Genomic DNA, 57,671 nt, shown 5'->3' on the forward strand with positions numbered 1-57,671 from the left:
TCTCACGGGTCGGGCGTTGCCGTGGGACCGGCGGTGGGGGGCAGGGCGCCGGGGTTGAGATGGGCGACCAGACGGTGGAGGAGGTGATGCACCGAGGCCTGCTCCTGGGGCTCCAAAACCGCCAGTGCCTCTTCATTGACCCGGCGGACCACATCTCGTGCCTGCTCCAGGAGGCGGGAGCCGTCGGGAGTGCTGTGCAGGCACAGGATGCGGCGGTTGGTGGGGTGGGGCGAGCGCGTGAGCAGTCCGCGGTCGGTGAGGCTGGCCACGGCAGAGCCCATGGACTGGGCGGTGATGCCGGCGTGACGGGCGGCGTCGGCGCTGGAGATCCCCGGCTGGCGCTCGGCCCGCTGGAGGGCGTTGTACTGCGCGAGGTTCAGCTCGACAGCGCGCAGTTCTCTCTCCAGGCGGGTGGCCATGGCCTGGGCGAAGTGCCAGGCCAGATAGCCGGTGTGGATGGGCTGCTCGTTCACATGGACCCCACTTGTAAGGCAACTTATGTTTTACTGCTTCGGTTATCAGGCACCTTACAAGTTGTGGACGGTCCTTCCTCATGCCAGCCCCCACCTACCTCCCGATCGCCGACGTCCTGCCGACCGCCCACGGGGACATACCCGACCCCGCCCCTGAACCGCATCCTCGCTCCGGCTGAAGGGCGTTCTGCTGCCCGTCGCCGTGGTGCTCGCCATCGGGACGATCTTCGTGAGCGTCTACCTCGCGGCCTTCCACGCTCCCCGCCCGCATGACCTCCCCGTCGCGGCCGTAGGCAGCGCCGCCGAGGCGCACCGCCTGGAAGCCGACCTGGAGCGGGTCCTGCCCGGCGGCTTCGAGGTCAGGCCCTACGGCGACGAAGCCGCAGCCCGCGAGGCGGTCGCGCACCGCGAGGCCTACGCCGCCTACGTCCCCGACCACGGCCAGGGCAGCGGCAAGCTGCTCTACGCGGGCGCCAATGGCCCCTCCGTGACCGGCACCCTGTCCGCTGCCTTCGCCCAAGCCGCAGCGCAGGACGGCCCGCCCCCGGCCGGCGCGGACATTCTTCCGGTGTCCGCCGGCGACACCCGCGGCCTGTCGGTCTTCTACGCCGCCTTCGGCCTGGTCCTGGCCGGCTACCTCTTCGGCATGATGACCTACCAGGCCGCGCCCGTTCTGCGCTTTCGCCAGCGCATCGCCAGCCTGACCCTCTTCGGCGCCCTCGGCGGCATCATCGTCGCCCTCCTCGCCGGCGACACCGGTTTCGGCGCCCTCCCCGGCTCCTTCGCCGGCACCGCTGCGGTCACCGCTCTGATGGCCATGGCGGCGGGCGGCGCGACCATGGCGATCGTGAAATGGACCGGATCCGCGGGCGCCGCCATCGCCTCGGTGATCCTGCTGATCTTCGGCAACGCCACCAGCGGCGGTGTCATGCCCCCCTTCTACCTGCCCGACTGGCTGCATCCGCTGTCCGGCGCGCTGCCCGTCGGCGCAGGGGTACGCGCTCTCCAGGGGATGTCCTACTTCCACGCTGACGGCCTGTGGTCCGGCCTCGCCGTGCTGGCCGCGTGGATCATCGCCTGCGTGGCCCGGCTCTACCTGCGCGATACCCGCAGCGCCCGCAAGGCCCGGCTGCGCACCGCCTGAGGGATCCCTGCCGCCTGACCTCGCCGGCCTCGCGCGCCTGCTCGACAACGGCTGGTCGCGAGGCTGGGGCCTGGGACGCCACACCGTCGGCTGCAACCACTTCCACTACATCCCCGACCCCTGGGGCAGCTGGCTGGAGTGGTACAGCGACATCGACCAGATCCGCGACTGCTGGAACCCCAAGGAATGGACGTCCCGCCGCAGGTGTGGGGCGGGCACCGTCCCACACGTCCGCACACCGAACCTGCCGGCCTCCGTCATCCGTGTGCAACGGAACCCCATCGCGGTCCAGGACGGCAACTTCGTCCTGGAGGAGGGCAAGTGCAACCAAAGCGGCGCGCTCACTCGGTGCCCGGAGAAGCCCTACGACCCGGAGAACCCCACCGACGCCGGGTACTGCGGGGGCTGGCACCGCGTCCTCGTGCCAGGCCATCAGTCGAGCACCTACACAGGGGAAGGCGCCCTGACCCTCACCCGGTTCATCGTGGAAGCTGCGGCCGGTGAACGGCTCCCGTTCCCACGGGGCGGCCACCACGGTTGGCTCCCCGCACAGCAGTGGCAGCAGTACCTCGAGGCGAACGGGACCGCCCTGGACGAAAGGAGCGCCAGCCACCCGTACGACAGGGGGACCGGCGCGACCAATGCACCGAGGACCGTCCGTCTTCGGATGTGCGGGCTGAACCGAAGCAGAGACGCGGCAGCCGCGCGATGATTCTTGAGACCCGCCCCAAGGAAACCGAGGCCGCCAGGGTTCCGCTCGACGCGTCGGGTCAAGCGATACCGCTCTGCCGCTTCGGCTGCGGTCAGCCCGCAAGCCTTCCAGGCCCCGAAGGGCTGCCCGAGCACTTTTCGTGCCGCAGGAAAAACGAGGCGTGATCTATCGGCCACCGCCAACCGGCCTTGGCATACGACGTGATCGTCGCGGTATGCCAGAGGTGTGAGGTATCCGCAGGATGGGGTCTGACCGCGGAGAGGCAAGCGTTCCGTGAGCGGGTCCGGATGGAAGCGGTCGGGATGTTCGCCGCTGGGCGGGGCAGTACGGAGATCGCGAAGGAGTTACGGGTCAGCGTCCGATCGGTTCAGCGGTGGCGGCGGGCCTGGCTGGAGGCCGGCCAGGACGGGGTTCGTTCTCAGGGCCCGGCGTCCCGTCCGAAGCTGAACGAGTGACTGTTCGCCGTGCTTGAGGAGGAGTTGGCCAAGGGCCCGGTTGCTCATGGCTGGCCCGATCAGCGCTGGACGCCGGCCAGGAGCACACTGATCGGCCGGCGGTTCCACAAGTCCGTGACGTTGTCGGGGATCTCCCAGATGCTGCGAAGGCACGGCTGGAGCCATCAGGTTCCGGCCCGTCGTGCCGTCGAGCGGGACGAGGCGGCGGTGGCCGGCGGGGTGAAAGAGGTGTGGCCGCGCCTGGAACCACCGCGGCGGCGCTCGGAGCCTGGATCGTCTACGAAGACGAAGGCCGGATTCTCGATGACGCCGCCGACCTCACGCACCTGGGCCCGACGTGGAACAACACCGGTCATCCGGGTCCGCGGACGCTCCCAGCGCCGCTTCTCCATCGCAGCCCTGTGCTGCTACAAAGCTGGCGAACGCTCCCGCCTGATCTACCGACCCAAACGCCATACAGATCACAAGAGCGGAGGCCGCAAGAGCTTCGCCTGGACCGAGTACCGCGACCTCCTCATCGCAGCCCACCAGCAACTCGGCGCTCCCATCGTCCTCATCTGGGACAGCTTGAACGTCCACAAGGACCGTCGGATGCGGGGCCTTCATCGACGCACACGACTGGCTCACCGTCTACCATCTGCCGCCCTATGCACCCGACCTCAACCCGGTGGAAGGCATCTGGTCAATCCTCCGCCGCACCAGCCAGGCCAACACCGCCTTCACCGACCCGGACCACCTCATCCGCCGGCTACGACACAGCCTCCGCCAGATCCAGTACCGCAGCGACGTCCTCGACGGATGCCTCAGCGGAACCGGCCTCACACTGACGACACCACGCCTACCAGGTCAGTAGCGGCTTGCCCATCCCGATCCGGACCTCGTCGAAGAACTCCGGGTCCGGCATCGTCCACGTGCCGCTGATCCTGAGGCCGACCGTCCCGGCCAGCAGCCGCTCGGCGTCGGCGTGCCCGTGCCGGGCCGCCTCCGCGACCGGGACCGCGCATCGTCCACCGGCCCGCGCGGTCAGCGCGGCCATGCCGAAGAGCGCACCGGGGTGGCCGGGCGGACCGCTCTCACCCGTCAGCTGCAGGCCCTCGGCCTGGGCCCGAGCATCATGCGCAGCGCCGCCTTGGCCGGGGCGGGGTCGATGTGGGCGACCGCGTCGACCAGGACGACGACCGGATGTGGGGACGTGCTCGCAGTCCAGTGCGGCGGCTCGGCGAGCCAAGACCTGCCCCTGCTCGGCTACGTCGATCCATGCGACGACACAGTGTTCAACCGGTCGCAGCTCAGAGGCCTCAAGAAGCCGAGGCAGTGCACAAGATCCTTGCTCTGACTGCTCAAGTCGAGCGCAAGGCTCACCGGTATCTCGTCTTCAACGGCGGCTGACGACGCCACTTTCACAACAGGCCTTATGCGAAGGAGAACCAGTTGACGTTGACGAAGTCGGAGGACTGGCCGCTGTCGAAGGTCAGATAGACGTCGTGGGTTCCGGTGGTGCGGCGGATGTCGGCGGGGACGGTGCGCCAGGCCTGCCAGCCGCCGGTGTTGGCGACGGCGAAGCCGCCGACCGGGGTGGCTGTGGGGCTGTCGAGGCGGACCTGGACCAGGCCGCTGACTCCACCGGCGGCCCCGGAAGCGACTCGGGCGTCGAAGCGGGTGGCGCCGGTGGAGCCGAAGGCCACGGCCGAGAACTTGAGCCAGTCGCCGTCGGACAGATGGCCGACGGCGGATCCGCCGCCACCGTCGGAGCAGGCCTCGACCTGTGCTCCGGACTGGGCGTTGAATGCCTCGGCCTGGATGGTCGTGAAGGCGCTGACCCCGCCGCCCGAGGCGGTGGCGGTCGGCGTGGGGGCTGGTGTGCCGCCGCCGGCCAGACCGCCGACCGTGATGGTCCAGCGGCCGGGGGTGCCGGACTGCACCTTGCCCTCGAAGTCGACTCCGGCCGGGTGAACGTCGTCGTACGGGAAGGCGTACCCGAGATGGTCGGGGGTGGTGTTGTGCAGGATGCGGGCGTAGTGGTTGGTGCGCGGCCGGGTGTAGAAGGCAGTGGGGTTCTCGGCGGTCGGCTGGTGGGGGTTGTCCAGCAGGGTGGTGCGGTTGAAGGCGGCGGCGAGCCGTGCGCTGAGATTGCCCATCAGGTCGTTGCCCGTGGTGAAGGGCGCGTCGCTGCAGGAGAAGATCGAAAGGGTGGACGGCTTGGCGAAGCTGCCGACTCCGGGGAAGACGAGGGCGTCGCCGTTCACCCGGCCGGTGACGGTTCCCCAGGTGAACTGGGTGTCGATGCGCAGGTCGGTGGAACGGTACCTGTTCCACACCTCGTCCACGTAGCCGTCGAAGTATCCACGGAACAAGGCACTGTTGCCGCGGATTGCCAGGTTGGGGCTGAGTACGCGCACGTCGCGGCCGCCCGCGGTGACGATCAGCCGGTTCCAGTCGCTGCCGTCGGCGGCGGACTGGGCCCGCAGCGCGGCGGCGACCCGGGACAGTCCGTCGGCGGGCAGCCCGCGCACCGTCTGGGTGCCCTGCCCGGTCTCCAGTTGGAAGGCGATTGGCAGCGAGACCATGTCGACGAAGGTGATGTTGGCGTACAACTGGTCGCTGTTGAAAGTGAATTCGCAGAAGTCGTGAGCGACGTTCGCGTTCGGGTCGGAAGGGTTGCTCACCGATGGCAGGGCCAGACCGCCGCCGCGGTTCACCAGGAAGGTGAGCTTCGTGCCGACGGAGAAGTAGATACGGCCGCTGTCCAGGCGCGGCAGCGTCACCCTCCGCGCTCCGGCGCCGGACGCGTTGAGCGGGATGGCACAGTCGACCCCGAGCGGGGTCTGATCGTTGGCCGGAGCCGGCGGGTGGTACAGGCTGGAGCCGTCGGCCCGGATGAAGGCCCAGGTGCCGCCGGCCGCGGGGTCACGGCCGAGCACATAGGCGTACACCGTGTTGTTGCCGGTGGTGTTCACCAGGTCCAAGGGGAGCGTGGCGGTGGTGGAGGCGTTGGCGCCCATCTCGAGCCAGGCTGCCGCGGCGGGCACGGCCAGGGCCAGGCCCGCCGTCACGGCGAGGAGTTTTCTGCGGGGCATGGTTCGTTGGTGGCGAGCCGTCACGGTGGGGGTCCGTTCTTCGTGAGGTGGGGCGGGGGAGCGGTCGGATGCGGGGACGGGGGGAGAGGGGAGGGCGGCGGGGCTGGTGGGTCAGCCGACCGTCCACTTCTGGTTGGCGGCGCCGGTGCAGGTCCAGGTCTGCAACCGGGTACCGTCGGCGGAGGAGTTGCCCTTGGCATCCAGGCACTTGCCCGCACCGGTGTTGGTGAGGTCACGAGCGGCGGTGTACGTCCACTTCTGGGCGTTGGTGCCGTTGCAGGTGTAGAGCTGGACGACGGCGCCGTCGGCGGTGGAGCCGCCCGCGACGTCCAGGCACTTGCCGAGGGCGCGGACGGTGCCGTCGCCCCCGATGGTCCACTGCTGGGCCGCGCTGCCGGTGCAGTCGTGCAGCTGGATGGGGGTGCGGTCGGCGTCGGAGCCGCCGGCGACGTCGACGCACATGCCGCCGATGCCACGGATCGGGCGTGCGGCGGGGGCGCCGGCGGAGGAGGCGCGGACATAGTCGACGGTCATCGTCTGCGGGAAGGACGTGGAGGCGTCCGGGCTGCCGGGCCAGTCCCCACCGACCGCCAGGTTGAGGATGACGAAGAACGGGTGGTCGAAGACCCACTTGTTGCCGCCGGTGTCGGCCGGCGTGAGGGTCTTGTACGCGGTGCCGTCCACCGACCAGACGAGGGAGTTCGGGCTCCAGTCGACGGCGAACACGTGGAAGTCGTCGGCGAAGGCGCGGCCGCCGGGCAGGCTGTACGGGGCGCCGAGGCCGCCCGCTCCGGAGTAGCCGGGGCCGTGCACCGTACCGTGCACGGTGTTGGGTTCGCGGCCGATGTTCTCCATGATGTCGATCTCACCGCTGTTGGGCCAGCCCACGCTGCCGAGGTCGTTGCCGAGCATCCAGAAGGCGGGCCAGATGCCCTGGCCGCGCGGGATTTTGATGCGGGCCTCGAAGCGGCCGTACGCCTGGGTGAAGGTTTTGGCGGTGTTCAGCCGGGCCGAGGTGTATTGGCACTGCCCGTACCAGCAGCCGAGGCCGGCGTCGGTGTTCTTCCGCGCGGTGATGACGAGGTTGCCCTGGCCGTCGAGCGCGGCGTTCGAGGTGCTGTTGGTGTAGTACTGCAGCTCGTGGTTGCCGAAGCCCGAACCGCCGCTCTCAAGCGTCCACTTGGCGGCGTCAGGAGCGCGGCCGGCCGCACCGTCGAACTCGTCGGACCAGGTCTGCGCGACAACTGCGGCACCGGCGTGCGGGGCGACCGAACGGGTGAAGGACATGAGCACCGCCGCGACCAGGGCGGTGGTCACGAGGAGCACCACTCCGCCGAGAGAGCGGCGACGTGCGCGATGAGCAGCAGCCATGGGCGTGGTTCCTTGTCTGGGTGGGGGAGGAGGGGGGCCGGCCTGGGCGAGTCGTGAAGAGCGGCAGGAGGGGTATGAGAGCGCTCCCACACGTGACGCAATGTCACCCGAGACAGCGAGTATTACGGAGCGGTAACCGTCATGGCAACGTCAGACGTCACTCTTCGCACGCCCCTCACCTGCGGTTTTCTTTCGTGGCCTTCGGCTTAACGATCTCTTAAGCCTGGCTTGATGCAGAGAGGTGTGAATCGGAGCCTCACGTGATCGTCGGCCGGACGGCCGCCGCGGGTACTCCGCGCGGCATCCGGACCGCGTGCTCCCGGCCACGAACCCAGCCCCGGCCGACGGTTCCTCGTTCATGCGTTGGTGTCCGGCACCGCGCAGCCCGTCGATGGGTGCACCGGCGTTGGTCCGCGACGCCACAGACGCGTCGACGAGCAGCGCCGCCAGCCCGTACGGGAAGTCGGGCGACAGGTCCTTCCGGGTGCTCGCGCCCGGAAGGACCTGCCGTTGTGCCGACCTCAGGCGTGTGCAGGGTCAGGCGGTGTGCAGCGTCAGGCCGTAGCGGCCGAGGATTTCGTTGATCGGCTGGAACCAGGTCTGGCCGCCGGACGAGCAGTTGCCCCAGCCGCCGGAGGTGACGCCCTGGGCCTGGTCCCCGCTGAGGAACGAGCCGCCGGAGTCGCCTCCCTCGGCGCAGACGCTGGTCTTCGTCATCTGGTAGACGGCGCCCTGGCTGTAGTTGACGGTCTCGTTCTTGGCGAGGACGGTGCCGCAGTGCCAGTGCGTCGTGGACCCCGACCGGCAGATCGAGGCGCCCACGGGTGCCTCGGCGGAGCCGCGTACCAGCTGGTCCGGGATGGTGCCCCAGCCGAGCACAACCGGTACGGTCCACCAGCCGCTGTGGATGCCGACGTACGCGTAGTCGTTGCCGGGGAACGAGGATCCCTGGAAGGTGCCCATCGCGGACCCGTCCCAGCCGCGCACGGCGGCCCCCGCCTGCCCGCAGTGCCCAGCCGTCACGAAGCCGCCGTACACGGAGAAGCCGATCGAACAGCGGACGTTGCCGGTGTAGTACGGGTCGCCGCCGACGGTGCCCGCGGCGTACGTACGGGGCGCCTGCGCCGTCTCGGTGACGGTGACGGAGCCGCCGGCCCTGGCCCGGTCGACGAACGCCCGTACGGCGGGGGCTTCCCGCTCGGTACGTACGACCGTGACGACGACGCTGTTGGTCCGCGGGTCGACGTGCCAGCCGGCCACCCCGGTGGGGGCGCGCAGCGTGTCCAGGCGCGCTTTGGCACGGTCCAGCGCGGCTGCGCTGTGCCGGACGATGCGCGTGTCGGCGCCCAGTGCCCGCACCGCGGACTCCTTCGCGCGGTCGGTCATCGCGACGACGAGCCGGCCGGTGGAAGGCTCGTACCACGAGCCGCCGTACGCACCACCCGCGGCCTGCCGTGCGGTCTTCTCCACGGCCGCGGCGGCCTTTTCTGCGCTCAGCCGTTCCTCGGCCTGGGAAGCGGTGAGCCCGAGGTCCCGGCGCATCGCGTCGAGCAGTCCGGACGAGGCGGACGGCGCTGCGGCGGGCTCCGGAAGCGGGACGGCGCTCGCCACGCCGGCATGGGCGGCGCCCAGGCCGACGGTCAAGAGCAGGGCGGCGACGGCCGCGCGTAAGGGGGTGTGTTTCACGAGACCTCCTGGTGTGGGGGAAGTGAACGCTTGAGAGCGCTCTCACAGAGTGTCGGGCGCTACGCTAGCCGACCACTATTTGTCAGGTCCATACCAAGTCGAGCCGGTGACTACGTTCCTTACCTGCCAGTGCGAGAGGAGCTTCCGGCAGAATCCGCAGACTTCTTCCTCCGCTTTCTCGCTGGTGCCACTGAGGAGGAGCGGGAGCACGGACCTGCGCTGGCCCGGCAGGCGCTGGACATGTTCACGGGGCCGGTGGACGGTGAAAAGGACCGGTGCGAACTGGTCGTCACCCACAACTTCCTGGTCGCCTGGCTGGTCCGGGACGCCATGCATGCGCCGCAGTGGCGCTGGCTTGGTCTCAACCATGGCAGCGCCGCTCTCACGGTCATCCGATACGCGCCCGGTCGGCCGGCCTCCGTCCTCGTCGCCAACGACATGCGGCATCTGCCCCCGAGCTGTGCTGGACCGGTTTTCCCCCGAGGTGCACATCTAGCGCGTGCCTCTTTGATGTGTTCGTCAGTTGATCAGTTGTGTCCGTCCGATTGGTGATCACTGATGCGATGGGGGACCGGATCGAGCCGCTGATGCCGGCGGATCCGGTCCGCGGGCGGCGGTGGGCCGACCACCGCCGCACTCTGGAGGCCATCGCTTGGTTGTACTCGATCGTCGCCCCGCTGGAGACCGGCCGGACCGCATGGACCGCGCTGCTGGACGCGATCCGGCTGGAGCCCGGCGCCGACTTGGCCGCGGTCACCGCCGACCAAGTCCGTGACGTCGTCCAACGTCTCGTGGACGCCTGCCAGTGGCGCGACGGGGACCCGAAGGTCTTGGTCGTGCTGGACGCGGGTTACGACGCGCCCCGCATCGCCCACCTCCTGGCCGACCTGCCCGTGGAGGTTCTGGGCCGGCTCCGCTCGGACCGGGTGATGCGTAAGCCCGTTCCGGTGCCGTGGATCTGCCCGCCGCAGGGCGGCCGCCCGCCCAAGCATGGCGGCGAGTTCGTCTTCGGCCGACCCGGGACCTGGGGTGATCCAGACGTGGTCACCCTCAGGGACACCGACAGGTATGGGACGGCGACGGCGCAAGCGTGGGACCGGCTGCATCCCCGGCTGACCCGCCGGGCGGCATGGGGCGATCATGAAGGGCCGCTGCCGATCATCGAGGGCACCGTGATCCGCCTGTCGGTCGAGAAGCTGCCCAGCGGCGGTGTGAACAAGCCCGTCTGGCTGTGGTGGTCGGGCACCGGCGCCGATCCTCAGGACGTCGACCGCTGCTGGCAGGCGCTCCTTCGCCGGTTCGACGTGGAGCACACCTTCCGACTGCTCAAGCAGACTCTCGGCTGGACCCGGCCCAAAGTGCGGGACTCGCAGGCCGCCGACCGCTGGGCATGGCTCGTCCTGGCCGCACTCGCCCAGCTCCGCCTGGCCCGCCCCCTCGCGCGCGATCTCCGCCGGCCGTGGGAGCGGCCGGCGGAACCGAACAGACTCACCCCTGTCCGAGTCCGTCGCGGGTTCAGGAACCTGCGGGCGAAGACAGGCACGCCAGCCCGTGCACCGAAACCCAGCCGGCCCGGCCCCGGCAGGCCACGCAGATCGAAGAACCGGCGGACCGCCAACCGCTACGACGTCGGACGAGTCCTCGCCACCGGCGAGCCGTACAACGGCCCCGCACACCACAAGAAGGGGACGAAGCCGCGACGAACGGACTGAGCTGCAAGTCAGGTGCCACGGCGCAACCGTCTCTGGCAGGATCACCCCATGACGTTCCACAGAAAGGCCCATGCCGCGTAGACGGCCCGGGCGTGTCCGCGCCGAGCAGTGGCCGCGGCACCGGCTTACCTATCAACCCGCTATCGCTGGCCTATCCCCGCCCGCTCTTGCCGAAGTTGCCAGGGTCGAGAGGAGCCGGAACTACCTGCGGCCTGGCGTCACGGCCGAGTCCGTGAGGATTTGGCGAGGGTTCGTGCGGGACCCGTACCGCAACCTCTGGAGTGAGTACGAGGACGGCGGCTGCGGTGTGTGGGAATGCTGCGGCAGCCCCTTCGAAGCACGGGAGTTCCTGGATGCCGTGATACACGGCATGTCTCGGCGCCGAGCTCGCGAGCTTCGATTCCTCGTAGACCAACTCGACAACTCGTACTGAGCGAGTTCAGGCAGGACGTTAAACGGCAAGCTAAAGGCTGTCCCGTAATCCCCGGTGGATCAGCGCGCGGTGTCAGACGCGGTGCATCGCAAGGCGGAGGAGCGTGCTGATACTGGGCGTGTCCGGGCGTTCCGACAACGCGGCGAGGTGTCGTGGCTGTCGTCGTGCGCCCGCCGGGGATTACGGGACAGCCCTTAGTCGTGGCCGACCAGTGCGGTGATGAGCTTGCGGGCTCTGGCTTTGGTCAGTCGCTTCGCGGCTGTCGCGCAACGCTGCCGGGGAGGAGCTCCACGAACTGGCCCCCTTCTACGGAGGAGAGACCCCGGAGGCGGCTCTGAGGGCCGATGAGTATGTCTCGGCCCTCAACATCCCCGTGCGCCGCCGCGACGGCCGTGCGGTCCCGACGCCGATGCTCCACGAGGTGACGCCGGCCGGGGCCCTTGCCATCGACCCGGCGGTGTTCGGCGTTGTCCTCCTCCTGCCCGCGCAGGAGAGGCCGTCCGGCCCGTCTGCGGTGCGGGACGATCAGCCCGGTGCCGAGGTATGCGCCGTCCGCGACCACGGTCGTCGACAAAGCGGCTGTCCGCGTCGATGATGACCTGCACGTTGCCCAGAACCGGTTGGCTTTGTGCACGAGTACAAACCCCATTCTCCGGCAGCCAGCTGCGGAACGTCGTCCCGGTGAACGCGGCGGCGGTCAAGGAGCAGCGGCTACTACTTCGTCAACCAGTGGTCCGGCAGGTGCCTGACCCTGGACCCCTTGACGACGACTGCGAAGGCCGGCAATTTGACGCAGGCCTCCGGCTCCTCGCAGTGACGACGGACACGTACGCGCGCGGCCGGCCCGGTCCGGCACCGCCACCGTGCGGTGCCGTACCCGGCCCTGCCCGTTTCGCAGGTGGTACCCGAACGACTGGACAGTCCACAGAGGCGCAGGCTTTGGGAATGCCGTTGTCGAGCCGCGTCGGGTGCCGTTCGGATGAACATCACGCGGGAGATGAGGGAGGCAGTCGATTCTCAGTCCGCGCTGCACGGGCTCGTGGGTGAAGTACCCGCGGGATGCGCCTGTGCACGCAGGAACCGGCGCAGGATGAGGCGCAGGGTGGACAGCTGCTCGGCGGGGTCGAAGTCCGGGGTCGTGGCCGCGCTGGTGTAGAGCGAGGCGATCAAGGTCAGGACCCATGTCGAGGTGGGCCCCGGCTCCAGGCCCGGATCGATCCGGCCGGCAGCGGCCGCCTTCGCCAGCAGCGCCTCGATCGTCGCGCGCTCTTCGGCGTTGCCGCGGCTCAGCAGTGCTTCGATGTCGGCGTCGCGGTACGCCTGGACCATCGCCTCCATCACCAGCGCGGGAGCGAGCGGTTCCGCGGCCGGGGCGGCGAGGAAGTCCACGAGCTCCAGCAGCGCTTCCAACGGGTCGTCGGCGGACCGCGCCCGCGCCAGGCGCTCTGCCTTGCCGTCGCCGTCGTCCTCGACCACCGCCAGGAAAATGGCCCGCTTGTTGGGGAAGTAGTGGAACAGGGCGCCCGCGCTCACCCCCGCGGCCTTGCAGATCTCGGCGGTCGTGGTGCGCTCGTAGCCCTTCTTTGCGAACAGGGTGGCCGCGGCGCCCAGAATGTGCTGTCGCCGTGCCTGGTGCTTGGCCGGATCGACCGTCCTCATCGCGTCCTTCCTGGCTGGGTCCTGACGACAGCTTAGCCGACCGCTATTAATAGATCGAGCACTCGGTTTATGATTTCGATCGACTGATCCGCCGCTCGGTACGGAAGGAACACCCATGGCCCCTGCCCTGACCGCCCCGGCCTCCGACCCGACTTCGAGGCGCTCGCCGACACGCGGGCTCCCGTCGGCAACAGGCCTGCTGGTCCTGTCCCCGGTCTGCGCCGAGTACCTCATCGGATACGACCAGATCGTCGGCCGTCCGCTGGAACTGCTGTCCGGACTGCTCCTGCTCGCACCGCTCTACGGCGCGGCCGCGGTGCTGATCCGCGAGATCGCCCGCCGGGCCGGGCGCGGATGGCCGACGATCCTGCTGCTGAGCGCGGCATGCGGCCTGGTGCAAGCCGGCCTGGTCGACCAGAGCCTGTTCAACCCCGGCTTCGTCGATGACCCGTCCTGGGACCGGGAGAGGCTGCCCACCCTCCTCCCCGCCCTGGGGATCAGTGTCAGTCATGTACTGAACTTCGTCGCCGGCCATGTGATCTGGAGCTTCGCCGCGCCCATCGCTGTGGTCGAGGCCTGCGTTCCGCGGCTCGCCGACCGGCCTTGGCTGGGCAGGGGAGGCGTGGGCGTCATGGTCGTGCTGTACGGCCTGGCGATCCTGGTCTTCTTCCATGAGCACACCCGCCACTTCATGGCCACCCCTGGGCAGTTGAGTGCCACAGCCGCGATGGTGCTCGCCTTGGCGTCGGCCGCCTTCGTGCTGCCGCGTCGCCGCGCGGCCCGGCCCGGGCGGGCGCCGTCGCCGTGGCCGGTCGCGGGCACCGCCGTGATCCTGCTGGCGGCTCACCAGTTGATTCCACCGACCTGGACGGGGGCCGTCGCGGACGTGCTGGTGCTGGCCTCCCTCGGGGGCATGCTGTGGTGGTGGTCGGCCCGGGAGGGATGGGCACGTGTCCACACGCTGGCCGTGGGCGGGAGCGCTCTGCTGGTCAATGCGGGTCTCTCCTTCGCGGTCGAACCCCTGGGCCATGTCTCGTACGCCGCCAAGTACGCCGCCAACGCCGCTCTGCTGCTGGCGGTGCTGGCCCTGCTCGCCGTGGCCCGGCGCCGGCTGCGTGGCGCCTGAACCGCGCAGGGCCCCGCTCAGGGTCGAACCGCTCGTTGTGGAGGGCCCGGGCCCGGTCGATGGCGTTGAACGGGCTGCCGGTAGTGCTCGGCATCGGCCCGCCGTGGGCGGTGGCCGCGATGGCCTCCAGCGACGCCGCGCGCCGACGAGATGTCGTGCGCTCCTGGACGGCGTCCCTCCGCAAAGAGGCGACCGCCTCGGTCCCCGAGTCCGCCGACGGCGTGATGGTGTGTGACTGCTCCGGTGAGCCTGGTCCAGCCCGGCGGGCGCTGTGGACCGGGTACCTGCCGGGCTCGGGCGGCTCCAGCACCTCCCCGTACTCGCCCTCCTGGAGCACCGCGCCGGCCTGAACCCGCTTCGCACCCAGGTTCACCACCAGGTCCGCCTCGACCGACGCCCGGGCCTCGCAAGGCCGGTCGGGGCGCGGTCCGACGGAGCAGTGGCGCGGCGGCACAACAGGCCCTCCCGCTTGCTCCGCGTGCCTGATCGGCATCCGGGCGGTGGAGAGTGTGGGCTGGACCGAATCAGGGGGACCGGCCTCGGAATCGCCAGGCCGTCGGCCGTGCCTTCGGCAAAGGCCCGGGGAGGCGAGGTGGCCGCCCTGATCATCGGGTGTTTCCGGCTTTGAGCCAGGGTGGGCCGCCGTCCGCCAGAGACGGGAGGGTGAACGGACGGACAGCCGGCACCGCTTCTCAGTCGGTGGGGACGGGGTCTTCGCGGCGGAGGGCGCGGGAAGCCAGGGCGTGGAGGAAGCGGACGTAGGACGACCAGCGGGCGGGGCGGAAGACAGCGCCTGTGCAGGCGAGTTCGGCGCGGTCCAAGGCGTCCTCCATGCAGGCGTCGTGCATGGGGCGAAAGACCAGTGGCCAGGTGATCCGAGCCGGGCCGCGGGTGGACATGGTCAGGGTGTGGTGCAGGCGCGTGTGGTCCGGGCCCGCGGGCAGGACGGCCAGTTCGTGGAAACCGTCGAAACCGCTGGGGCCGGTGAACACGAAGCGGATCCACTGCCCCGGCACGTAGCCGGCCACGGTGTACCGGACCGGTCCGTGACCACCCGCTGCGCCTGGTCCCAGCGGGCGGTCGAACTCCATGGGGGACCAGTGGCGGCCGGGCCAGAGCCGATCGCCGTCCCCGCTGGCAAGCGTGTCGATGAGTGCGCCCACCTCGCTGGCTGTTGCGGCCAGCAGGCGCTCGTGGACGTTGTAGACGCCCATGTTCTCCCCCTCATACTATTGGAGACATCCCTCTAATAAATTGGAGGATACTCTCTGTTTCGTGGCGCGACCATCCCGCTTCGACCAGGACAGCTCTTCGCCGCCGCCGTCCGCCTCGTCGCCGCCGGCGGACCGGCCTGTGGGGCCATGTCGGCGGTCGCCCGGGCCGTCGGGGGTGGCCCGAACGACGCGGCGTCACCGCCACCGATCAGCTCCCCGACGGCCTCACTTTCCTCTCCGCCGACGGCCCCGGTAGCCACGCCCCGGCCACCACCGGGCAGTGGACCGTGGGACGGCGCGCACGGGTTGGACGCGGCCCGGGCAGCTGCTGAATCGCCTATCCATGTCGTTGCGTCAGATGCACAACCGCTCCTCCCCTTGCGGTGTCGCGACCGGCCCCGGGACGCCCCCTGTCCCGGGGCCCATCCGGTCTGACGGGCAAGTGCGAGCTCGCTATTGCCCGGGTTGCAGCGCCGCCCAGATCGCCCGCCTCATCGCCCGGCGCGCCGACGGCGATGTCCTGCACTTCCACCATGTCCATCACGATGCCCGCGGGGCCGACTCCGGACGGCCGCAGGGTGAAGGAGCTCCTGCCCGATGACACATCTGACCGCCGACAGCGTCGCCGAGCTCTTCGTCGGCGCGGTCGCCCTGGCCAGGAGCGGCGAGAAGGTCAGCCCGCGGGACATGGCGACCCGCGAGGTCCTCGACGTCCACATGCGGCTGACCCAGCCGCGGGCCCGTCTGCTGTACGCGCCGCCGGCGCGTGTCATCAACCCGGCATTCGCGGTAGCGAAGAACGTCTGGCACCTATCCGGCTCGGACGCCCCGTGGATCTTCGAATACAAGGCGCGTCTCCGGCAGTACGCGGACGACGGTGTGCTGCGTGGTGCGTACGGGCCGCGGATGCGGAAGTGGGCAGGCAACGTGGATCAGCTGCACCACGTCGTTGAGATTCTCAAGGAGGACCCGGACTCGCGTCGGGCCCTGATCCAGCTCTACGACCCGGCTCTGGACGCCGCCGGGCACAAGGACGGGCCATGCACGCTGGGCTTTCGCTTCTACTTGCGCGCCGGCCGCCTGCACATGTCGACCACCATGCGCGGTCAGGACGTGTGGATCGGCATGCCGTACGACCCGTTCTTCTACGCCCTGTCATAGACGACGGTCTCGCGGTCGACACACCGGACGACCTCGCGAGGGCCAGCATGCTCCTACACTCCCAACCGGTCCGATGACTGGCCGGTCCCCGCTGCTCCTTGAGCCCGCAGAAAGGCGTTGCCGGTCCGTCACGGCAGCCCTGGGCGCGGGGGCCCGAAAACCCACGCGTCACACGCGTACCCAACATCGGCGTGTCGGCCACCGCTCGATCGGTGGGCGTCCGGGCCGAACAAGGATCCGTGGACCCTACATGCGAGGTCGAGCGCTCCATCTCGGGGTTCCGGCAACGGCTCAAACCCGCGTGTTCGATATCGGAGTCCCCCTCGTTGACCTCGATGTCGTCGTACAAGGCCCACAGATCAGGGATGGGGGACCACAGTTGAGCACAGCAGGCACACGCGAGTTTGACCAGGACGGCAAAGTTTCTCCTCCGCTGCCAGCGAGGATCCAGTGCACGGGGCACTACTCCGCTAACTCCCTCGCTCAAGCCTCCTTCCGCAAGCGCTGCGCCCAAGTGCCAAAGGTGCCGCACCGCATCATCGGGATGTCTTGGCGTATCGACAGCCAGGCGCTGCTACTCCGCCCGCAGGGGCTTGACGTTCGTACGCGCCGCTCGGCACGACCGGGCACGAGGTGGGCGGCATGAGCGAGCCCACCGATGCAGCGCCCATCAGCGTTCCCGGGCCGCGGTCCGCCCCCCCCTGCCTCTGCCGCCGACGGCTGTGCCCACCGGGCCGGAGGACGGCGACATGACCGAGGGGATGGAAGAGGCGTACTGGTCCGTCCACGATGGCGCCGCCGCCAGTGCCACGGTGCGCCAAGTCCTCGCCCGTTTGACCCGCTCTTGGAGAAAGGCGACAGCCATGCACACTGATCCCGCCACGGCCACCAGCACCGCCGTGATCCTCACCAACAGCCGCGGGCAGTACCTGCTGCACCTGCGGGATGCCAACAAGCCGATCTGCGATCCGGGCACATGGTCGCTGATCGGAGGAGGCCCCGAAGGGCAGGAGACGCCGGACGAGGCGATCGTCCGCGAACTCCGCGAGGAGGCCGACCTCGCCATCCCCGACCTAACGCTCTTTACCACGGTGGATGCCTCGGGCCCCCACGTCACCGAGGGCCGGATCCAGGTCTACGAAGGCAGGTGGGACGGCGACGCCGACCGGCTGCCGGTCACCGAAGGCATCATGTTCCGCTGGTTCGACGTGGACACCATGGCCCACCTCTCCATGTGCCCCTGGGCGTACGAGGCGATCCTCGCCCACCACGCCAAGAATCCCTCCTGCGCGATCGCGCCGGTACCCGAGCAGCGAGCCGGGGCATCACAGGGCGGTGCGGGGGCCGTGAAGAACGTGATCGGTGCCCACCTCTACCTGGAGCGCGACGGACGCACCCTGCTCGGACTACGCCATCCCGACGTCGCGTACGCCGCCGAACACTGGCACGCGCTCGCCGGACACGTCGAGCAGGAATCGGTCCGGTCGTGCCTGGTCAGGGAAGCGGTCGAGGAGGCCGGCCTCGTCATCAGGCCGGAGGACTTGGACCTGGTGCACACCGTCCACCTTCTCGACCACGCCGATGCCGAGCCCCGCATCCAGCTCTTCTTCCGAGCCACGACGTGGTGCGGAGAGCCGGAAGTACGGGAACCGGACCTGTGCGTCGGCTGGGAGTGGTGGCCGCTCGACGACCTGCCGGAGCCGATGGTGCCCTACACCCGTGCGGCCATCCACGGCATCCGCTCCGGCCGCTCCTACTCCGAGATGGGATGGGCGTGAACGTCGAACCACCAGTGCCCGATCGCCCCGACAAACGGTCCGTCGGCCCTGAAGACGCCTTGTTCACCGTCCTGCTGGCCCGTCGGCCAGGAGCGGCGTCGTGAGCGGCGAGCGGCGGCACCGAGAGCCGGTCGACGTCCACCTGATCCTGCGCCGTGACGGCGCCGCCGGCCCGGAGGTCCTGCTGTCCCGCCGGGCTGGGAACGTCTACGCCTCGGGCCTGTGGCATCTGCCCTCTGGACACCTCGATGGCCCGCACGAGGATGTCGTCGGCGCACTGATCCGCGAGGCGTACGAGGAGACCGGCGTCGTCATCGAACCGGCCGAGGTCCGCTTCGCGGTCACCGTCCACCACCGCAGCCCTGGTGGCATGTCCCGGACCGGGATGTTCTTCGAAGTACGCACCTGGCAGGGCACCCCCGCCGTTCGGGAGACGACCGTCTGCGACGCGATGGACTGGTTCGGGCTCGACGCGCTGCCGGAACCGATAGTCGCGTACTGCCGTGCAGGGCTGGACACCTACCGGGCCGGCCAAGCGATGGCCGTGCACTTCCAGCAGCCCGGCGATCCGATCGCCTACGACCCCGACCTCGACCGGCGCCGGCCCGTCCCCGCAGCCGGTACGGCCGGGCCGGGTGCCCGGCTGCGGGAGTTCACCGAGCGGGCCGTCGGTCGCATCGCCGACTGGAGGGACGTGTCCTGGGCGCGGGAGGGCAGCCAGGTGTGGCGTGCCGTCGGCGCCGAGGATGGGGTGTGGTTCGTCAAGGTCCACCAGAACGATCGCTTCCACCAGCGGGAGGTGTCCGCGTACCGCACCTGGGTCCCCGGCCTGGGCGTGGCCGCGCCCCGCCTGGTGGCCGCCGACGAGGCGCTGAGGGCCGTCGTCATCACCTCGGTACCGGGCCGCTCCCCGCACGGCGCCGTCCACCCACCGGCAGAACAGCGGCGGATCTTCCACCGCATCGGCCGGCTCGCGGCAGCCATCCACCACAGCGCACCTGCCCGGCCGGCAACCGGCGACACCTTGCCCCTGGGGAAGTGGGAGCGTCACCTCGACGCCGCTCGCCCTCACCTCGCCCCCGGAGACGAGGAGTTCATCCGGGCGATGGTGGTGAAAGCCGCGGGGCTGCCTCCCCTGGAGGCGGGGCCCACACATGGCGACTTCCAACTGCGCAATCTGCGCTGGGACGAGGCCAGCGGAAGCCTTTACGTCATCGACTTCGAGCGCAGCGAAGACGGCCCGGCCGTACGGGACTTCGTGCGCCTGTCCGACGCCTGGGCGGGCCGGCCGGACCTTTACGAGGCCGTCATGGACGGCTACGGCCGCCCGCTCACCCCGGCCGAGGGGGAGCACCTGGCCGTCCTGGACGCCCTGGACGCCCTCTCCGGCATCCAGTACGGCGCCGCCCACGGCGATCCGGAGCTCGTCGAACGCGGCCACCGCACCCTGGCGCGCCTCCGCGCAACAAGCCACCCGTGAACACCGCCTTATCCACCGCACCCGACCAGTTGAGGAGCAGCACCGTGGGGTACACCGCTCGCGAGGAGTGGCAGCAGCACTACGCCGACGGGAAGAACTTCCGGCAGCTCGGTGACGCCGAGCGGGCTGTGTTCGCCGAGCACACGCCCGTCCCCGAAGGCGGCGGGCGGGCGCTCGACGTCGGATGCGGCACCGGCGAACTGGCCGCCTACCTCGCGTCTCTCGGCTACGCGGTGGACGCCGTCGACTTCGCCGGCAGCGCGATCGCCCGGGCCCGCGAGGAACACCCGGAAGTGGAGGGAGCGCGCTGGCTACAGCTGGACATCGAGAACGACGACCCGGCAGAGCTGCACCAGGAGGGATATGACCTGATCAGCCTGCGCCTGATGTATCCCTTCCTGCGCGACCGCAGCCGCGTCCTGCACGCCCTCGGCGAGCGGCTGCGGCCGGGCGGCGCGCTCGTGGTCATCACTCCGGTGGCCGAGCACACCCCCGAGGAGCGGCGTGACATCGCCCTCGACGAGGACGAGATCGGCCTGCTCACCGCCGGATGGAAGCAGGTCGTACGGCTGGAAGCGGACGAGCTCGCCGTCCTTGTTCTGCGCGGCTCCTGCCACAAGGACACCGCCGCGGTCGAGAGGCGGCAACCACCCACTGGTCACGCCGTGACCGGAGCCCTCGCGATCGTCACCGACGCGGCTGGGCGGGTCCTACTCGGCCGCTCGCGTCGGGGCATGTGGGAGCTGCCCGGCGGCAAGACCTCCGGACCGGAGGACTTCGCCGCGGCTGCGGTCCGCGAACTCGGCGAGGAGACCGGCCTGACGGCTTTGGCCTCGGACGCGTATGTGGTCACGATGCTCGTCGACGACAGCCACGGCGTGCCCCGGCTCACGGCCGTTGTCCGTATCACCGCATGGTCGGGAACCCTCACCAACCAAGAGCCGAAGTTGTTCGACCGGTGGGAGTGGCATGACCTGCACGCCCTGTCTTGCGTCGGCGATGTCTTCACCCCTGCCGCGCAGGCGCTGGACGCCATCTGGCCCGGGGTCATCCCCGACCTGCCGGCCGTCCACGCCTACCCCCTCGCCGTCGACCAGCCGCCCGTGCCCGGCGAGCCAGCCGAAGCCGCCCGGCTCCGCCACGAGATGGCCGAGACGGTCATCGACGGCGGCTGGGCCCCATCCGAACAGGTCCAAGAGGCCCTGCGGACCGTGCCCCGCCACCGCTGCGCCCCGGAAGTGAACCTCGCGACCGCGTACGACGGCGGCGACCGGGCCGTGATCACCCGGCGCGACGAGACCGGAGCGGCGATCAGCTCGGTATCCGCGGCCTGGCTCCAGGCCGACATGATCGAAAGCCTGCATCTTCAGCCGGGCGCGATCGTGTTCGAGGCCGGGTCCGGCGGCTACAACGCCGAACTGATCGCCCACGTCGCCGGAACCGAGGGGCGCGTGGTCACCGTCGACATCGACCCGTGGGTCGTGCGCCGCTCCCGCCGGTTCACCACGGAGGCCGGCAGCGGACGCGTCACCGTCGTCGAGGCTGACGCGGCCCTCGGAGCACCTGCACACCTCGTGCCGCGCGGCGGCTTCGACGGCAGCGTGATCACCTACAACTGCTGGGACATCGCCCCCGCCTGGCGGGAGCAGCTGACCGAGGGCGGACGCCTGGTCCTGCCGCTGGAGATCGGCGGCTACACCCGGGCGATCGCCTTCGAGCGGCGCGGCCAGGTGCTGCACGCCCGCCACTTCACGTACTGCGGCTTCGTCCGTGACCAAGGGCAGCATGCCCCCACCGTCCCGGTCGCCGGCTTCCTCGACGGTGAGCTGACGCTCCGCTTCGAAAACGGCATCGCCGCCCCGACGGCGGGCCTGGAGGAGGCGCTGCGTGGGCCTCGACACGAACTCGCCACCGGCGTGACCATGGGGGCGGGCGCCTATTTCGGCTCCCTGCAGCTGTATGCGGCCACCACCCTGCCCACTTTTTGCCGGCTGGTCGCGCACCAGGACACGGACACGGGCGTCACCGGCGTTGCGAAGGACCGTGACACGCCGGCGATCCTCGGCGACGGCTCGCTTGCCTACCTGATGCACGTCCAGACCCGGTACGGCGAGCGCCCCGAGGACAAGAAGTGGGAGTGGTTCGTCCATGCCTTCGGTGAGCAGGGCCCGCGGCTCGCCGAGCAGTTGGCGGCCACACTGCGGGCCTGGGACCGCCACGTACGCACCGATGACAACAGCAAGCACGCTGATCCGATCCTGACCGCCCACCCTGCCGGCACGCCCGACGATGTGCTGCCCGACGGGGACGTCCTGGACAAGGAGCACTGCCGCCTGGTGTTCCGGTGGCCGGGCCACCGCAACGGGCAGCTTCCGGGCCCCACTCGGCAAACCGACGCCATCGCCGCGGCTACGGGAGAGGCGTGATCATCTGGCTGAACAGCGCGCCGGCGGCGGGCAAGCGGGCGAGGACGGCCTGACCGGCGCCTATGACCGAACAGCAGGACCCCGTCCATCCTCTGCCCCTGTCCGGGCGGACAAGACCACCGTCCCGGGAGATGCCCGTGTTGCCCAGTCTGCTCGCCGTCTTCGCTCACCCGGATGACGAGTCCCTTCTCGCTGGCGGGGTGCTCGCCCAGCACGCCGCCGCCGGGGCCCAAACGGCGGTGGTCACCGCCACCTGGGCCCCGGACAGCCGTCGGGCCGCCGAACTCGCGGCAGCGCTGGATGTCCTCGGCGCGGGTGCGCCACGGATGCTCGGATACGGTGACGCCCGCAACGGATCGTCGGCGCCCGGCCGACTCCGCTGGTGCGACGTGCCCCTGGACGACGCCGTCGCCCAGTTGGTCGCGCACATTCGGCAGGTCCGCCCCGACATCGTCGTCACTCATGACGCGCTCGGCCAGCTGACCGGGCACCCGGATCACTGGCGCACCCACCAGGTGACTCTGCTCGCTGTGGAGGCGGCCGGAATCGCACGCCTTCATCCGGAGGCCGGCGAGCCGTGGCAGCCCCGCGCGCTCTACGCGGCCACCCATCCTCAGTCCGGTATCGGCGACCTCGGGCCGCTGCTGCGCGGGGTCGGCAAGACCCTGCTGGCCGTGCCGGACGAGTACGTGACCGCCGCCGTGAACGTGACGGAATGGCTCGACCGCAAGTGGGCTGCGATCTGCTCCCACAGCAGCCAGCTTGAAGGCGAGCGACCGCTGCCGGCGCTGCTGTCCCGCGTCGATACGGAGAGGCGGAACCGCATTCTGGCCACCGAGTACTTCACCCGCTTCAGCCTCCCGACCGGCGGCCCCGTCGCTTCCGCGCTCACCGGCGGTCTGACCGGCCACGGTGAAGTCCCGTCGCGTCTGACCAGTCCCAACCAGTGACCTCGCCCACCCGATGACATGGACAAGGAAATCCATGCCCAGTTCGTCCCACCCATCCGGCCAGACGACCGATCCGACCTCGACCGGCGCCTCAGCCGGACGCGACCCCGGCCGCCAACGGTCCAGCCGTTGCGCTGAGGACCGGGCGCTGCCAGTGCGGGAACATCGTGTACAAGGTGGAAGGGCATCCCGGACGATCCGCATCTGTGCTCATGTCGGCACGAGACACGCATCTCTGGAGGTCCCGCTGTCCGTCTGATGCGGGCCCGCCACCCCGGCACGGCCGCGTACGTCAGTGCATGGGCCCTGGAGGCATAGATGGATATCGTCGTGATGTCCGACCGCCGCGTCGCCGCCATCCCCGTCGCGGAGTGCGGCGAGCCGCTCGTCGACGTCCGCGGAACCTTGTTGGTCGACGACCGCAGGGCCGACCCGGCGGGCACCTTCGCCCATCTCCGGCAAGGAGTCCTCGACCGGCTCCTGTACGCCCAGTCGCTTCTGCCCGAGGGCCTTCGCCTTCTGTTCATCCAGGGGTACCGCCCGCCCAAGCTGCGGACCGTGGCCCTTGGCGGGCGCCTGTTTCTTTGGCTGAGGCCGGGGCGGGCCTGCTGGTGAGAAGGGGTCAGGAGCAGAGGGGTGTTTACGGCGTAAGCACCCCAGCTGGTTGTCGCGGGTCAGTTCTCGGGGTGTTGTTGTGCGCTGCGGATGATGTGGGACCAGGTGCCTGCGGTGCCGCCGTGTTCTTGGGCGAGTTGGCCGGCCAGGTGTGTTGCGGGGGTTTCGGGGTTGGCCTTGAGCACGGTGCGGGCCTGGTCGAGGCGGGGGTCGCCGTCGTAGGGGTAGCGGCGGTCCGTTTTGGGCCCGGCGGGGCGGCCGCCTCCGCGTTCGCGGCGTTCGGCGTAGGTCCAGATGTCGCCGCGCCGGTACTTTCGTTTGATGAAGCCCTTGGGGGTGGTCGTTTCCTCGGCCGGTGCCGGCCAGTATTTGGGCGGTCTCACGGGGTATTTCGTGATGTTGGTGGGTTCCATGCCGAGGACCCGGGCGGCTTCGGCCAGCGAGATGAGGTCGTTGGCGTTTCCGCTGTGATCGACGGTGGTGCGCCATTGCTGGTTGGCTTTGTAGCTCTGGTACCAGGTGTCCCAGGTTGCGGGGTTCCAGTACATGGTGTTGCCGATGGTCTTCTCGGGCTCGGGGTGCTGGTTGGTTTCCCGTTCTTTCCACAGGAGTGCGAGGGTGCTCAGGCCCAGGCCCGTGCGGTCCTGCAGGTCCGTGCGGCTCTCCAGCCCGATGGTGTCGGCGGGTCCTGCCGCTGATCGCCCCGAACGGCGACCCTGCCCGCACCGACCCCGGCGGCCCGGGCCTACGGCCCCACCGGCTGGCTGGACGGCATGCCCTACCTCGCCCAGGTCCTCGCCGGCATCCCGGCCCCGATGAACGCTGCCCGCCTCATGGCCCTCGGGCCGAACGCGGTCGGCGAGCGGCACTGCGACCCCAAGTACAGCCTCGTCCGCGGCTGCGCCCGCCTCCACATCCCCCTGGCCACGAATCCCGACGCCGTCCTCTACCTCGACGGCACCAAGCACACCTGGCAGCCCGGAGAGTTCTGGTACGGGGACTTCTCCCGCGAGCACGCCGTCCGCAACCTCGGCACCACCACCCGCGTACACGCCGTCATCGACATCCTGTTCACCAGCGAGCTCGCCGCGCTGTTTCCGCCGGCCTGGCAGGAGCAGCTGGCCGCCGCCGACGCCCTGATCAACCACCCCACCCCGCTGGACCGGACCACCCCCGCCGGGATGCCGCGCACCCTCCACCTCCCCGCCGGCTTCAATGACTTCAGCCACGACCGCCCCCTCGACGGTGACCTGGCAGCCGCCTGCCTCGACCACGCCGACGACCACGTCACGCTCACCACCGCCGAACGGACCTTCACGCTGCTGCCCGCCGGCCCGGGGGAGTGGCGGTTCAACGCCTGGAGCGAGGCCCGCACCCTCGCCCCCACCCCGGATGGCGGAGCCGTCCTGCACGCCCGACACGGCCGCACCTTCACCCACCGCACCCTCACCGCCGCCACGGCCTGACCTACGAGACGAAGGAACCTCACCCATGCCCCTGCACAGCCACGACGACTTCACCTGCCTGCGCGAGATCATCGTCGGATCCGCCGTCAACTACACCGGCCACGACCGCGACGTGTCCTTCGAGCTGTTCCACCACGAGAACCTCACCGGCTTCCGCTCCGACTGGGCCTACCCCCGCCTCACCGCCCGCACCGAGACCGGGACCGGCACGACGCCCGAGCAGTGGGCGACCAACCGCCGCTACTCCACCGGCCACGCGTATCAGGTGGCGTAACTGGGACTCGATCAGGTCGAAGTCGATTGAGTTCTTGCCCGCCTCGCCGAACAGGGCGTCGATGTGCACGTACTCCGTCTGCTTCGACGGCCGGTAGTAAGGTCTTGCCCTTCCAGTTCCTGATCCTGGGCATCAGGTTGAAGCCCAGCAGGCGGGCGAGCGCGAACACCCGGCTGGGACTGGCCCTGGGTGTCGGCGTGCACGGTGGTCGGCTTCACCTCGGATGTGTTCTTCAGCAGGCCCTCGATGATGTGGACGGCCTCCCACACACGGTCCACACCGACGGCACCGCGTCCGGCCCGTTCGTCACCGCGGTGGAGTTCATGCAGGCCCGCTCGCACCGCATGGTGTGGCCGGACGCCGAGAAGTACGTCAAGGTGTGGCCGGGCTCAACCGGGACGGCAGTGCAGCCCGACCAACTCGCCGACGCCCACCACGCCATCAGCCTCGCCGTCCCCCACGTCGCGCACACCACCCACACCGAACCCCTACCCGTCGTGGTCGGGGGCTTTCGGTGCCTCCACTCCCGTGGTGTCGGCTCCCCCCCCTTTTCGCGCGGATGTGGGAGCCGTCCACGCACGCCCTCGACCAGTTGAGCTGGCCAGCCGCTTTCAGCTCGGCGAGCAGGATCCGGTGCAGCTGGTCAAAGATCCCGGCCTGTTGCCACCGCTCGAGTCTTCGCCAGCAGGTCTGCCCGGAGCCGAAGCCCAGCTCCAGCGGCAGGGGTTGCCATGCCTTGTCGTTGTGCAGGACGTACAAGATGCCCTGCAGACACAGCCGGTCGGGCACCGGACGCGGCCCTGGCGACCTCTCCGGCCACGGCGGGAGCGGCGGCTCGATCAGCGCCCACAAGTCATCGTCCACGATCCAAGGCCGAGTACTCGCACCTTCCCGAACGGCCGAATCATCACACCGGTCACGGGCGACCAGGGCACTTCACGTGTCACGAGCTCTAACACCTTTGCTCATGTGTTTTGAGCGCCATGGCGGACTGACCTGCCGCGATGGCTCGGCGTCGCCGCTGGATCCAGGCAATTGGCGAGCATCGAAGGCCATGGCGTTGCTGGGTGCAACCGTCTGAACCTCCGTCTGTCCTTGACGGTCCATGGCCCAGCTTGTTCCCCTCCGACAGCTTCTGCCGGCAGGATCAGCTCAATGTGGCGCATTCCGCGACGGCGTGGAAGGTGAAACTCTCCTCGAAATCCCCTGCGAGCTCGATGGTGACTTGCCATGAGTTGCCCGGGCCCCTCTGATCCTCTCGCACATCGAAGTCGATACCACCCTCCGCTGATGTAACAACGTACCCGCCGCCTGTGATGACACTTCCTGCGGGGCACGTCGCGGTGGCTGTGAACTCGGCGCCGGACGTAACTGTTACCGGTGTTCCCTCGACCTGGACGGTGGTGAGAACCCCACCCGCACCAGTTGCACCAGTTGCACCAGTTGCGCCCGTGGCACCTGTTGCACCCGTTGCTCCGGGAGGCCCGACCGGTCCGGGAGGTCCGGGCGGTCCGGGCTTGCCCTTGCACTTGTCTCCGCCGCTCTCTCCGGTGAGGATCGAGCTGTCGCCCTTCGGGTACCGGTCGCACCGGTCGGCCGTGGACGACAGGCTCGCCTCCCCTGCCATCCGGTGGGTGGGCCCAGCAGCCAGGGCCGGGCTGGCGAGGCCCAGCATCACCAGAGCCAGTGATGCCATCGCGCCGCCGGTGGCCATTCTGCTCTTCGGAAGCGGGCCAAGACCGGCCCTCGTTCTGCTCTCGAGCATGAAATGCCTTCCTTCCTGGTGGTACAACGTTCGTTCGCCGGTGGAGTCGGGGAGGCCTGCGCGCCTCCTTCCGGCATCATGGGCTGGCATATTGCGCCGGTATGAAAGGCGCGCGCGCTAAGCAAGTAATCCCATCGGTCGAGCGTGAGTGGTCCATTGAGGGGTGTTTGCACAGGAGAGGCCTTACTGATCGTTTCAGAATGACTTGAGTCGCGGGTCTTGTGCTCGGCGATCTTGGTCGGCAAGGTGTCCGAGGTGCGTGCTGATCTTGTTGCTGACGACCTGTGGGAGCGGGTGGCCCCGCTGTTGCGGCCCGCTCCCGAACGGCGCCGCCGTTATCCCGGGCGGCTGCGTATTCCCGACCGGGCAGCACTCGCCGGCGTCATGTACGTGTTGCGGACCGGTGTCGCGTGGCGCGATGTTCCCGCCGAGACCATGGGCTGCTCCGGAGTATCGGCCTGGCGCCGGCTGCAGGACTGGACCAAGGCCGGTGTCTGGCCGCGCCCGCAGGCCACCCTGCTGTCCGAGCTTCGCCGCGTCGACCTGCTGAACCTGGACGACTGCTCCGTGGACGGGTCGCACGTCCGGGCCCTCAAAGGGGGATCACGTCGGCCCCTCGCCCGTCGACCGCCCCGGCCCCGGCCCCAAGCACCATCTGATCGTCGACCGCCACGGAACGCCGCTCGCCGTGACGCTGACCGGCGGGAACCGGCATGACGTCACCCAGCTCCTGCCGCGGTGGTCTGCAACCTGCCGGGACTGGATGGCCCTTCGTCACTCGCTGACAGACCTGTTTGGGATCATGCCCCCATGGACTTCCACCTCGCCCCACCAAAAGGCGTTGGCCCGTTGCGGATCGGTATGACTCGACACGCGGCCAATACCGCGTTGGACTCGCTCCGCGATCCTTCTGCGATCTCGGAGTCCGACCGGCCGGGACAACACGTGTTCCGTCCCAGCGGGCTGATAATCAGCGTCCATTGCATGCGCGACATGCTCGAAGCTATCGAGCTGGGAAGGCCCTCGTCCCAGACGGATCGAGTGTTGTTCCAGGGTGTGGACGTGTTCGCGCTTCCGGCCCGCGAGGTTGTCCAGCGCGTCGGTGAGCTCACCTCGATCGAGGAAGATCCTGACGACGATGCTTCATTCATCGCCCCGGACTTGCTGCTGAGCTTCTGGCGTCCGTTCGCAGCCGACGATGAGCCGGAAGAAGAACAGGGCTACTACTTCAGCTCGGTCCTGCTGGCAGGGCCTGGCTACTACGACACCCCCGCCCAGGCTGCGGAGCGACTCCAGCAGAGCTCGTCGGGACAGCTCCACCGGACACAACTCGATCGCCAGCCACGCGGCCAGCCGGTCCTGGTCCTCCTCGGTGTTCGCCCAGAACCCGTACGCCGCCAGAATCTCCTTGCGGTGCCGCTTGATCCTGTCACCCTGCCAGTCGTAGGCACCCCACGCCTCGGCCAGCACCTTCACCTGCTGAGCGACGTATTCCACCGCGGCGGCTGGCACCTCCTTGGCCGACTCCGGGAAGCGAGCCTCCACCTCGAAGAGCTTCAGCAACAACGCGAACTCGAGCCGGGTTGCCCCGGACTTGTTCCGCACCCGCTTCATGTCGTCTTCGAGCAGCGTCCAGACCTCGATGAAGTCCTCCGGCTCCCAGTCCTGCCGCACCCGCGCTCCTCCACCCCACCGCGATCACTCGTTCAGCTCAACGAGACGATCGGAGGCGGGAAACGACAGCCCCGGGCCGTCACTGGTGGTGGGCAGTCGCCGTGGAGGCCCCGATCGGCCGCGGGGGACCGTGGTGCTACTTTTGCCGAAATTGGCGGAGGGGTGGACAAGCTGGTGAACAGTGCCCTGCGGCGTGCTGCTGTCGTGGCGCTCGGCGAGCTTGGGCGAAGCAGCGACTCTGGGGACCGGGCGGACGCCGGTCGCGGTCTGGCGAGCTTTGCAGAGATGGAGGAGACTCTCGATCTGCTGCTGGAGCTGGTGCTCGACCGCGAAGACAGCTTTGTCACACGGGTGACCACAGAAGCCCTGCTTCGAAGGCAGGACAGGGCCGGACTGCTGATTGTCGCGTCCGCGCTGGCAGTCGCCAGCCCGAACCATGGCGATTGGATCCACACCGCGGTCCGCGATGCATTTGCCATCTACGCCAGCGACCGCGACGACGCGGTGCGGCTCTGCGAGGAGCTGGCGCAGGATCCTGACGAACGCGTCGCCCTGGGAGCTCGCGAGCTGAGCGTAAGCCTGACCGGGATCCACTGCGTTCTTCACCCCGAATAGTGCAGGGGCACATGGCGCCGTAGGCGCTCGACGACCGCGACTTGGTGACCACGTTGCAGTCAAGTACCCGTTTCCCATCGAACGACACTGTCACGGTCTGTGACCACACCCCAAGATCTGTGCCAGAACCTCGTTCTCATGAACAGCCAGACTGGCTGCGTAGGTCAGAAGCAGGAACGCCTGTCGATAGGGTCTGAGAACGACCGCAGGCCGGCCGCCGCGAAATCTCGGTGAGAAGTAGGAACAGGTTGACGCCCTTGTCCGAAGCTGTCTCCCTGGAGGCGTGCCTGAAGGTCTGCCTTCCGCAGCTGTGTGAGCTTGGTGTGGTGATCCCCGATTGACGGCGCGGTTCAGGGCGGGCAACGCGGCCTGATCGAGCTTCCCGAAGGGTCCTGGTGGGATTGGGACATTGTCGCCTGGGACCCTGGGCGGTTGCGTCTGGGCGCCGGGCACGACATCTCGTATGCCCATAACCTGGAGCTTGTGTTCAGCGATCCGGTCTTCGTCACGTGCCCGGCCGCCTTCCAGGACCCGGTGTTCCGTGCGCCGACGCCTGACGAGGTCCGGCTCGTTGCCGGGCAGGTCGGTGAGACGCCTCCCGTGTTGATTGCCTTCGAGGCCGATGCGGGCGGGCCGAATCTCGCCTCTGGCCTGGTCGCGGCCGGGCAGCTCGACATCGTCCAGGGAACCGTCTTCCGATACTGGCGCGAGAAGCTGGGAGTCGGGGAACGTCTGGCTCCCTGGGTGACACCTCCGGCTTGATCGGTCCCGTCCTATGCGGCCGCCGTACCAAGTGGTTCACCCGAAGGCGGGAAAGCGGCGAATTCCTCGAACAGTCGGCGGTTCTTGAGGCAGTGGTAGAGCTGGCCGAGCAACCGGTTGAAGAGATTGCGCTGGGCGGCGGCGTGCCAGTCGGAGTGTTCGTCGCGTCGGCGCCGGTAGTGGGCTTTGGCTCCCATGGAGGCCGTCAGGGACGCGAAAGCCCAGAGATATTCGTGAGCCCTTCTGGCCGCGCGGCAGACTCACGCACTGCGGGAACTCAGTACCGGGCCACAGCCGGAAGAGGCCGCCGGGCTCCGGGCCCGAGCAGAGTGCGCCTGGCAGTCGGGAGCAGCGGTGGTCCTGCCGCAGCCCGCTTCGCCGCACTCGGCCGGCGCAGGCGCGGCGAGCCCCGTCACTGAGTGCGCGTGACGGCTGAGTTCAGCCCCGTGTCGGCGGGGAGGGCCTCAGCTCCGTGAGCGCTGCGGTGACGGTGTCCGGTTCACCCCCGCGTCGGCGCGGAGAACGGAGCAGGGCATGCCCCACGAACGCCGCCGGGGCTTCGGGGACCATCCGCGCGGATGAGGGGATCAGCGGACCCCCGCGTCGACGGGATGGGTGAACGCTTCAGACAGCTACTGAGGTTGAACTCGTGGTGTCGTTGGTCCTGTCTCAGCGAAGGAGGACCGCTCTCGCCGAAGATTGACTGCTGCGATGTTGTCGCAACGAAGCTTGATCGAGATATCCGGCTGGGAGCCTGGTGCCGTGGAAGACTTCACAGAGCAAGGACTTCGCCACTTGATCGCTGAAGCCGACTCTCCGGCCTGGTGCGTCAGGGCAGCTGCAGGGCGACGGCTGGCGGCGGCGCCTCGGATTGAGAGTGTCGCCGGTGTGCTGCACCGTCTCCTTCTAGACGCTCAGGACACCGGAGTGACCTCCGATACTGCTGCGGCTCTGTTGGCTCGGAGGGATCTGGCCGGCCTACGTGCCGTGCTCGCGGCCCGTGCAATGGCGTCTGACGAGGGGACGGCTGACCAGCTCGCTGCGGAACTCGACTGTGACCCACGCTGGGCGACCGGAGAGGGCAACGTCGAGCTGATCACGCAACTCCGAACGCTGACGTCGGATGCAGACCCAGAGGTCCGCAACGAGGCCCTGTTGCGACTTGCGCGCCTGCGCTGATCGGAAGGGCGGGCAGCGGCCAATCTTGGGTGAGATTGGGCAACCTGCAACCTTCAATGAGCTTCTTCGAGTTGGCCACCGATCCGGTGATGGTCGCGAAGCGCAACGAACGAGGCCCCCGAGCTGTTGATCGAGATGTCTGACGTCTCAATCGCGTTGCTCGGGGGGCCTCGTTGGTCATCCATCCTGCCGCACTTGACCTGCCGCATGCGCTCGTGGCGTGGGTCGCCATGCTGGTTGTCACTCGTGAGGGCGACCGGCGCTGCAAGCTCCGTCCGTCCCAGCGGGCGATGGTGGCACTGATGTACCTGCGAGAGCACACCACTCTGGCGAAGATCGCCGCCGGGTTCGGGCTCAGCGAATCCACCGCCCCCGCATACACCCGCGCGGTCGTCGACCTGCTCGCCGAACGAGCACCGGGTCTACTCAAGACGCTGCGCGAGCACGATCCCGACTTCACCCTGCTCGACGGAACCCTCGCCGAGTGCGACCGGGTCGGCGACGGCCGGACCGACTACTCCCACAAACACCGGCGCCACGGAGTGAACGTGCAGGTCGTCACCGACCCGGGCGGCCGGCTGCTGTGGCTCTCGCCCGCCCTGCCGGGCCGCACACACGACCTGACCGCCGCCCGCACCCACCGGATCATCCGGATCTGCGAGCGCCAGGGCGTTCCCATTCTGGCCGATCTCGCCTACCAAGGCGCAGGACTGTGGCTGACGACCGGCATCAAACGCAAGCCACTCCAGGAACTCACGCCCACCGAGAAGACCCTCAACCGGGCGCTGGCCGCAGCCCGAGCGCCCGTTGAACGCGGTGTCGCGAGCCTGAAGTCCTGGCGGATCTTCCGCAGGTCCCGGTGCAGCCCCAACCGCATGACGTCAATCGTCAAGGCCATCCTCACGCTGGAGCGGCAGCGCTGAAGATCCTTAGTGAGCGCTTCGTCTGGCGATAACCGCCACATGAAGCGCTCACGCGGAACCGAAACCCCTGGGGTCAGTCCTGATCTTGGCTGTACTGGGCCGCGTACCAACTGGAGTCGATGGCGGGGTTGCGCAGCGCCCCCCAGAATCGGTCGTCAGGTATCGGTGGCAGGGGCTGATTGCCCAGGTCCGCATGCAGATCCGCACGCCAGTCGAGAGTGAAGTGACTCCGGGTCTCCGCGCTCTCGCACACGGACCTGTACGGGGACCCCCAGATCCCGAGGGCTATCTTCTCCGCGGCCCACCTGCGCGTGTGGTCTCGGCCGGTGTCGGCCTGTGCGAGCACCGCGCGGAGTCGCAAGGCGAGCGGGCCGGTCTGGTCAGGCTGCGGCAGGGCCATACCGCACTCCCACGCGTCCAGGGCTGTCTTGACCTCCGGGTAGTTGTTCAGACCCGTTTCGACCGCCAGTCTGCGCAGCTGCTTCCGCGCGGCGTCGACCACCTGCTCATACGGCAGGACTGCGATCAGCGCACCGAGTTCCTCATGCCCGTCCAGGTGGCTCACGTGGAGGAGGTCGGTGGGACGGTAGGACAGGTCCAGCTCCGGCAGCTGCTCATCCGGTGCGGGAAGGGGCTCGTCGGCACTGTACTGCGGCCTGGCAGGCGGACGCGCCTCCCAGAACAGCCGGCCGTTGAAGGTGATGACACCGGCGTCCTGGCCGCGCTCAAGCGTGCCGGCCAGTTCGGCCAGATACTCACCTAGCGAGTCGGCCTGCCCGAAACTGGTCCCGCTCTCGTCGAAGAACCGTCCGATCACACCGAAGGAGTCCCGCCCGGTACGGCAATCCATCAGAAGACCGTCCGACGTCACGTCGCAAGAACCGAACTTCACGTAATCGTGAAGCCAGTAGCCCTCGGTCTCCCCGTCGAGGCCCTGGTCGATGCCGCGCATGAACCCGGTGTCCCCGAGGATTCCGCTCACCCCGAGCAGCCGGTCGCCTGTGCTGAAGCGGAAAGCCTCAGGTCCCTCCAGCGCCCCGTTGTGCCAGAGGAGTGAAGCGACCAGGTCCGGAGGAAAGGTGACCCCCAGTTCCTGTTGCGCTGCTGCGATCTCCTCGCCGCCTGCAGGCGGCCGAAGCGTGGCAAACGTGCGGGGCGCGTGCTCGCGCAGCCACGTGTCGATGCGAGCCCATGAGTCATGGACCAGGTCTGATGTCATAGGGCCGACCTTAGAACCAGCGGCTGACAACAGCTTGACCGTCGCTCACCGGCCTTGCCGCCGGGTTGGCGTTCAGGCCGGCAAGCTTCGAGCGGCCCCTTGTTCCGGCTCACCAAGCTGCTGGCACCGGACGCTGCAGCCGCCCACTCGACACCGAAGCGCTCAGTCGTAATCACCCGATCGGTGGCCAACTCGAAGAAGCTCAATGAGACAGGACAGCTGTGTCGTTGCTCATCTGGGTCTGATGGTCAGGCCGGTCTCGGCGAGGCAGCCGTCTAGGAGGTCGCTGCGGTACTGGATGTGTCGGAGGCCGCGTCGGATGCGCTGGATGAGGTGTTCGAGGGTGCTGAAGGCGACGTTGGAGAGCCAGCCGCGTCGCAGGAGGGAACAGATTCCCTCGACGGGGTGGAGGCCGGGCGCGTAAGGCGGCAAGTAGTAGATGGTCAGCCAGTCCCGGCCTTGGGTAAATTTTCGCAGGTCGGCGGCCTTGTGGACATTGAGGTTGTCCCAGACAAGCACGATCGGGCCGCCGAGCTGCTGGTGGGCTGCGATCAGCAGATCCCGGTAGTCGCGCCAGGAGGCGCGGCGAGCGCCTCGGCATCATGCCACTCGGCGCGGCGCTTATCGTGCGGCCACCCTTCTGCGAGCCTGACACACGCAAGTGCGCATTCCAGGACGGCGGGGGCGGGTTGGCCGGATCGGCTTCGTCCAGACACGCCTCCCTGATCCGTGACCGCACGTCAGGCCAGGGGGGACGGCCGGAAACTGCGCCGCCGCTGCCCGCCGCACGTGACTCGAAATGCGCGCGCCAACTGAAAACGGCACCGCTCATACCCCGCCTGCGCACGACTATGACCGCCGCTCGGGTGACTTGTGCAATACGCAGGTGAAACAGGCACGGAATGCTGCGGAAGTGTCCTGCGGAATGGCTTGTGTGCGCCGTTGCCCGAGGTAATTCAGGCACCTAGCTTTGTGCACTGCGTCGCCGGCGCCCCGCTCGATCGGGCCGGGTCGCCGACTCACCGACGGAAACAGCACCAGTGCTGTTCATCCCACGACGAAAGGGTATGACGATGGCCTACGAGCGTCCCACTCTCACCAAGGTCGGCGACTTCCAGAAGGTCACCGGACTGGCCGGCAAGGGCAGCCCCGACCTCCTGGGCGGCCACAGCCTGCTTTGATCCTTCCGCCCATCGGCCCCGGGCGACCTGAGCACCGACGGTACGTCCTGGGCACGTCGGGTCGGGAAGCGTGGGCGGCGTGCCACGCCGCCCACGCTCGTCCCCGCCACAGCTGCTGAGACCGCAACGACCAAGAGGGGTCTGTGCATGGCGACCGGTACGTCACTGCCCACCGGGGCGAGTTGGTTCCTGGTCCTTCCGGACACCGACGCCGTCGCGGCCCTGGCCGCACCGGTTCGCACACGTGCGGTACGGCAGATCACGCATGCCTCTGGCCGGCCCTGGCTGTTGGGGTGCTGGCCGGAGGACAGCGTGACGACGGCGGTCTGCGGACGGACCCGGTTGTGCGTGCTGGGACAGCACGCGGTGACCGAGCGGGAGGCGGCGCGCGCCGCCGGCGCCGGATCCCCCGGAGCGGCCGAGCGGCTCGCCCGGACCTGGCCCGGCAGTCACCACCTGCTCGCCAGCTTCGACGGTGAAATCCTGGCCCTCGGCACCGTCACCGGTGTACGCAGCCTCTTCGTGGCGTCGGCCCGTGGCGCGGGCGGCGCACGCGTCGTGGCCGACCGCGCCGACGTCCTGGCCGACCTGGTCGACGCAGAGCTGGACGAGGGCCGACTGGCCGTCCACCTCCTCAGCCCCGGGATCCTGCACCCCCTGACGGCACAGACGGTGTGGCGCGGCGTCGACGTGGTGCCCGGCGACCACCGCCTGACGCTCGATCGCGACGGGCACGCCCGAACGAGTCGGCACTGGTCGCCGCCGGCGGCCGAGCTGTCGCTGGCCGAAGGCGCCCGGCTGGTCCGCGACAGGCTGGCCGACGCGGTCGCCGTACGCGCCGCGGACGGCGCGCCGGTCACCGCCGATCTGGGCGGGGTCGATTCCACCGCGGTGGTCTGCACCGCGGCCCGCCAAGGATCGAAGATCGTCGCCTACACCGCCGCCGTCCACGACCTCCTCGGCGACGACGTCACCTACGCGCAGCGCACGGCAGAGGCGCTCGACTCGCTGGAACACCACGTGGTGCCCGCCACCGCCGTCCCCCTCACCTTCGACGGCGTCCACGAACTCGACGACGCGCTCGACACCCCGTCGTTGTACTCCGTCAACCGCCACCGGCGCATGTACATCATCGAGCGGGCCGCAGAGCGCGGCTCCACCCTGCACTTGAGCGGGATGGGCGGGGACGAACTCTTCAGCGGCGCCAGCGCCCATGTTCACGGCCTGCTGCGCCGGCATCCTCGTACGGGCTGGCGGCACACCCGCGGCTTCGTCACGAGGCACCGGTGGTCCCGTCGGACGGCACTGCGGCAGTTGCTCGACGGCCGCTCCTACGGGGCCTGGCTGGACCAGGTGGCCCGCGACCTCACGCTGCCCCAACCGCCCCTGTCCGTACCCCTCTTCGAATGGGGCATCCCGCCACGGCTGCCCCCCTGGGCCACCGGCCGGGCCGTCGAGGCCGTGCGGGACCTCATCCGTACGCAGGCCTCGGAGGCGGAGCCGCTCGGCAGCGGACACGGTGTGCACCGCGAGCTGGCCACGATGCGCACCCTCGCCCGCTTCGCCCGGCACGTACAGCAGATGTCCGAGCCCCTGGGCATCACCTTCGCCTCCCCCTACTACGACGACCTGCTGGTCGAGGCGGCACTCGCGGTCCGTCCCCAGGAGCGCGTGACCCCCTGGCGGTACAAGCCGCTGATCGAGGAGGCCATGCGGGGCGTCGTACCCGACGCCAGCCGTCGGCGCACCACCAAGGCCCACGCGGCCTTCGAGGAGGAAACCGGGCTGCGCAGGCACCGCTCCTCCTTGCTCGCCCTGTGGGACGACGCGCGCCTGCACGGCCTGGGACTCATCGATGTGGAGGCCGTCCGTGCGTGGTGCCGCCGGCCACTCGCCGCCGACCTGGAGAGCGCGCTGCTGCACGCCACCGTCGGCTGCGAGGTCTGGCTGCGTTCCCGGGAGACTTCCGCCGGCCGAAGGGGCCGGCTCCAAACCGACACAGGAGGCATGCCCGCATGACGATGACCCTGCGCCCCGGCGTGGTGACGGCCGACACCGAGTACGGGATGGCCCTGCTCGACCAGAGCAGCGGCGAGTACTACACCCTGAACCCCACTGCCGCTGTCATCGTGCGCGCCCTGCTCGACGGCACCACCACCCACCAGGCGGTGACCGCGCTCACCGACCAGTACGAGGTGGCCGCCGAGCAGGTGGAGGAGGACATCGTCCGCATTCTGGAGGAGTTGCGCGAGGCCCGCCTGCTGACGGGGTGAGGCCTGCCACCTCCCGGCACGCGCCCCGTCGGCCTCGGGCACCGGTCGGGGTTCTCGCCGGAGCCGCCCGGCCCGGCTCCCGCCCGTGGCCGTCATCGTGTCCGGCCAGTGCCCCGGCTCGTGTTCCGTCATCGCGTCCGGCCCGCATTCGTCGTCGTGTCCGAAGGGTAGAGCAGTGTCCACCTCGCAAGTCGTCCCGTACGACCCCCGGTCGGTTCCGCTCCGCCGCCGGCTGGTGACCCGGCTGGTCGTCGTCTGCGCCCACGTCCTCGCACGCCGGTCCCCGGCCGGTATCCGCGACGTACTGCGGCGGCTGCGCAAGGGCGCCCGGCCGGCGACGCTCGCCGAGGCCGCTCGTGCCCGCGACACCGTCATGGCCGTCAGCCTGGCCGCCGGAGGGCAGCAGGGCTGCCTTGCCCGGTCGCTGGCCACCGTACTGCTGTGCCGCCTGCGCGGTCAGTGGCCGACCTGGTGCGTCGGCGTGCGCACCCGGCCGCCGTTCGCCGCGCACGCCTGGGTGGAGGCCGAGGGGGTCCTCGTCGGCGAAGGAGCCCCGGCCGACTACTTCCAGCGGTTCTTCACGGTGGACTGAACGCAGGTGCCCTCCTCCCCGCACTTCGCGGAGCCTCCCCTCCGTCCGCCCGCGCCAGGGCCGCCGGACCGCCGCACACAGTCACCACCGGTCGGGGAGGGGCCCCCCGGGCTGCCGAAGCCCGGGCCGAGCGGCTCTGCGCCGGCAGGCGGCACACAACCCGGGAGCGCCGTACGCGGCGAGCGGACTCGACCCTGGCTCGTCCTCACCCACCTGCGGCCGCACCGCCCCGGCATCCTCCTGGGCAGCGCGCTGTCCCTGGCCGGAAGCCTACTGGCGCTCGCCCAGCCGCTGGTGGCCAAGCAGATGGTGGACGCCCTGGACCGAGGGCGCCCTGCGATCGGCGCACTGGTCCTGCTCAGTGCCCTGGTCGTCGCCGGCGCCGCGACGGCCGCACTGGGCCAGTACGTGCTGGAGCACACCGCCGAGTCGGTCGCCTGCACAGCGCGCCGACACCTGTCCGAGCGCCTCCTGCGCCTGCGTCTGCCCGAGCTCAACCGCACCGAGCCGGGTGAGCTGATCTCCCGGGTGACGTCCGACACCACGGTGCTGCGCCAGGTCGCCACCCACTCGATCGCCTCGGCGGGCAGCGGCCTGCTGGTCGTGGCGGCGACCCTGACCCTCATGGCACTGCTGGATCCGGTGCTCCTGAGCATCACGCTGGTCACCATCGCGCTGATCGGCGCGACCGTCGCCGCGGCCGCCCCCCACATCGCCCGGGCCGCCCGCCAGGCCCAGGAGGCGGTCGGCCGCATGGGGTCCCTGCTCGAACGCACCCTGGGCGCCCTGCGCACCATCAAGGCGTCCGGAGCCGAGGGCCGGGAGACGGCTGGCCTGCACCAGGCGGCCGAGGACGCCCGTCGGGCCGGCACCCGGGCCGCCCGGTGGCAGGCCCTGTCGGCCACCACCTCCACCGTCGCCGTACAACTGTCCTTCCTCGTCGTACTGGGCGTGGGCGGAGCGCGCGTGGCGACCGGGGCCATCACCGTGTCGACACTCGTCGCCTTCCTCCTCTACGTCTTCGCCCTCGCCCCCCGCGTGGGGCAACTGGTCGAGGCGGTCGGCCTGTTACAGGCGGGATCGGCCTCAGCCGCGCGTATCGGCGAGGTCCACTCCATGGACACCGAGCCGGTCGGTGTGCCTCAGGACCCGGCCGCCACGCCGGAGCCCCACCGGCCGGCCGGTGTCGTCTTCCAGGGCGTGCGCTTCTCCTACGGCCCCGAGGCCGCGCCCGTGCACGAGGACGTGACGTTCACCGTGCCACCGAGGACCACCACGGCCCTGGTCGGCCCGTCCGGTGCGGGCAAGACCACCGTCTTCTCCCTGCTCGAACGCTTCTACCCGCCAGACCGTGGCCGCATCCTCCTCGACGGGGAGGACATCGCCCGTCTCCCGCTGTCCCGACTGCGCGCCCTGATCGGATACGTCGAGCAGGACTCACCGATCCTGTCCGGCACCCTGCGGGACAACCTCCTCCTCAGCGCTCCTGATGCCGATGCGGCGCAGGTGCACGACGTCCTGCGCCGCACCCGCCTGGACTCCCTCGTGGCGCGCCTGCCCGGCGGACTCGACACAACCATCGGCCACCGCGGCAGCACCCTGTCCGGTGGCGAACGGCAGAGAGTGGCCATCGCCCGCGCCCTCTTGCGCCGCCCGGGACTTCTGCTGCTGGACGAGGCCACCTCCCAGCTCGACGCGGCCAACGAAGCCGCGCTGCACGAAACCCTCGCGGACATCAGCCGCACCACCACGATCCTGGTGATCGCCCACCGCCTGTCGACGGTCACCACGGCCGACCAGATCCTGCTGCTGCAATCCGGGCGGGTACGGGCCGCCGGCACGCACGCGCAGTTGCTCGCGACCGATGCCCTCTACCGTCGCCTGGCAGCCGCGCAGCACCTCGCTTGATGGTGCGGTGCGGCAGGTTGGTGCGGGGGCGCCGGGGCCGCGGCCGCACGACCTGCTGGTGGAACGGCAGCGCGAGTTCAAGGAGCTGTGCCTGGCCTGGCGCAACCACACCGTTCGTGAACGCGGCCGTGGCGGACACCGGCACCTTGCGGCCGTCGCGACGGGCCGGGCTGGGGTGCCTTCGATGGGCCGGCCTGGGGTGGATTCGGCGCCGCAGGCCCGGAGCGGTACGCGGCGCCCTGATCTTCCCAGGGTTCGTGGACGGGAACTCGTGGCGACGTCGTCGCTCTTCGTCCCCGCTCAGGGCCCCGATCCGCTGAACGGGCATCCGAAGACGCCGGTGGGACCCCCCGGGGCGAGAACACCAGCCGTTGCTCCTCGCCGTTCCATGCCCGCACTGTCACGTGGAGCCGTGCAGGCTGTTACAGCGGTGCGATGTTCTGGCCGTTCCGGGTCGGAAATGGTTTGAGGTCTCCGCTGGTTCCACTTCCCTTGAAGCAACGGCCTTCACCACCAACGGAGACGGAGACCGAATGATCACGGATGGCCTCGGATCCGGAAATTCGCTTCTTGGTTTCGGCTGCGTCGTCGGACACCTTTCACTGCTCGTCACCGATAGCCGACGCCTGGCGGGCAGCAGCTCCCTCACCCTTCGGGAGCGCGACAGGATCCGCCCCGGCCGGGTGACTCGACGGTCTGCTCGGTCCGACGAAGGGACGGGACGACGTACCCACGGCCCCCTCGCGAGTCCGCGCAAGGCGTGCGCAGCTTGGGCAGCCGACGTCGCCGGGACCTCCGCATGAAGAGGCGTTACCAGCCGTCTTGCCGAAGACGACGGCCCACGACGGAGCCGGGCCGGGCACCGAGCCGGCCGGGGTTCACGGCGGAGCGTGGCGAAGATCTTGCGGTCCTCCGGGCAGGCGGCAGCGCATCGGGTCGGAACTACGCACGCGTCGGCCGGAGCTCCAGCACCCGTATCGACGCCGCCAGATGACACCCCTCGGCCGGGCCGGCACCACCGCCACAGACCACTCCACGGGAGTTTCGAAGCATCCGGCACTGGCCGGGCCGTGGACCGTGCTGCAGGAGGCAGGTGAATGCTGCCGCTGCAAAATGCCGCTCAGGGCAGGCCCGCTCCGCATGACCGAATACAGCCCTGTTGGACAGCTGGCCGATTCTGGAGCCGCAGTGTTGTCGGGGACTCGACAGCAAGACATGATCACTTCTCGCGCCGACCCGACTGTCCATCCGGGAGCGAGATATGAGCAGTAGACCCCCAGCCGAGAGATGAAAAACGGAGCTCAAAACACCGGGGCGGCACAAGGCGCCGACACCGTGGCCTGATACGGCCGAGCCGTCCCGAGCGGGCCGGGAATGCCGGGCTCTGGTCCCCACGGCATCGGGGGTCCGAGGCGGCCTCCGCGGGCACCGGCACCGGCCGTACCCCCGGTTTCTTGCCGCTTCCGGGCGCAACCAGACAAAAACAGGGGCCGAAAGCCTGTCGGCTTCGGCGCCCCGTTTCCGCCGACGCGGAGACGCTTCGATTTGCTTTATGCCAAATGTCACCACTGCAAAGGGAGTTCAGACTTTAATGTACAAACGAGCGGGATTTCTTGCCCTCACCACAGCAAGCATCGTGTTGTGCACTGCGGGGCTCACGCCGTCCGTCAGCCAGGCAGCCGGCACCACTGGCGCCGGGAAGGGTTCCTATGCCGAAAAGAACGGCCTGACAACGGATGACATCAGGCTCATCAACGCACTGAACGAGAAGGCTCTGAATCTGGGCCGGCCGGACAAGAGCCCGGGTGAAGCCCTGCCGAGCGCCACGGAGTCCCTCGGGGCCTCCGCCGCGGCCAGCGACAGGGTGACTCCGCCGGCCGAGCCACTGGATCGCATGCCCGACGCGTACCGGGCCCATGGAGGCAGGGCCACCACCGGCATCAGCAACTACATACGCAAGTGGCAGCAGGCTTACAGCCACCGCGACGGACAAGCGCAGCAGATGACCGAACGACAGCGAGAGCAGCTGTCCTACGGGTGTGTCGGCGTCACCTGGGTCAACTCAGGCCCCTACCCGACGAACAAACTCGCCTTCGCGTCCTTCGACGAAGCCAAGCACAAGGACGCTCTTGAGCACACCAGTCCCCGGCCGGGGGAGACGCGGGCCGAGTTCGAGGGACGCATCGCCAAGCAGAGCTTTGACGAGACCAAGGGGTTCAACCGGGCTCGTGATGTGGCATCCGTCATGAACAAGGCTCTGGAAAACGCCCACGACGAGGGCGCCTATCTGAACAACCTCAAGGCAGAGCTCACGAAGAACAACGATGCTCTCGCCCGAGAAGGCAGCCGTTCGAACTTATACTCCGCTCTGAGGAACACGCCGTCCTTCAAGGACAGGAACGGCGGCAACTCCGACCCGTCCAAGATGAAGGCGGTCATCTACTCGAAGCACTTCTGGAGCGGGCAGGACCCCTGGAGCCCCTCCGACAAGAGGAAGTACGGCGACCCCGACGCCTTCCGCCCCGATCGGCAAACAGGGCTTGTCGACATGTCGAACGACAGGAACACCTCACGCAGCCCCGTCAACCCCGGCGAAAGCTATGTCAACTTCGACTACGGCTGGTTCGGGGACCAAAAGGAAGTAAATGCCGAGAACACCATATGGACCCACGCCAACCACTACCACTCCCCGGAAGGCGGTATGGGCCCCATGCAGGTGTACGAGAGCAAGTTCCGCAACTGGTCTTCCGGATACACGGACTTCGACCGCGGAACATACATCATCACCTTCATACCCAAGAACTGGAACACCGCGCCCGCCAAAGTGACGCAAGGCTGGCCGTAACCACGTGCCCCTTCGTGAGCGCGACTCCGCCCAACTGCGCCTGGGCGATGCCGAACCCCCTCGGGCCTGGCCCGGGCGAAGTCTCGGGGTGCCCAGGTCCACTCGGCCAACGGAGCCGGCTCGGCGCGTGACCTCCAGCCTGGCCCCCTGCCGGGCACTCGACCACCACCGAGGACGACCGGACGCAGCTTAGGGAGAGTGTCTCAGCTACTTGTGCGTGGTCCACCGCTCGCTGGCCGGTCCGATCGGCGTCGTGGGCGGGGTGGCCTCGGCGCTGGCCGCTGCGTTCGGCGTGGCGCTCGCCCTGCGCCGCCGCTGACCCCCTGGGCACCGCCAAGTGGTCACGGACGGGGAGCGGTGCGGGCCGGTGCCGGGCACACGTCTCGGTACGACGCAGGTAAACGCGGGCGCACGACGGTATGGCGCGTGACCCACAAGCCTTCTCACGTGGCAGTCTGCGGATCCAGACGATGACGTGGAGCCGGAGGTACCCCGCCCATGGCGGCGAGCATCAATCCCACCGTCGGGAGACGGCGTCTGGGGGCTGAGCTGCGCCGGCTCCGCCTGGCCAGTGGGCTGAAGAGCACAGAAGTGGCTGAGCGGCTGATGGTCTCCCAGCCCAAGATCAGTCACCTGGAGAACGGCCGCCGTGCGATCAGTCCCCGCGATGTGCGCGACCTTTGTCTGCTCTACGGGGTGTCGGACAATCAGGTCGTCGACGCGTTGATGGAGATGGCGGGGGAATCCGGCGAGCGGGGCTGGTGGCATGCCTACGGCGACATCCCCCAGAGCCTCTACATCGGCCTGGAGACGGACGCCGCCTCGGTCCACGCCTACGAGCCCTTGGTGATCCCCGCCCTGTTGCAGACCCCGGCCTACGCGCATGCGGTCATCGGGGAATCGATCCCCCTGCTCACCGCCGAAGAGGCCGGCACGCGTCTCAAGGTGCGGCTGCGCCGGCAGCATCGGATCTACGATCCGGCGGGCCGGTTGCGGCTGTGGGTTGTCCTTGACGAGTCGGTCCTGCGTCGTGTCGTCGGCAGCCCGGACGTGATGCGGGAGCAGCTGGAGCACCTGAACGCGCTCGGCGCGGAGCCGAACATCACCGTGCAGGTCCTCCCTCTCGCCGTCGGGGCTCATCCGGGGCTGTCGGGGCAGTTCTCCATCGTGGGGTTCGCCGACAGCCCCGAGGCGGGGGTGGTGTACCTGGAACGGTTCGCCAGCGACCTCTGTCTGGAGAAGCCGTCCGACGTGCGGCACTACAGCGTGATGTACGGCCATCTCCAGGCCCAGGCCCTCGACCCTGGCAGCACCCGCCGGCTCGTCACCGACGCCATCAAGTCGTACATCGAAGCGGCGAACCGCCTCTGATCGCCGTGGCCAGTCGGGCGCGGGCGGGAAGGATGCCCGGCTCTGCCGCCCTGCTTCGGGATATCGAAGTCGACGGCACACCGCCGGTTCCTGATCTGGTCGAGAGCCGGGGTATGGGGCCGGCTGCACGAGGAGATCCTGCACCGGCTCGACGACGCGGGCCTCCTCGATCTCTCCCGTGCAGTCCTCGACTCCGCCCATGTCCGGGCTAAAAAAGGGGCGAACTCACAGGTCCGAGCCCCGTGGACCGGGGCAAGCCGGGTTCCAAGATGCACGTCTTGTCGGACGCGAACGGGCTGCCCCTCGTCGTCGGCGTCTCAGCCGCCAACACCCACGACAGCCAGGCCTTGAAGCCGATGGTGCTCGGTCACCAAACGAGACACGATCCCCACCGCGGCCGCTACTTCAAACCCCAACGCCTGCACGCAGACAAGGCATACGACATACCTGAACTGCGAAAATGGCTGCGCGGCAAGCGGATCGGCGTCCGCATCGCCCGCAAGGGCATCGAGTCCTCAGAGCGGCTCGGGCGGCGCCGGTGGGTGATCGAGCGGACCGTGTCCTGGCTGACCGGCTACCGCCGGCTCAACCACCGCTACGAGCGTCATCCCCGCAACTACCTGGCCTTCCTCGGCTTCGCCGCCGCCATCTGCTGCTACAAACGCCTCGTCCGCCTCACCACATAGGACACGGTCTAAGTATGGGCATTGAGGTCGATCTCACCCGCGAGCAGTTCGGGCTGGAGGAGATTGTCATTGGCGCCGTTGTTATCCCCCGCCCGCCTGTGACCGAGTGGCGCAGGCTCCGTGAGGAGTATGAGCATCTCCAATGACAGGGTCTTGGAGAAGCTCAATCGGCACAGGCAGCCGCCTCTGTGCCCGTGCCTCGGCAGCCATGTGCGGAGCTCGTGGATGAGATGGTCGAGCGTGTGGACGAGCAAGACCAGGTCCTGGCGGTGGTCAGCCGGGGTGAGGCCGTTCGCCATGGCTGGTTGCATCGGATTGCCGTGACGGTATGTCGGGATCGGGAAGGCCGGATCCTCGTGCACCGTCGTTCCGAGGACGTCGATCGGTTCCCAGGACACTACGAGGTGGGATTGGGCGGGGCCGTTGCCCCGGGTGAGTCCTATGAGAAAGCCGCATCGCGCGAACTGGCCGAGGAACTGGATGTTCGAGCGCCGCTCCGCATCATCGTGAAGTTCCTGAACCGTAACGGGCTCAGCCCCCATTGACTCGCGGTGCACGAGGCTGTCCTGTCCAACAACCTGTGCCCTGACCCGGACGAAGTGATGTGGCACTGCTGGCTGTCGGAGCCCGAGCTCCTCAAGTCGATGCGGGAAAACCTGTTCACTCCGGATACCCATGACGTTTTGAGTCACTACTTTTCCGTCGTGGAGCGGAAAATCGTCTGATCGCCTTGGTCCTCCTCGCTTTGCCACCACAGACCTTCGATGTCAGGCCAGTGAGCATTTTCAGCGTTGACGTTCCAGGGTGAGGACGGCAGCGGCGATGGCGGTCACCGGCTTGCTCTACCGGCACGGTGGCTACTGGTGGGACGGCACCGCCTGGCACCGGCCCGGCGTGGTCTTCGACGGCGCCTACGAACGCTACGATGCCCGCCCCGTCCAAAACGCGCTCACCGTCACGGCCGCGGACCTCCTGGTCCACCCCGCCGACCCCGGCAAGGCGACCGTCGCCACCATCGTCGCGTTCACCGCGCCCAGGACAGCCCTGCCCAACTGGCGTGATCATCTGGCGCTGTGGGCGGAGCACTGCCGGCGCCTGCCGGATGCACGGCCGCTGGACTAGTGCGTCGTCGACCTGAAGGCTCCCGAGCTGGAGCCGGGCAGCCTGGTGGACCGCACCGGGTTGGCGAAGATCGCGAACATCGCCGAGGACGACCTCCCGGACCCGAAGTTCGAAGACCACAAGATGCCCGAACCGCAGGCCCACGGCGCAGGCGGACCTCTGTGGTCGAGGCCCGTGGCCGGGGACTGGGCTGAACAACATCACCGCGCCCAGGGCCCCGGCGTACTCCTCTCGGCCACCACCTCTTTCGGCACCCCGCAGCCCCAGAGGCTCGTCGCCGACCACAACCGCCTCACCAAGGTCATCCAGGGGGACGGGAAGCAGACCGAGGAGGCGGCCAAGACCCTTGCCTGGTGGCCTGCGGTCTCCCTCACGGTGGGAACGGAAAGCCATGTCCCCATGTCGGCGCTGCGCACGACGCTGATCGAGGCCGTGCTCTCCCATCTGGCCACGGGAGTCCAGAAGGGGAGGAGCGGCATGTGGCTCGGCACCCTCCGCCGCGACGTGGTCCAGATCTTCGACTGGTACGTCCAGCGCAAGCCGGACCACACCGCCAACCTCCTGAGCTGCCTGGACGCCCACACACGGCTGAACGTGGACCCGGAGACCGTCGGGAAAGTCATCCGCCGATCCCTCCACCTTGACAGCAAGCTGGGCGAGAAGACCATCGACGCGCTCCTCGACATGGCCCTGCCGCCGTCCGCGAAACCCTCCGAGAGCTAGCCAGGAGGGACACCCGCCAGCTGCCCCGGCCCTGGTGCAGCGGATGGTCCCGATGCTGAAGCCGGCATCCGGGCAAGCCTGAGTGCCTGGGCAGCCCTCCGCGCGGGCGGGCTTGCCCATGGGCCGGGTTACGCCATCGCGGCGGTCACGGTCTCCAGGACGACGAGCTGCTCCGGGTCGACCGGGACGTCGGCCTGGCGCAGCGAGCGGAGGGTGGTGCCGTCGGCGCACAGCCTGCACAACCCGGTCAGAGGGAACGGGGTGGCGCCGATGAGGGTGTGCGAGGAGGAGCTGCCGTAGACGGGCCGGTAGCAGCCGGGGCACGGCAGGCAGTCATCGACTCCGTCCCCGGCCGGCGCGTCGGGGCCGAGCAGCGGCACGATCCGCAGGAGGTTCTCCCCGGCCTCGGCCCACTGCGCCATCGGCCGCTCCGCGGACCGCTCGAAGACGACGTCGTCGCCGTCCGGGCCTTCGCTGGTAGGGACCCGCGCCGGCATGCCGATGCCTTCCTCGGGGTGGTTCGGGAGGAACGCCAGGACGATCTTGGCGCCGGGCTCCTCGGTGACGCTGTAGGCGTGCCCGCGCCCGGCCTTCATGGCCGTGCCCATCTCGTTCAGGCCCTGGCAGTCGTCGTCGTTGCGCAGGCGCAGTTGCCACGAGGCCGGGGCCCCGTCGATCTCGGCGGGGGAGGAGGTGATGAGGATGCTGGCTGCGTAGGTCACAGGCAGAAACGGTTGTCGCCGGATTCCGGGAACGACTGCGGGCTGCTGCCTGAGGTAGGAACAGGGGTCTGCTCGTATCGCGCGATGGCAGCCCTGAAGCGGCGGCTTGGTCAGGCATTCGCGGGGGGCAGGCCATGTGGGCCGGAGGGTGGTCGGTAGGGCGGGGACCCGGGCGCAGGCCACGCATTTGAGCGTGTTCAAATAGTGCTGAGCCCGTGGACGCGGGCCTGGCTGCGGGGGTGGAGTTGCCGTGGGATGCATGGGATGGCGGCGTGCCGGGCTGATGGTGGCTGTCGGCGCGGTGACGGTTGCCTGTAATGCTGCGGCGTACCACGCCGTGGCGCTTTCGGCCGATCAGCTGGCCGGCCAGTGGCGCAGCCGGGAGGGGACGGTCTTGACCTTCCACGCGAACGGCAGTTTCACCAGTGACGGGGTTCCCCGGTTGTCGGCGGCAGAGCGCTGCGGCAACCGGTCGGACATGTCCTCTGGCAGCTGGCACTTTGGTTCGGGTGTGGACGAGCCGGTGGATCGCGGCGCCTACCTGCAGCTCACGTTCTCCGGTACCGACTGCAGGGTTCCCATCTTCCTCTTTGGCGAGGCGGATGACCCCGTGATGTGTCCGACCGTCGGCGATCCCGACGCCGGCTGCGAGTACGACGAATACCTCCGCCGCGTCGCATTTGCCGCCTCGCCCTGACCCGGGTCCAGGCCGGCTCCTCGCCGACGCACGTCGTGTTGAGCACAACCACGGTCCTGAGGCAAGTACTGAGGCGTTCTCAGAACTCGGCAACACCACTTCCCCGAGGAAGAGCGCGTTCTCGCCATTGAGCAACAGACGTTCTCGAAACGCAGCTACAAAACCAGGATGTCGTTGCCGGACCGGCGGACGTCCAGGTGCAGCATCCCCAGGACGGAGTGGAACGCGGTGCCGAACCACTCCGTCGGCTGCCCGCCCTCACCGCGCGGCTTGTGCAGCTTGTGTCGTCCCATGCTCTGCCTCGCAGACGTAATCCGTGCATGGGCCGATCGGTCCGCTGAACCCACAACCGCTGCCCGGCGGCTCAGGCACGCCACAGGCCCGGCCTCCAGCGTTCAGCGCACCTGGGCAAGCCTCCCCGGAACGGGTGGCCGGCGGCCGCACCCCGACCCGCATGAAGGTTGCACCGGAAGGGGGCTGGACAGTTGCCTGCAGGGGTGCACTAGGCGGGGGACCGCAGGTGTGACCGGAGGTGGGCCCCCCGAAGCTGGTGATCTTCCATTCGAGCAGGTCAGAGGCTCTGGGCAAGCCCCCTTCGGAAAACGACACCTCTTACCTCGCGATAGCCGAGGGGAGAGGCCTATCCGTATCCCGGGGGCCGGCGGCCGCGCGGAGGGGTACATGTACCGGTATGGCTCGTGAACGGATCCGGTGGCCCCTCGTCGTGGAACGGGCCCGGCAGATCGTGGACGGGTACGCGCTCCTCAAGGTGACCTTGAGGCAGGTCATGTACCGACTCGCAGCTGAGGCGTGCTGCCGCACACGCCGCCGATGTACCGCTGGCTGTCCGCGCAGCTGGCCCAGGCCCGGGGGAGGGCCGCTTCCCCGACCTGATCGACACCGTCCGCGAAGTCCACGTCCCACCGGCCTGGCCGGGCGCCGACGCGTTCATCGCCGAGATGCCCGCCTGGTTCCGCCTGGACCGCACCGCGGGCCAGAAGCAGGCCCTGTACGTCGCCGCCGAGAAGGACACCCTCCACCAGCAGCTGACCGGCGGCTGGCTCGAGTTCGCGGGCATCCCCGTGCTCATGGTCCGTGGCTTCAGCTCCCAGTCCTACGCCGACGTCGTCCGCGACCGCGTGCCCACGAGCAACGCGAAGCCTGTCTACTCGTGGTTGGTGACTTCGACTGCTCGGGCGAGGACATCGAGCGGGACTGGGTGGAGCGCACCGGCTGCTGGAGCTCGGTGACCCGGGTGCTGCTCACCTACGAGCAGGTACGCACGTACGGGCTCCCGGCGACCGAGGGCAAGAGCGGCGACCCGAGGTGGCCAGCCTTCGCCCGCCGCTACGGCTTCGACCCTCGCCGCCCGGTGCAGTGGGAGGTGGAGGCATTGGCGCCGGCCGAACTCCAGCGCCTGGTCATCGCCGCCGTCGACCCCTACATCGACCGCACCGTGCTCGCGCAGCAGATCGCCCGAGAGGAAGAGCAGCGCCGTGCCCTGGCCGACTTCCTCGGCGGCTGGGGCGCGGACGGCAGGAGGTAGTCCCGCCGTCTGCACGCGGGTTGACCTGTGACAGCGAAGTTGGACGGATTGCCACCCAAGTTGGACCAACGCTGTTCAGCGACGAGAAAGTTGGACCGATTGGGGTGGGTGCATGCTCGGTGCGGGTGCCTCGCTGGGGTGCTTCGCGGGGTTTTGGTATGTGATCGTGTGGCTGGCTTCTACCGTCGCGGGTGACGAGCCCGCCGAGGTGCGCGGGCGTTGAGGCGAGAGTGGGCGGAAGCGGTGCCGTCGTTGATGGCCGCGTTGCAGGCCAGAGCGGACAAGGCCCAGATGTGGGCCGGGCGGGACGGTGGCTGCGGCCCACCGGATTTCCGGGCGGTCGAGCCGTCAGCTAACTAGGATTGGCCCATGACTAGTCGACGTCAGCTGATACTTCGCCTGTCACTGCCCCTGCCCCTGCTGTTGGCGTCCACGCTCTCCCTGGCGGCCTGCAGCTCGACGCCCTCCAAGGCCACGGTGGCGGCGCGCGAGTTTGCCAAGTCCGCCTGCGCCTCCCTGCAGCAGCTGACCGACCACCTCGCCCGCCCCCGGCCGTCAAATCTGACTGACCCCTACTACGAGACCGCCCAGCAGTACCTGTACACGGCGACCAACCGCGCCGCCGACGCGGCTCAACAGGACCACGGCTACCAGGAGTTCGCCGACACCCTGCACCGGGCGGCCGAGACCTGGCAGGTCACCTTCACGCCGGACGAGGCCGAGCCGCTGATCCAGCAGGCGCGGAAGGAGAAGTGCTGACGCTCTCGACGTGAACCTAGTCGGGTGCAGATCTTCTGGGTGTGCCTGTTCGTCCTGGCTGACCTGCCGTTGCCCCTTCCAGCCCCTCAGGCCGAACCCCTGGTGCTCGGACCACTCCTTCGAGCAGGAGCTCACCAGAGGCTGTGACCAGCGGGAATGTGCGGCATGCGGAACCTCCGCGGCCCACGTCGAGCCGTCCCGCGCCCGCCAGTGGCGCTCGGGCACCTGCCGGCAAAGAGCGGTCCTCCGGCGAGCCGGACTCCGGGATCGCGCAGCTCAAGCCCCTGCCGGTCCAGCTTCGCTGTCACCAACCATGCAGTGATCCATCTCGCTGGCGTAAACAGCCGTCCGTCCAACTTCGATGACAAGTGGTCCAGCTTCGCTGTCACCGGTCACCGGTGACCAGTGGCCGGTCACCGGCTCGGGCGGGAGTTGCATGGGTCGGTCACGGCGCTGACGTGCTGTTTGACCGATCGCGGAAGACGGATCGGTCACGCTCTCCTGCCGACCGGTCACACGTCCCGGTGGGTAAGCCCCGGCGTACGAAGGGCTTGCCCAGCGTTCTTTCATTGGGCAGGGGCCGTCTCCTGCACCGCACGGTGCGCCAAGCACCGGTGGGGTCTGGCGGTGGATCAGGCCGGTGGATCAGACCGGTGGGAGGCGGTTGCTTGAGTACGCGGCCGGCTGCCCGAACTCGAACCTCGCCTTCGATCGGGCCAGCACCTGGACCGATCACCCCCAGCTCGACCCGCACACCTGGCCCAGCGAACCGGTGGTCGGCAGCGACGGCACCGCCCACATGCTGCTGGCCTACGTCTCGGCCGGAGTGCACTGCCTGCTCGAATCGGTCCGCCCGGCCGGGGACACCTGGTCTTTGTCCGAAGCGGCTCGTCGCCTCAGCCCATGCCTACACGGCCGACGTCGCCGCGGGGCGAAGGATGCGGCCGTTGCCGTCTGGACCGGTCCCGGCGGCCCCGCAAGCTCCTCTCCGCGTGGACCCTTTCGCTGCTGCCCGCGCCCAAGGCGCTCTCCGCGATCACCCCGGCCGTCGCCAAAGCCTGCCGGGCCCGTCCCGGTTCAGGAGTCGAGCCCGTTGCCCCGGGGAGAGCCGAAGCGGGAGAAGCGAAAGGGGCTGCACTGGTCGGGTGCGCTGCCTGGTGCCATGGTGGGAGGAGCCGCTGTGACCGGTCGCCGCCGCGTCCAGCCCGCGGGAGCCGCCCTGGTGCGGTGTGTGCCGAGCCAGGGGGCGCATCTCGCAGGCCGTGGCGAGAACGCCTTCCAGCGCGCACTGACTATCGCGCCGTGTCGACCTCGGTAGCGCACAGGGAGGTGCCAGGTATGGCGATCGACAACGGTGGCGCCCAGGCCAAGACCCGGGGGCAGCGTGTGGCTGACAGTCGCGCCATGGAGGTTGCCTCCAGGGTCGGGCTCTGTGCCCGGGGAGTGATCTATGTTCTGGTCGGGCTCCTCGCCGTGCGGATCGGTTTTGGTGGCGGCAGTGACAAGGAGGCCGACCGGTCCGGGGCGGTGCGGACCATCGGTGAGCAGTCGTACGGCCAGGTGCTGCTGTGGGCGCTGGTGGTGGGGCTGGCGGCGATGGCGCTGTGGCGCCTTTCCGAGGCCGCCTTCGGGCAGGCGACGGAAGGCGGTGACAAGTGGACCCGGCGCCTGGGCTCCCTGGGGCTGGCCGTCTTCTACCTGGTGATCTGTATCGGCGTGGTGCAGACCGCGCTGGTCGGCGGGTCCGGCGGGGCCCGCGGCGGCGACGAGTCGTCGAAGGACTACACCGCGCGCGTGCTGGAATGGCCCTATGGCCGGGTACTCGTCGGCGTGTTCGGGGCCGTGCTGGCCATCGTGGGCGTGGTGATCGTGGTGCGCAGCCTGATGCGCAAGTTCGAGAAGAACCTCCGCACGGAGCGGATGAGCCAGACGACGCGGCGTATCGTCGCGGCTCTGGGCATTATCGGCGGCGTGGCGTGCGGGGTGGTCGCGGTGGCGACCGGCCTGTTCGTTCTCCTGGCCGCGGTGCGCTTCGACGCCAGCGAGGCAAAGGGCCTGGACGAGATTCTGCGCTCGTTCGCTGACACGCCGGCCGGGCCCGCGCTGCTGATCGCCGCTGCGGTGGGCCTTCTGTTGTTCGGCCTCTACTCCTTCTGCGAAGCCCGCTGGCGCATAGCCCCGGAACACGACGCCCCGGCGGAGCAGCAGGTCAGGAGCCGCGGTGCAGGCTGACAGGCCGGTGCGTGGCCATGGCGAGTGTCGTATGCCATTTGGCTGGTACGGATAACCCGCCTCACCTGCGTTGTTCTCACACCGCGCTGACATGCGTGACTCCCCCGCCAAGCTGGAAGGCGTCGCCCGAGCGGCCTCACCCCCACCGAAGAGCACGCTGTGCTCGTTTGCCGCACGTCCGGCCGTGACCGACGCTCTGATGTCGTTTACCCATATCGTCGCGTCAGTGCACCGGTCCCCCCTTGCGGTGGCAGCGGCTTTCGGCGCGCGGAGAGTCTGTCGCGCACCGCTTGTTCGCTTCTGACCCCATATGGGTGATTTTTGTAGTACAGGCCGTGGAGTTCCCGCAGGACCCAGCACGCCGACACGGTGGCCCGTCTGCTCGCCCTCGCCCAGCATCTGCTCGGCGGACGCCGAGGACGCGGTCCAGGACGCTTTCCTCAGTGCCTGGGGTGGCGGGGGGTCAGGCGTCTCCCTCGGGGGTCGGGGTGGTCGGCGGTTCGGTCTCGGCGGCCCGGGAGGCTGCTTAGCCATGCGTGAGGTCAGGCAGAGTGTTCGCCTTGCGGCACCAGCTGCTGCACACCGCACGGACCGCGCGGCCAGTGCCGGACTCGGCCGCCCGCCGTCGGGTCCGGGTCAAGGACTCTGGGGTCGGAGGGCCCGCGCTGTGAGTTTCCAATGCGCCGCCCCGGATGGCTAGTAACGCAGAGTAGTGGCTTCATCCCAGCGGAGAAGGCCGGGTCTGTTTTGGGGGATAATTTGCTTAGTGGCCATTTTGGGGTGGTTTTTGGGTGGCCTAGTGGAAGGTGGCAGAGATGGCGGCTGGCAAGAAGGTCAAGAACGTAGCCAAGAAGACCAAGGGCAAGCTGAAGGAAACCACCGGTCGGGCTGTCGGTAACGAGAGTCTGGAGGCGAAGGGGGCCCGCGAACAGATGGCGGGTGATGCGAAGCAGACCATGCAGAAGGTCAAGGACACACTCAAGCATTGACCCCACACCTTGGAGCCCACCCCCTCCCGGGGGATCTCCTGGGAAGCCATAGCAAAGGGCCGACGTCTCACGTCGGCCCTTCTCGGCGACCATGTGCGGCTATCGGCGCGGACGGCTTGCTTCGTCCTCGTCGTCCTCTTCGGGGGCTCCCTCGTCTTCGTACTCGTCCTCGGGGACCCGGCGTCTTTGAGCGCGGCCGCACTGGCATCCGCGCCGAACGAGGCGTCGGCCGCGGGCCCACAGCCGCATCGACCGACCTGGATCGATTGGACGATCAGAAGGTGCAGGACCTCGTGCGCGCCGCCGCCGAGCGGTTCGGCGCCGCTTGCGTCCCAATGTCCTCCCGGCAGCCGCCCGCAGCTCCGCCCCCGGCGCTGCCACCCACCCGTTCGAACATCACCAGGCGCTTTCCAGCGGGCAGACCTCGGCCAGGAGCTCCAGCAGATGGGCCGTGACCGGTTCGGGCTCACCGCGCCGCACCCAGCTGTAGACGGCAGCCCGGGCCGTCGCATCAACGTGCTGCAGGACCGGTTCCCGGGCCTGGTGGCCGCAGCGGAGCAGCAGCTGCCCGGCGGCCTGGTCCTCGATGGCGAACTGCTGGTCTGGGGCGCTGAGGCAGGCCGCCTCTCGTTCGAGGGGTTGCAGCGCCGGCCGGCGGGCCGGGGCCGCACCGCCTCCGGCCCTGGTGGCGCGGTGGCCGGCCGGACGTGTCAGGCGTCGAGGGCATCGTGGCCAAGGGCCTGAACCAGCCCTACCGGCCCGCAGTGCGCGGCTGGACCAAGGTCCGCCGCCGCGACACCACCGAAACGCTCATCGGTGCCATCACCGGCACCCTCGCCGACCCGCAGCTCCTCGTCCTGGGCCGCCACGACCCTGCGGGCCGCCTGCGCGCGGTCGGCCGTACCGTCCCGCTGCGCCCGGAACAGGCCCGCCAGGTGGGCGAGCACCTGGCCGAGGCCGCCCCAGGGCGCCCCTGGGAAGGGGTGCGGTTCGCGTCGGCGTGGGGGAGTCGTGACGCCCTGGACGTGACCCTGGTCCGCCCGGATCTCGCCGTGGAGGTCAGCACAGACCGGGCCGTGGACCGGGGCGGCGTCTTCCGGCACCCGATGCGGCTTAAGCGGCTGCGCGTGGACATCACGGCGCAGGACGTACCGGAGTTCGGCGCGGGGCGGGCTGCGGCCGCCGGGTGAGCAGCAGCTAACAGCCCGTTTCCGGTCCCCTGCCGTCTCGTCACCGCTGCCCGGGTAGACACGAGGCGCGATGGGGGCAGGAGGGGCGCCAGGTAGCACGAAGTGCCCGGCTCGCGCTTCTTGTTGACGTTTGGGATCGCTGCTTCACGCATTTGTTTGGAGCGGCGCGAGCAGCACCGTGGCTGGTGCTGGGTGTTGGGCGGGGTTGGCACCCGTACGCGGACCGGATCGAGGCCGACCTGCTCGCCAAGGGCGAGTGCTCGAAGAAGGTGGAAGGCCGGCGCCCTCGGACGCCGGGTGACGGTCACCGGCGTCGACTTCGTCTTCCGGCCGCAGCCGACCATCTACCTCCTGTGGGCGCTGGGAGATGAGGAGACCCGGCAAGTGATCGAGGCCGCGCACGTGCAGGCGATCAAGCGAGTGCTGGAGTGGAGCGAGGACGAGGTCGCGGTGATCCGGTACGGCAAGGACGGCATCTACCGGGTGCGTCCGCCCGGCGGTCTGGTCGCCGCGCGCTTCCGCCACTACGAGGCGCGCTCCGGGATGCCGCTGCTCCATGACCATCTGCTGCTGGCCCAGGGACAGCGCCTGGAAGGTGAGTGGGAGTCGATCCACACCCTGGCCTTGCACGAGAACACCGTGGCCGCCTCCGCGCTCTACAACGAGCTCGTGGGCACGGAGGTCTGCGAGGCACTGGGGCTGGCGACCGAACCGCGCACCGTCACCCCGGGGCGCCGACCGGTGATGGAGATTGCCGGGGTGCCGCACAATCCGGGTCCGGGTCGCGAACGGGCCCGCGCCAAGCCTTGGGTGGTCCTCTGTCGAAGGACGACGCCGCCGCGCTGGCCCGCACCATCAACGGCGTGATCCCCCCCGCGAGGACGCCGTACGTCTTGTCGTACGAGCCGAGGTTCGCGACGTAGAACGCGAGGCCGATCGAGGCGATCATCCTGTTCACCAGCGCCAGGAAGCTTCTGGGGGGTCATCCACTTGAAGCCGCGGCCGTTGGCGTCTTCGGCCCCCCTCGCGCCGTTCGACGTACATGATGGAACGCCACAGCGGGTAGATATATAAGCTTTTTGGGGCGTTCTTATCGGAACGCCCCAAACGGTATCCCCACGTGTCTTCGAGCGTCATGGCGGACTGACGCTGCCGCGATGGCCCGGCGTCGCCGCTGGATCCGGGCCATCGGCGAGCCTCAAGGGCCATGGCGTCGCTGGGCGCAACCGTCTGGACCTCCGTGTGTCCCTGACGGATCCATGAGTCCGCTTGTTCCCTTCCGACAGCCCTCTGCCGGCAGGATCAGCTCAATGTGGCGCATTCCGCGACAGCGTGGAAGGTGAAACTCTCCTCGAAATCACCTGCGAGCTCGATGGTCACTTGCCATGAGTTACCCGGGCCCCTCTGGTCCTGACGCACATCGAAGTCGATGCCACCCTCCGCTGAGGTAACGACGTACCCGCCGCCTGTGATGACACTTCCGGCGGGGCACGTCGCGGTGGCTGTGAACTCGGCGCCGGACGTAACTGCTACCGGCGTTCCCTCGACCTGGACGGTGGTGAGAACGGCACCCGCGCCCGTTGCGCCCGTCGCACCCGTCGCACCCGTCGCACCCGTCGCACCCGTCGCTCCGGGAGGTCCGACCGGTCCGGGAGGTCCGACCGGTCCGGGAGGTCCGGGCGGGCCGGGCTTGCCCTTGCACTTGTCTCCGCCGCTCTCTCCGGTGAGGATCGAGCCGTCGCCCTTCGGGTACCGGTCGCACCTATCGGCCGCGGACGACAGGCTCGCCTCCCCTGCCATCCGGTGGGTGGGCCCAGCCGCCAGAGCGGGGCTGGCGAGGCCCAGCATCACCAGAGCTAGTGATGCCATCGCGCCGCCGGTGGCCATTCTGCTCCGCTTCGGAAGCGGGCCAAGACCGGCCCCCGTTCTGCTCTCGAGCATGAAATGCCTTCCTTTCCTGGTGGTGCAACGTGCATTCGAAGGTCGGTGGAGCGGGGAGAACGCCTGCGCGCCTCCTTCCGGCATCATGCGCTGGCCTGTCGCGCCGGTAGGAAAGGCGCGCTAAGCAAACAATCCCATTGGTCGAGCGTGAGCGGTCCATTTAGGGGTGTTTGCACAGGGAGAGGCCCTGCTGCAGGTGAGTCGGCATCGCAATGGCCGCGGCGACGACAAGCCGCCGACGGCCGCAGCCGAAAAAACGCCCCGCTTCCGTGCGGGGCGCACCGTCGCCCATACCGCGACGAGCTCGGGCTCCCCATCGCCCGCGCCTGCGGCCGGGGCCACGGCCTGATGATGCAGCCCGGAGCGTGCCCAGGTGCTCAGTGGCTCCCGTGCTATGTCTTTGGTCCAGCAGTCGGATTTCCAGGTCGGAGCCGCGGGAGTCGGCTCTTGCTTATATGCGGGGGCTGATAGCCCCATTGGAGCGGAAGAACGGTTGGACGCTTGCCGAGGAGGCCGGTCACGCGGCTCCCGACCGGATGCACCGGCTGTTGAACCGATGCGACTGGGAAGCCGACGAGGTCCTGGCCGATGTCCGTGACCATGTGGTCGAGCATCTCGGCGCTCCTGAAGCGGTCCTGATCGTGGACGACACCGGCTTCCTGAAGAAGGGTGTCCGGTCCGCCGGCGTCCAGCGCCAGTACTCCGGAACGGCGGGCCGGACTGAGAACTGCCAGGTCGGTGTCTTCCTCGCCTATGCCGGTGCTCATGGCCGCACTTTGATCGAGCGCAGTATCTGCCCACGTCATGGACCGATGACCGGGAACGGTGCCGGGCCGCGGGCATCGAGGACACGGTCGCCTTCGAGACGAAGGTGGTGATGGCCAAGGCGATGGTCCGCCGGGCGATCGAGGAGAAGATTCCGTTCCGCTGGGTGACCGCGGACGCCGCCTACGGCTTTTCCAAGGGCTGGAGGACCGAGCTTGAGCGGGCCGATGTCTTCCATGTCATGGCCACCACGCGGCATGTGGTGGCAGAAGTCAGCGCCGACCGGGCGGTGGACCGGGGCGGGGAGTACCGCCACCCGATGCGGTTCCAGCGACTGCGCCTTGATGTGAGCGTCGAGGACGTGGCGGGGTTCGGAGAGGGGCACGCAGCGGCTGCGGGGTGACCACAGCCCGTGCGCTTCAGGCCAGCGCCCCGGCGGCTGGGGTGGGCTGGGCGAGGCGTGAGCCGAGGCGAAAGCGCATCTCACCCGCGGCCGCGCGTACCTCTTTGGAGCGGGTCTCTTCCTCGAGAGCGCCGAGCAGCATCATGACCGCCCTGGCTTCATCACCGGTCAGGAGCTTCAACGCGGGTATCGGTCACAGCGTCCAGGAGCACGCCGAGGAAGTCTTCGTCATCCATGTCCATGCCGGGGACAACGCCGTACCGCGGCCACCGGTCACCACCGCAGCGCCCGCCGAGACGCCGGTATCCCTCCCGAGGGTGTGGGTGTCAGTAACCGTCCATAGCGTCGAAGGCGAGCGGCCTCAAGCCGCCGTCGAT

The 57,671-nt window shown here is 69.2% G+C and carries 46 protein-coding genes and 10 pseudogenes (1 of these 56 cut by a window edge); 39 read left to right on the top strand and 17 right to left on the bottom strand.

The genetic code is table 11. From position 1 onward, the window contains the following. Positions 1-2: 2 nt before the first annotated feature. Positions 3-473 carry a MarR family winged helix-turn-helix transcriptional regulator gene (locus ACZ3X1_RS28695; RefSeq protein WP_467281486.1) on the bottom strand — a complete coding sequence of 157 codons (471 nt, stop codon included), beginning with the start codon at positions 471-473 and terminating at the stop codon, positions 3-5. A 202-nt stretch (positions 474-675) separates the two neighbouring features. Here ACZ3X1_RS28695 and ACZ3X1_RS28700 point away from each other — a divergent pair, with 202 nt between their 5' ends. Beyond that, positions 676-1,617, top strand: a complete 942-nt coding sequence (locus tag ACZ3X1_RS28700; RefSeq protein WP_467281487.1) for an ABC-2 transporter permease — start codon at positions 676-678, stop codon at positions 1,615-1,617. 937 nt (positions 1,618-2,554) lie between these two features. Next, a pseudogene (locus tag ACZ3X1_RS28705) lies at positions 2,555-3,637 on the top strand (IS630 family transposase). Here the strand turns inward: ACZ3X1_RS28705 and ACZ3X1_RS28710 are convergent. The 4 genes from ACZ3X1_RS28710 to ACZ3X1_RS28725 form a co-directional block, all read right to left on the bottom strand. Then, positions 3,623-3,820, bottom strand: a complete 198-nt coding sequence (locus ACZ3X1_RS28710; protein ID WP_467281488.1) for a hypothetical protein — start codon at positions 3,818-3,820, stop codon at positions 3,623-3,625. The pseudogene ACZ3X1_RS28705 and the gene ACZ3X1_RS28710 sit on opposite strands and share 15 nt — an antisense overlap. A gap of 376 nt (positions 3,821-4,196) precedes the next feature. Beyond that, a complete protein-coding gene (locus ACZ3X1_RS28715) occupies positions 4,197-5,861 on the bottom strand; it encodes a beta-1,3-glucanase family protein (RefSeq protein WP_467281489.1) in 1,665 nt (554 codons plus the stop codon). A gap of 111 nt (positions 5,862-5,972) precedes the next feature. Further along, positions 5,973-7,232 (bottom strand): family 16 glycosylhydrolase, encoded by a 1,260-nt coding sequence (locus ACZ3X1_RS28720; protein WP_467281490.1) that lies wholly within the window; start codon positions 7,230-7,232, stop codon positions 5,973-5,975. A 537-nt stretch (positions 7,233-7,769) separates the two neighbouring features. Then, positions 7,770-8,918, bottom strand: coding sequence for a S1 family peptidase (locus ACZ3X1_RS28725; RefSeq protein WP_467281491.1), 1,149 nt, complete (start codon positions 8,916-8,918; stop codon positions 7,770-7,772). Positions 8,919-9,017: 99 nt separating this feature from the next. Here ACZ3X1_RS28725 and ACZ3X1_RS28730 point away from each other — a divergent pair. Both ACZ3X1_RS28730 and ACZ3X1_RS28735 read left to right on the top strand, forming a co-directional pair. After that, positions 9,018-9,445 (top strand): annotated as a pseudogene (locus tag ACZ3X1_RS28730) (histidine phosphatase family protein); the annotation flags it as partial. Positions 9,446-9,451: 6 nt separating this feature from the next. Further along, positions 9,452-10,630: a transposase gene (locus ACZ3X1_RS28735; RefSeq protein ID WP_467281492.1), complete on the top strand. Its 1,179-nt coding sequence runs from the start codon at positions 9,452-9,454 to the stop codon at positions 10,628-10,630. 881 nt (positions 10,631-11,511) lie between these two features. Here the strand turns inward: ACZ3X1_RS28735 and ACZ3X1_RS28740 are convergent. Beyond that, positions 11,512-11,640 (bottom strand): annotated as a pseudogene (locus ACZ3X1_RS28740) (IS5/IS1182 family transposase); the annotation flags it as partial. Between the two features lie 440 nt (positions 11,641-12,080). Then, on the bottom strand, positions 12,081-12,722 hold the full coding sequence (locus ACZ3X1_RS28745) for a TetR/AcrR family transcriptional regulator (protein ID WP_467281493.1): 642 nt from the start codon (positions 12,720-12,722) through the stop codon (positions 12,081-12,083). Positions 12,723-12,837: 115 nt separating this feature from the next. On the opposite strand from ACZ3X1_RS28745, the gene ACZ3X1_RS28750 reads away from it, so the two are divergent. Together ACZ3X1_RS28750 and ACZ3X1_RS28755 are read left to right on the top strand one after the other, a co-directional pair. Next, positions 12,838-13,848 carry a hypothetical protein gene (locus tag ACZ3X1_RS28750; protein WP_467281494.1) on the top strand — a complete coding sequence of 337 codons (1,011 nt, stop codon included), beginning with the start codon at positions 12,838-12,840 and terminating at the stop codon, positions 13,846-13,848. Positions 13,849-13,907: 59 nt separating this feature from the next. Beyond that, positions 13,908-14,198 carry a hypothetical protein gene (locus ACZ3X1_RS28755; protein WP_467281495.1) on the top strand — a complete coding sequence of 97 codons (291 nt, stop codon included), beginning with the start codon at positions 13,908-13,910 and terminating at the stop codon, positions 14,196-14,198. A gap of 342 nt (positions 14,199-14,540) precedes the next feature. On the opposite strand, the gene ACZ3X1_RS28760 is transcribed toward ACZ3X1_RS28755, so the two are convergent. Next, positions 14,541-15,062 carry an SRPBCC family protein gene (locus tag ACZ3X1_RS28760; RefSeq protein ID WP_467281496.1) on the bottom strand — a complete coding sequence of 174 codons (522 nt, stop codon included), beginning with the start codon at positions 15,060-15,062 and terminating at the stop codon, positions 14,541-14,543. A 597-nt stretch (positions 15,063-15,659) separates the two neighbouring features. Here ACZ3X1_RS28760 and ACZ3X1_RS28765 point away from each other — a divergent pair. The 6 genes and pseudogenes from ACZ3X1_RS28765 to ACZ3X1_RS28790 all read left to right on the top strand — a co-directional run. Further along, positions 15,660-16,223, top strand: coding sequence for a thymidylate synthase (locus ACZ3X1_RS28765; protein ID WP_467281497.1), 564 nt, complete (start codon positions 15,660-15,662; stop codon positions 16,221-16,223). A gap of 863 nt (positions 16,224-17,086) precedes the next feature. After that, positions 17,087-18,001, top strand: coding sequence for an NUDIX hydrolase (locus ACZ3X1_RS28770; RefSeq protein ID WP_467281498.1), 915 nt, complete (start codon positions 17,087-17,089; stop codon positions 17,999-18,001). 100 nt (positions 18,002-18,101) lie between these two features. After that, positions 18,102-19,481, top strand: a complete 1,380-nt coding sequence (locus tag ACZ3X1_RS28775; RefSeq protein ID WP_467281499.1) for a phosphotransferase — start codon at positions 18,102-18,104, stop codon at positions 19,479-19,481. Between the two features lie 44 nt (positions 19,482-19,525). Then, the gene (gene fxlM, locus ACZ3X1_RS28780) at positions 19,526-21,907 is read left to right on the top strand and encodes a methyltransferase, FxLD system (protein WP_467281500.1); all 2,382 of its coding nucleotides are present in this window, start codon (positions 19,526-19,528) and stop codon (positions 21,905-21,907) included. A 131-nt stretch (positions 21,908-22,038) separates the two neighbouring features. After that, positions 22,039-22,857 (top strand): PIG-L deacetylase family protein, encoded by an 819-nt coding sequence (locus tag ACZ3X1_RS28785; RefSeq protein ID WP_467281501.1) that lies wholly within the window; start codon positions 22,039-22,041, stop codon positions 22,855-22,857. Between the two features lie 318 nt (positions 22,858-23,175). Beyond that, positions 23,176-23,412 (top strand): annotated as a pseudogene (locus ACZ3X1_RS28790) (M15 family metallopeptidase); the annotation flags it as partial. A gap of 119 nt (positions 23,413-23,531) precedes the next feature. Here ACZ3X1_RS28790 and ACZ3X1_RS28795 read toward each other — a convergent pair. After that, positions 23,532-24,020 (bottom strand): hypothetical protein, encoded by a 489-nt coding sequence (locus tag ACZ3X1_RS28795; RefSeq protein WP_467281502.1) that lies wholly within the window; start codon positions 24,018-24,020, stop codon positions 23,532-23,534. A gap of 225 nt (positions 24,021-24,245) precedes the next feature. Here ACZ3X1_RS28795 and ACZ3X1_RS28800 point away from each other — a divergent pair, with 225 nt between their 5' ends. Together ACZ3X1_RS28800 and ACZ3X1_RS28805 are read left to right on the top strand one after the other, a co-directional pair. Next, positions 24,246-24,938, top strand: a complete 693-nt coding sequence (locus ACZ3X1_RS28800; RefSeq protein WP_467281503.1) for an aspartyl/asparaginyl beta-hydroxylase domain-containing protein — start codon at positions 24,246-24,248, stop codon at positions 24,936-24,938. Between the two features lie 25 nt (positions 24,939-24,963). Further along, positions 24,964-25,212: a hypothetical protein gene (locus tag ACZ3X1_RS28805; RefSeq protein ID WP_467281562.1), complete on the top strand. Its 249-nt coding sequence runs from the start codon at positions 24,964-24,966 to the stop codon at positions 25,210-25,212. Here the strand turns inward: ACZ3X1_RS28805 and ACZ3X1_RS28810 are convergent. Next, a pseudogene (locus tag ACZ3X1_RS28810) lies at positions 25,192-25,481 on the bottom strand (Tn3 family transposase); the annotation flags it as partial. The gene ACZ3X1_RS28805 and the pseudogene ACZ3X1_RS28810 sit on opposite strands and share 21 nt — an antisense overlap. Positions 25,482-25,653: 172 nt before the next feature. Beyond that, positions 25,654-26,076 (bottom strand): transposase, encoded by a 423-nt coding sequence (locus ACZ3X1_RS28815; RefSeq protein ID WP_467281504.1) that lies wholly within the window; start codon positions 26,074-26,076, stop codon positions 25,654-25,656. A gap of 1,156 nt (positions 26,077-27,232) precedes the next feature. Here ACZ3X1_RS28815 and ACZ3X1_RS28820 point away from each other — a divergent pair. Then, positions 27,233-27,713: pseudogene (locus ACZ3X1_RS28820) on the top strand (IS5 family transposase); the annotation flags it as partial. A 407-nt stretch (positions 27,714-28,120) separates the two neighbouring features. Here the strand turns inward: ACZ3X1_RS28820 and ACZ3X1_RS28825 are convergent. Beyond that, entirely contained in the window at positions 28,121-28,651 is a 531-nt protein-coding gene (locus ACZ3X1_RS28825) for a DUF4158 domain-containing protein (protein ID WP_467281505.1), read from the bottom strand. 162 nt (positions 28,652-28,813) lie between these two features. Between ACZ3X1_RS28825 and ACZ3X1_RS28830 the strand changes: the two genes are divergently transcribed. Both ACZ3X1_RS28830 and ACZ3X1_RS28835 read left to right on the top strand, forming a co-directional pair. Next, positions 28,814-29,266, top strand: coding sequence for a hypothetical protein (locus tag ACZ3X1_RS28830; RefSeq protein WP_467281506.1), 453 nt, complete (start codon positions 28,814-28,816; stop codon positions 29,264-29,266). 432 nt (positions 29,267-29,698) lie between these two features. Further along, on the top strand, positions 29,699-30,028 hold the full coding sequence (locus ACZ3X1_RS28835; RefSeq protein WP_467281507.1) for a hypothetical protein: 330 nt from the start codon (positions 29,699-29,701) through the stop codon (positions 30,026-30,028). 11 nt (positions 30,029-30,039) lie between these two features. Here the strand turns inward: ACZ3X1_RS28835 and ACZ3X1_RS28840 are convergent. Beyond that, positions 30,040-30,258 (bottom strand): annotated as a pseudogene (locus tag ACZ3X1_RS28840) (IS110 family transposase); the annotation flags it as partial. Between the two features lie 1,122 nt (positions 30,259-31,380). On the opposite strand from ACZ3X1_RS28840, the gene ACZ3X1_RS28845 reads away from it, so the two are divergent. Then, complete coding sequence (locus ACZ3X1_RS28845) at positions 31,381-32,130, top strand: transposase (RefSeq protein ID WP_467281508.1); 750 nt, start codon at positions 31,381-31,383, stop codon at positions 32,128-32,130. Positions 32,131-32,203: 73 nt separating this feature from the next. Here the strand turns inward: ACZ3X1_RS28845 and ACZ3X1_RS28850 are convergent, their stop codons facing one another. After that, positions 32,204-33,349, bottom strand: coding sequence for an SMI1/KNR4 family protein (locus tag ACZ3X1_RS28850; RefSeq protein ID WP_467281509.1), 1,146 nt, complete (start codon positions 33,347-33,349; stop codon positions 32,204-32,206). A 231-nt stretch (positions 33,350-33,580) separates the two neighbouring features. Continuing rightward, positions 33,581-33,928 (bottom strand): annotated as a pseudogene (locus ACZ3X1_RS28855) (transposase); the annotation flags it as partial. Positions 33,929-34,422: 494 nt separating this feature from the next. On the opposite strand from ACZ3X1_RS28855, the gene ACZ3X1_RS28860 reads away from it, so the two are divergent. The 12 genes and pseudogenes from ACZ3X1_RS28860 (at position 34,423) to ACZ3X1_RS28915 (ending at position 46,050) form a co-directional block, all read left to right on the top strand. Further along, positions 34,423-34,530 carry a keywimysin-related RiPP gene (locus tag ACZ3X1_RS28860; RefSeq protein WP_344420958.1) on the top strand — a complete coding sequence of 36 codons (108 nt, stop codon included), beginning with the start codon at positions 34,423-34,425 and terminating at the stop codon, positions 34,528-34,530. A gap of 147 nt (positions 34,531-34,677) precedes the next feature. Then, positions 34,678-36,549 carry an asparagine synthase-related protein gene (locus tag ACZ3X1_RS28865; RefSeq protein WP_467281510.1) on the top strand — a complete coding sequence of 624 codons (1,872 nt, stop codon included), beginning with the start codon at positions 34,678-34,680 and terminating at the stop codon, positions 36,547-36,549. Continuing rightward, a complete protein-coding gene (locus ACZ3X1_RS28870; RefSeq protein ID WP_467281511.1) occupies positions 36,546-36,803 on the top strand; it encodes a lasso peptide biosynthesis PqqD family chaperone in 258 nt (85 codons plus the stop codon). Before ACZ3X1_RS28865 ends, ACZ3X1_RS28870 begins: the two co-directional genes overlap by 4 nt. A gap of 175 nt (positions 36,804-36,978) precedes the next feature. Continuing rightward, complete coding sequence (locus ACZ3X1_RS28875) at positions 36,979-37,395, top strand: lasso peptide biosynthesis B2 protein (protein ID WP_467281512.1); 417 nt, start codon at positions 36,979-36,981, stop codon at positions 37,393-37,395. Positions 37,396-37,608: 213 nt separating this feature from the next. Next, a complete protein-coding gene (locus tag ACZ3X1_RS28880; protein WP_467281557.1) occupies positions 37,609-39,303 on the top strand; it encodes an ABC transporter ATP-binding protein in 1,695 nt (564 codons plus the stop codon). A 1,591-nt stretch (positions 39,304-40,894) separates the two neighbouring features. Then, on the top strand, positions 40,895-42,148 hold the full coding sequence (locus tag ACZ3X1_RS28885; protein WP_467281513.1) for a protein-glutamine gamma-glutamyltransferase: 1,254 nt from the start codon (positions 40,895-40,897) through the stop codon (positions 42,146-42,148). Between the two features lie 498 nt (positions 42,149-42,646). Then, positions 42,647-43,519, top strand: a complete 873-nt coding sequence (locus ACZ3X1_RS28890; RefSeq protein ID WP_467281514.1) for a helix-turn-helix domain-containing protein — start codon at positions 42,647-42,649, stop codon at positions 43,517-43,519. A 30-nt stretch (positions 43,520-43,549) separates the two neighbouring features. Then, positions 43,550-44,205: pseudogene (locus tag ACZ3X1_RS28895) on the top strand (IS5 family transposase); the annotation flags it as partial. A 14-nt stretch (positions 44,206-44,219) separates the two neighbouring features. Beyond that, complete coding sequence (locus ACZ3X1_RS28900; RefSeq protein ID WP_467281515.1) at positions 44,220-44,351, top strand: hypothetical protein; 132 nt, start codon at positions 44,220-44,222, stop codon at positions 44,349-44,351. A gap of 84 nt (positions 44,352-44,435) precedes the next feature. Continuing rightward, positions 44,436-44,750, top strand: a complete 315-nt coding sequence (locus ACZ3X1_RS28905; protein ID WP_467281558.1) for an NUDIX domain-containing protein — start codon at positions 44,436-44,438, stop codon at positions 44,748-44,750. Positions 44,751-45,027: 277 nt separating this feature from the next. Continuing rightward, a complete protein-coding gene (locus ACZ3X1_RS28910; protein ID WP_467281516.1) occupies positions 45,028-45,327 on the top strand; it encodes a hypothetical protein in 300 nt (99 codons plus the stop codon). A gap of 45 nt (positions 45,328-45,372) precedes the next feature. Then, positions 45,373-46,050, top strand: a complete 678-nt coding sequence (locus ACZ3X1_RS28915) for a hypothetical protein (RefSeq protein WP_467281517.1) — start codon at positions 45,373-45,375, stop codon at positions 46,048-46,050. A 128-nt stretch (positions 46,051-46,178) separates the two neighbouring features. Here the strand turns inward: ACZ3X1_RS28915 and ACZ3X1_RS28920 are convergent, their stop codons facing one another. Next, positions 46,179-46,772: a hypothetical protein gene (locus ACZ3X1_RS28920; protein ID WP_467281518.1), complete on the bottom strand. Its 594-nt coding sequence runs from the start codon at positions 46,770-46,772 to the stop codon at positions 46,179-46,181. Between the two features lie 259 nt (positions 46,773-47,031). Here ACZ3X1_RS28920 and ACZ3X1_RS28925 point away from each other — a divergent pair, with 259 nt between their 5' ends. Then, the gene (locus ACZ3X1_RS28925) at positions 47,032-47,469 is read left to right on the top strand and encodes a hypothetical protein (protein WP_467281519.1); all 438 of its coding nucleotides are present in this window, start codon (positions 47,032-47,034) and stop codon (positions 47,467-47,469) included. 155 nt (positions 47,470-47,624) lie between these two features. Here ACZ3X1_RS28925 and ACZ3X1_RS28930 read toward each other — a convergent pair whose 3' ends face one another. Beyond that, a complete protein-coding gene (locus ACZ3X1_RS28930; RefSeq protein WP_390079636.1) occupies positions 47,625-47,762 on the bottom strand; it encodes a hypothetical protein in 138 nt (45 codons plus the stop codon). Between the two features lie 878 nt (positions 47,763-48,640). Between ACZ3X1_RS28930 and ACZ3X1_RS28935 the strand changes: the two genes are divergently transcribed. The 8 genes and pseudogenes from ACZ3X1_RS28935 to ACZ3X1_RS28970 form a co-directional block, all read left to right on the top strand. Beyond that, on the top strand, positions 48,641-49,015 hold the full coding sequence (locus ACZ3X1_RS28935) for a hypothetical protein (RefSeq protein WP_467281520.1): 375 nt from the start codon (positions 48,641-48,643) through the stop codon (positions 49,013-49,015). A gap of 369 nt (positions 49,016-49,384) precedes the next feature. Continuing rightward, entirely contained in the window at positions 49,385-49,774 is a 390-nt protein-coding gene (locus ACZ3X1_RS28940) for a hypothetical protein (protein ID WP_467281521.1), read from the top strand. 1,338 nt (positions 49,775-51,112) lie between these two features. After that, entirely contained in the window at positions 51,113-52,006 is an 894-nt protein-coding gene (locus tag ACZ3X1_RS28945; RefSeq protein WP_467281522.1) for a DUF1206 domain-containing protein, read from the top strand. Positions 52,007-52,821: 815 nt separating this feature from the next. Continuing rightward, complete coding sequence (locus tag ACZ3X1_RS28950) at positions 52,822-52,995, top strand: CsbD family protein (protein ID WP_362628303.1); 174 nt, start codon at positions 52,822-52,824, stop codon at positions 52,993-52,995. 707 nt (positions 52,996-53,702) lie between these two features. Continuing rightward, on the top strand, positions 53,703-54,185 hold the full coding sequence (locus ACZ3X1_RS28955) for a hypothetical protein (protein WP_467281523.1): 483 nt from the start codon (positions 53,703-53,705) through the stop codon (positions 54,183-54,185). Between the two features lie 297 nt (positions 54,186-54,482). Continuing rightward, positions 54,483-55,052: a MobF family relaxase gene (gene mobF, locus ACZ3X1_RS28960; protein ID WP_467281524.1), complete on the top strand. Its 570-nt coding sequence runs from the start codon at positions 54,483-54,485 to the stop codon at positions 55,050-55,052. A 1,439-nt stretch (positions 55,053-56,491) separates the two neighbouring features. Further along, positions 56,492-57,183 (top strand): annotated as a pseudogene (locus ACZ3X1_RS28965) (IS701 family transposase); the annotation flags it as partial. Between the two features lie 254 nt (positions 57,184-57,437). Beyond that, positions 57,438-57,671 carry the 5' portion of an SH3 domain-containing protein gene (locus ACZ3X1_RS28970; RefSeq protein ID WP_467281525.1) on the top strand. The gene runs 543 nt beyond the window's last position, so only the first 234 of its 777 coding nucleotides appear in the window; it begins with the start codon at positions 57,438-57,440; its stop codon lies beyond the right edge, outside the window.

It is taken from the genome of Streptomyces sp. NPDC023541, assembly GCF_055559995.1.

Bases quoted from the DNA above. Each gene is read 5' to 3' on its own strand.
- ACZ3X1_RS28795 (WP_467281502.1), bottom strand. From the start codon at position 24,020: ATGTACTGGAACCCCGCAACCTGGGACACCTGGTACCAGAGCTACAAA.
- ACZ3X1_RS28890 (WP_467281514.1), top strand. From the start codon at position 42,647: ATGGCGGCGAGCATCAATCCCACCGTCGGGAGACGGCGTCTGGGGGCT.
- ACZ3X1_RS28785 (WP_467281501.1), top strand. From the start codon at position 22,039: ATGCCCGTGTTGCCCAGTCTGCTCGCCGTCTTCGCTCACCCGGATGAC.
- ACZ3X1_RS28800 (WP_467281503.1), top strand. From the start codon at position 24,246: ATGCCCTACCTCGCCCAGGTCCTCGCCGGCATCCCGGCCCCGATGAAC.
- ACZ3X1_RS28720 (WP_467281490.1), bottom strand. From the start codon at position 7,232: ATGGCTGCTGCTCATCGCGCACGTCGCCGCTCTCTCGGCGGAGTGGTG.
- ACZ3X1_RS28930 (WP_390079636.1), bottom strand. From the start codon at position 47,762: ATGGGACGACACAAGCTGCACAAGCCGCGCGGTGAGGGCGGGCAGCCG.
- ACZ3X1_RS28770 (WP_467281498.1), top strand. From the start codon at position 17,087: ATGCACACTGATCCCGCCACGGCCACCAGCACCGCCGTGATCCTCACC.
- ACZ3X1_RS28710 (WP_467281488.1), bottom strand. From the start codon at position 3,820: ATGGCCGCGCTGACCGCGCGGGCCGGTGGACGATGCGCGGTCCCGGTC.
- ACZ3X1_RS28870 (WP_467281511.1), top strand. From the start codon at position 36,546: ATGACGATGACCCTGCGCCCCGGCGTGGTGACGGCCGACACCGAGTAC.
- ACZ3X1_RS28925 (WP_467281519.1), top strand. From the start codon at position 47,032: ATGGGATGGCGGCGTGCCGGGCTGATGGTGGCTGTCGGCGCGGTGACG.
- ACZ3X1_RS28900 (WP_467281515.1), top strand. From the start codon at position 44,220: ATGGGCATTGAGGTCGATCTCACCCGCGAGCAGTTCGGGCTGGAGGAG.
- ACZ3X1_RS28885 (WP_467281513.1), top strand. From the start codon at position 40,895: ATGTACAAACGAGCGGGATTTCTTGCCCTCACCACAGCAAGCATCGTG.
- ACZ3X1_RS28750 (WP_467281494.1), top strand. From the start codon at position 12,838: ATGGCCCCTGCCCTGACCGCCCCGGCCTCCGACCCGACTTCGAGGCGC.
- ACZ3X1_RS28860 (WP_344420958.1), top strand. From the start codon at position 34,423: ATGGCCTACGAGCGTCCCACTCTCACCAAGGTCGGCGACTTCCAGAAG.
- ACZ3X1_RS28865 (WP_467281510.1), top strand. From the start codon at position 34,678: ATGGCGACCGGTACGTCACTGCCCACCGGGGCGAGTTGGTTCCTGGTC.
- ACZ3X1_RS28940 (WP_467281521.1), top strand. From the start codon at position 49,385: ATGACTAGTCGACGTCAGCTGATACTTCGCCTGTCACTGCCCCTGCCC.
- ACZ3X1_RS28755 (WP_467281495.1), top strand. From the start codon at position 13,908: ATGGCGTTGAACGGGCTGCCGGTAGTGCTCGGCATCGGCCCGCCGTGG.
- ACZ3X1_RS28805 (WP_467281562.1), top strand. From the start codon at position 24,964: ATGCCCCTGCACAGCCACGACGACTTCACCTGCCTGCGCGAGATCATC.
- ACZ3X1_RS28765 (WP_467281497.1), top strand. From the start codon at position 15,660: ATGACACATCTGACCGCCGACAGCGTCGCCGAGCTCTTCGTCGGCGCG.
- ACZ3X1_RS28950 (WP_362628303.1), top strand. From the start codon at position 52,822: ATGGCGGCTGGCAAGAAGGTCAAGAACGTAGCCAAGAAGACCAAGGGC.
- ACZ3X1_RS28905 (WP_467281558.1), top strand. From the start codon at position 44,436: ATGGTCGAGCGTGTGGACGAGCAAGACCAGGTCCTGGCGGTGGTCAGC.
- ACZ3X1_RS28745 (WP_467281493.1), bottom strand. From the start codon at position 12,722: ATGAGGACGGTCGATCCGGCCAAGCACCAGGCACGGCGACAGCACATT.
- ACZ3X1_RS28910 (WP_467281516.1), top strand. From the start codon at position 45,028: ATGGCGGTCACCGGCTTGCTCTACCGGCACGGTGGCTACTGGTGGGAC.
- ACZ3X1_RS28850 (WP_467281509.1), bottom strand. From the start codon at position 33,349: ATGACATCAGACCTGGTCCATGACTCATGGGCTCGCATCGACACGTGG.
- ACZ3X1_RS28945 (WP_467281522.1), top strand. From the start codon at position 51,113: ATGGCGATCGACAACGGTGGCGCCCAGGCCAAGACCCGGGGGCAGCGT.
- ACZ3X1_RS28715 (WP_467281489.1), bottom strand. From the start codon at position 5,861: ATGCCCCGCAGAAAACTCCTCGCCGTGACGGCGGGCCTGGCCCTGGCC.
- ACZ3X1_RS28760 (WP_467281496.1), bottom strand. From the start codon at position 15,062: ATGGGCGTCTACAACGTCCACGAGCGCCTGCTGGCCGCAACAGCCAGC.